Origin of the sequence: Streptomyces sp. NPDC005423 (assembly GCF_040606415.1) — a bacterium.
Taxonomy (GTDB): Bacteria; Actinomycetota; Actinomycetes; order Streptomycetales; family Streptomycetaceae; genus Streptomyces.
Map to the genome: position 1 here is coordinate 1 of NZ_JBEXET010000038.1, position 56,086 is coordinate 56,086.

The 56,086-nt window shown below is 71.5% G+C and carries 52 protein-coding genes and 1 riboswitch (1 of these 53 cut by a window edge); of the genes, 36 read left to right on the plus strand and 16 right to left on the minus strand.

Features of this window, described 5'->3' with window-relative positions; genetic code table 11:
• Positions 1-101: 101 nt before the first annotated feature.
• Positions 102-332 carry a hypothetical protein gene (locus tag ABZT12_RS30010; protein ID WP_356390298.1) on the minus strand — a complete coding sequence of 77 codons (231 nt, stop codon included), beginning with the start codon at positions 330-332 and terminating at the stop codon, positions 102-104.
• 440 nt (positions 333-772) lie between these two features.
• On the opposite strand from ABZT12_RS30010, the gene ABZT12_RS30015 reads away from it, so the two are divergent.
• The 6 genes from ABZT12_RS30015 (at position 773) to ABZT12_RS30040 (ending at position 7,672) form a co-directional block, all read left to right on the plus strand.
• Positions 773-2,893 (plus strand): DNA topoisomerase IV subunit B, encoded by a 2,121-nt coding sequence (locus ABZT12_RS30015; RefSeq protein WP_356390300.1) that lies wholly within the window; start codon positions 773-775, stop codon positions 2,891-2,893.
• 199 nt (positions 2,894-3,092) lie between these two features.
• Entirely contained in the window at positions 3,093-3,602 is a 510-nt protein-coding gene (locus tag ABZT12_RS30020; RefSeq protein WP_356390302.1) for a DUF1453 domain-containing protein, read from the plus strand.
• An 11-nt stretch (positions 3,603-3,613) separates the two neighbouring features.
• A complete protein-coding gene (locus ABZT12_RS30025; RefSeq protein ID WP_356390304.1) occupies positions 3,614-4,765 on the plus strand; it encodes a histidine kinase in 1,152 nt (383 codons plus the stop codon).
• Positions 4,762-5,454, plus strand: a complete 693-nt coding sequence (locus tag ABZT12_RS30030) for a response regulator transcription factor (RefSeq protein ID WP_356390306.1) — start codon at positions 4,762-4,764, stop codon at positions 5,452-5,454. Before ABZT12_RS30025 ends, ABZT12_RS30030 begins: the two co-directional genes overlap by 4 nt.
• A 68-nt stretch (positions 5,455-5,522) precedes the next feature.
• Positions 5,523-6,083 (plus strand): DUF485 domain-containing protein, encoded by a 561-nt coding sequence (locus tag ABZT12_RS30035; protein WP_356390308.1) that lies wholly within the window; start codon positions 5,523-5,525, stop codon positions 6,081-6,083.
• On the plus strand, positions 6,080-7,672 hold the full coding sequence (locus ABZT12_RS30040) for a cation acetate symporter (protein ID WP_356390310.1): 1,593 nt from the start codon (positions 6,080-6,082) through the stop codon (positions 7,670-7,672). The genes ABZT12_RS30035 and ABZT12_RS30040 overlap by 4 nt, the downstream gene beginning before the upstream one ends.
• Before the next feature lie 114 nt (positions 7,673-7,786).
• On the opposite strand, the gene ABZT12_RS30045 is transcribed toward ABZT12_RS30040, so the two are convergent.
• Positions 7,787-8,479 (minus strand): response regulator, encoded by a 693-nt coding sequence (locus ABZT12_RS30045; protein WP_356390312.1) that lies wholly within the window; start codon positions 8,477-8,479, stop codon positions 7,787-7,789.
• A gap of 158 nt (positions 8,480-8,637) precedes the next feature.
• On the opposite strand from ABZT12_RS30045, the gene ABZT12_RS30050 reads away from it, so the two are divergent.
• The 3 genes from ABZT12_RS30050 (at position 8,638) to ABZT12_RS30060 (ending at position 11,457) form a co-directional block, all read left to right on the plus strand.
• A complete protein-coding gene (locus tag ABZT12_RS30050) occupies positions 8,638-9,453 on the plus strand; it encodes an ABC transporter ATP-binding protein (protein ID WP_356390314.1) in 816 nt (271 codons plus the stop codon).
• Positions 9,443-10,318 carry an ABC transporter permease gene (locus ABZT12_RS30055; RefSeq protein ID WP_356390315.1) on the plus strand — a complete coding sequence of 292 codons (876 nt, stop codon included), beginning with the start codon at positions 9,443-9,445 and terminating at the stop codon, positions 10,316-10,318. Before ABZT12_RS30050 ends, ABZT12_RS30055 begins: the two co-directional genes overlap by 11 nt.
• Before the next feature lie 83 nt (positions 10,319-10,401).
• Positions 10,402-11,457, plus strand: a complete 1,056-nt coding sequence (locus ABZT12_RS30060; protein ID WP_356390317.1) for an ABC transporter substrate-binding protein — start codon at positions 10,402-10,404, stop codon at positions 11,455-11,457.
• A 92-nt stretch (positions 11,458-11,549) separates the two neighbouring features.
• Here the strand turns inward: ABZT12_RS30060 and ABZT12_RS30065 are convergent, their stop codons facing one another.
• From ABZT12_RS30065 to ABZT12_RS30080, 4 genes are all read right to left on the minus strand, one after another.
• Positions 11,550-12,230 (minus strand): response regulator, encoded by a 681-nt coding sequence (locus ABZT12_RS30065; RefSeq protein WP_356390319.1) that lies wholly within the window; start codon positions 12,228-12,230, stop codon positions 11,550-11,552.
• Positions 12,227-13,900 carry a sensor histidine kinase gene (locus tag ABZT12_RS30070; protein WP_356390321.1) on the minus strand — a complete coding sequence of 558 codons (1,674 nt, stop codon included), beginning with the start codon at positions 13,898-13,900 and terminating at the stop codon, positions 12,227-12,229. Before ABZT12_RS30070 ends, ABZT12_RS30065 begins: the two co-directional genes overlap by 4 nt.
• An 81-nt stretch (positions 13,901-13,981) precedes the next feature.
• Positions 13,982-14,929: a sucrase ferredoxin gene (locus tag ABZT12_RS30075; RefSeq protein ID WP_356390323.1), complete on the minus strand. Its 948-nt coding sequence runs from the start codon at positions 14,927-14,929 to the stop codon at positions 13,982-13,984.
• A 75-nt stretch (positions 14,930-15,004) separates the two neighbouring features.
• Entirely contained in the window at positions 15,005-16,258 is a 1,254-nt protein-coding gene (locus ABZT12_RS30080) for a citrate synthase family protein (protein WP_356390325.1), read from the minus strand.
• A 106-nt stretch (positions 16,259-16,364) separates the two neighbouring features.
• On the opposite strand from ABZT12_RS30080, the gene ABZT12_RS30085 reads away from it, so the two are divergent.
• Positions 16,365-17,552 (plus strand): citrate synthase/methylcitrate synthase, encoded by a 1,188-nt coding sequence (locus tag ABZT12_RS30085; protein WP_356390327.1) that lies wholly within the window; start codon positions 16,365-16,367, stop codon positions 17,550-17,552.
• A gap of 211 nt (positions 17,553-17,763) precedes the next feature.
• Entirely contained in the window at positions 17,764-18,897 is a 1,134-nt protein-coding gene (locus ABZT12_RS30090; protein ID WP_356390329.1) for a GTP-binding protein, read from the plus strand.
• Positions 18,898-18,901: 4 nt separating this feature from the next.
• On the opposite strand, the gene ABZT12_RS30095 is transcribed toward ABZT12_RS30090, so the two are convergent.
• Complete coding sequence (locus ABZT12_RS30095; protein ID WP_356390331.1) at positions 18,902-21,358, minus strand: DNA topoisomerase IV subunit A; 2,457 nt, start codon at positions 21,356-21,358, stop codon at positions 18,902-18,904.
• A 331-nt stretch (positions 21,359-21,689) separates the two neighbouring features.
• On the opposite strand from ABZT12_RS30095, the gene ABZT12_RS30100 reads away from it, so the two are divergent.
• The 4 genes from ABZT12_RS30100 to ABZT12_RS30115 all read left to right on the plus strand — a co-directional run bounded on the left by ABZT12_RS30100 (position 21,690) and on the right by ABZT12_RS30115 (position 26,430).
• Positions 21,690-23,045 (plus strand): pitrilysin family protein, encoded by a 1,356-nt coding sequence (locus tag ABZT12_RS30100; protein ID WP_356390435.1) that lies wholly within the window; start codon positions 21,690-21,692, stop codon positions 23,043-23,045.
• Complete coding sequence (locus tag ABZT12_RS30105; RefSeq protein WP_356390333.1) at positions 23,042-24,430, plus strand: pitrilysin family protein; 1,389 nt, start codon at positions 23,042-23,044, stop codon at positions 24,428-24,430. The genes ABZT12_RS30100 and ABZT12_RS30105 overlap by 4 nt, the downstream gene beginning before the upstream one ends.
• 190 nt (positions 24,431-24,620) lie before the next feature.
• Positions 24,621-24,787, plus strand: a riboswitch (cyclic di-AMP (ydaO/yuaA leader).
• Between the two features lie 13 nt (positions 24,788-24,800).
• On the plus strand, positions 24,801-25,553 hold the full coding sequence (locus ABZT12_RS30110; protein ID WP_356390335.1) for a M23 family metallopeptidase: 753 nt from the start codon (positions 24,801-24,803) through the stop codon (positions 25,551-25,553).
• A gap of 181 nt (positions 25,554-25,734) precedes the next feature.
• Complete coding sequence (locus ABZT12_RS30115; protein WP_356390337.1) at positions 25,735-26,430, plus strand: GntR family transcriptional regulator; 696 nt, start codon at positions 25,735-25,737, stop codon at positions 26,428-26,430.
• A 203-nt stretch (positions 26,431-26,633) separates the two neighbouring features.
• Here ABZT12_RS30115 and ABZT12_RS30120 read toward each other — a convergent pair whose 3' ends face one another.
• Positions 26,634-26,915: an HPr family phosphocarrier protein gene (locus ABZT12_RS30120; protein ID WP_356390339.1), complete on the minus strand. Its 282-nt coding sequence runs from the start codon at positions 26,913-26,915 to the stop codon at positions 26,634-26,636.
• Positions 26,916-27,090: 175 nt separating this feature from the next.
• On the opposite strand from ABZT12_RS30120, the gene ABZT12_RS30125 reads away from it, so the two are divergent.
• From ABZT12_RS30125 to ABZT12_RS30140, 4 genes are all read left to right on the plus strand, one after another.
• Positions 27,091-29,976: a GNAT family N-acetyltransferase gene (locus ABZT12_RS30125; protein WP_356390341.1), complete on the plus strand. Its 2,886-nt coding sequence runs from the start codon at positions 27,091-27,093 to the stop codon at positions 29,974-29,976.
• 66 nt (positions 29,977-30,042) lie between these two features.
• Positions 30,043-30,630 (plus strand): DUF5998 family protein, encoded by a 588-nt coding sequence (locus ABZT12_RS30130; RefSeq protein ID WP_356390343.1) that lies wholly within the window; start codon positions 30,043-30,045, stop codon positions 30,628-30,630.
• Entirely contained in the window at positions 30,630-31,820 is a 1,191-nt protein-coding gene (locus ABZT12_RS30135) for a nucleotide pyrophosphatase/phosphodiesterase family protein (RefSeq protein ID WP_356390345.1), read from the plus strand. Before ABZT12_RS30130 ends, ABZT12_RS30135 begins: the two co-directional genes overlap by 1 nt.
• A 42-nt stretch (positions 31,821-31,862) precedes the next feature.
• A complete protein-coding gene (locus tag ABZT12_RS30140; RefSeq protein ID WP_356390347.1) occupies positions 31,863-32,513 on the plus strand; it encodes a thymidine kinase in 651 nt (216 codons plus the stop codon).
• Positions 32,514-32,894: 381 nt separating this feature from the next.
• Here the strand turns inward: ABZT12_RS30140 and ABZT12_RS30145 are convergent, their stop codons facing one another.
• On the minus strand, positions 32,895-33,659 hold the full coding sequence (locus ABZT12_RS30145) for a PE-PPE domain-containing protein (RefSeq protein ID WP_356390349.1): 765 nt from the start codon (positions 33,657-33,659) through the stop codon (positions 32,895-32,897).
• Positions 33,638-36,106 carry a helix-turn-helix domain-containing protein gene (locus ABZT12_RS30150; RefSeq protein ID WP_356390351.1) on the minus strand — a complete coding sequence of 823 codons (2,469 nt, stop codon included), beginning with the start codon at positions 36,104-36,106 and terminating at the stop codon, positions 33,638-33,640. Before ABZT12_RS30150 ends, ABZT12_RS30145 begins: the two co-directional genes overlap by 22 nt.
• 183 nt (positions 36,107-36,289) lie before the next feature.
• Between ABZT12_RS30150 and ABZT12_RS30155 the strand changes: the two genes are divergently transcribed.
• From ABZT12_RS30155 to ABZT12_RS30175, 5 genes are all read left to right on the plus strand, one after another.
• Positions 36,290-37,372 carry a BTAD domain-containing putative transcriptional regulator gene (locus ABZT12_RS30155; protein WP_356390437.1) on the plus strand — a complete coding sequence of 361 codons (1,083 nt, stop codon included), beginning with the start codon at positions 36,290-36,292 and terminating at the stop codon, positions 37,370-37,372.
• Positions 37,369-38,070: a hypothetical protein gene (locus tag ABZT12_RS30160; RefSeq protein ID WP_356390353.1), complete on the plus strand. Its 702-nt coding sequence runs from the start codon at positions 37,369-37,371 to the stop codon at positions 38,068-38,070. Before ABZT12_RS30155 ends, ABZT12_RS30160 begins: the two co-directional genes overlap by 4 nt.
• A gap of 119 nt (positions 38,071-38,189) precedes the next feature.
• Positions 38,190-38,417, plus strand: coding sequence for a hypothetical protein (locus tag ABZT12_RS30165; protein ID WP_356390356.1), 228 nt, complete (start codon positions 38,190-38,192; stop codon positions 38,415-38,417).
• Positions 38,418-38,496: 79 nt separating this feature from the next.
• Entirely contained in the window at positions 38,497-38,919 is a 423-nt protein-coding gene (locus ABZT12_RS30170) for a hypothetical protein (RefSeq protein WP_356390358.1), read from the plus strand.
• A 4-nt stretch (positions 38,920-38,923) separates the two neighbouring features.
• Positions 38,924-39,838: a hypothetical protein gene (locus ABZT12_RS30175; RefSeq protein WP_356390360.1), complete on the plus strand. Its 915-nt coding sequence runs from the start codon at positions 38,924-38,926 to the stop codon at positions 39,836-39,838.
• Positions 39,839-40,015: 177 nt separating this feature from the next.
• Here the strand turns inward: ABZT12_RS30175 and ABZT12_RS30180 are convergent, their stop codons facing one another.
• The gene (locus ABZT12_RS30180; RefSeq protein ID WP_356390362.1) at positions 40,016-40,819 is read right to left on the minus strand and encodes a VOC family protein; all 804 of its coding nucleotides are present in this window, start codon (positions 40,817-40,819) and stop codon (positions 40,016-40,018) included.
• A 318-nt stretch (positions 40,820-41,137) separates the two neighbouring features.
• On the opposite strand from ABZT12_RS30180, the gene ABZT12_RS30185 reads away from it, so the two are divergent.
• A complete protein-coding gene (locus tag ABZT12_RS30185) occupies positions 41,138-41,989 on the plus strand; it encodes a sulfurtransferase (protein ID WP_356390364.1) in 852 nt (283 codons plus the stop codon).
• A gap of 86 nt (positions 41,990-42,075) precedes the next feature.
• On the opposite strand, the gene sepH is transcribed toward ABZT12_RS30185, so the two are convergent.
• The gene (sepH, locus tag ABZT12_RS30190) at positions 42,076-43,101 is read right to left on the minus strand and encodes a septation protein SepH (protein WP_356390366.1); all 1,026 of its coding nucleotides are present in this window, start codon (positions 43,099-43,101) and stop codon (positions 42,076-42,078) included.
• 493 nt (positions 43,102-43,594) lie between these two features.
• On the opposite strand from sepH, the gene ABZT12_RS30195 reads away from it, so the two are divergent.
• The gene (locus ABZT12_RS30195) at positions 43,595-44,368 is read left to right on the plus strand and encodes a hypothetical protein (RefSeq protein WP_356390368.1); all 774 of its coding nucleotides are present in this window, start codon (positions 43,595-43,597) and stop codon (positions 44,366-44,368) included.
• On the opposite strand, the gene ABZT12_RS30200 is transcribed toward ABZT12_RS30195, so the two are convergent.
• Positions 44,292-45,620, minus strand: a complete 1,329-nt coding sequence (locus tag ABZT12_RS30200) for a D-arabinono-1,4-lactone oxidase (protein WP_356390370.1) — start codon at positions 45,618-45,620, stop codon at positions 44,292-44,294. The genes ABZT12_RS30195 and ABZT12_RS30200 overlap by 77 nt on opposite strands.
• Positions 45,580-46,818 carry an MFS transporter gene (locus ABZT12_RS30205; protein ID WP_356390372.1) on the minus strand — a complete coding sequence of 413 codons (1,239 nt, stop codon included), beginning with the start codon at positions 46,816-46,818 and terminating at the stop codon, positions 45,580-45,582. The genes ABZT12_RS30200 and ABZT12_RS30205 overlap by 41 nt, the downstream gene beginning before the upstream one ends.
• Before the next feature lie 169 nt (positions 46,819-46,987).
• On the opposite strand from ABZT12_RS30205, the gene ABZT12_RS30210 reads away from it, so the two are divergent.
• Together ABZT12_RS30210 and ABZT12_RS30215 are read left to right on the plus strand one after the other, a co-directional pair.
• Positions 46,988-48,115 carry a ferrochelatase gene (locus ABZT12_RS30210; RefSeq protein ID WP_356390374.1) on the plus strand — a complete coding sequence of 376 codons (1,128 nt, stop codon included), beginning with the start codon at positions 46,988-46,990 and terminating at the stop codon, positions 48,113-48,115.
• 8 nt (positions 48,116-48,123) lie between these two features.
• Positions 48,124-48,957 carry an inositol monophosphatase family protein gene (locus ABZT12_RS30215; RefSeq protein ID WP_356390376.1) on the plus strand — a complete coding sequence of 278 codons (834 nt, stop codon included), beginning with the start codon at positions 48,124-48,126 and terminating at the stop codon, positions 48,955-48,957.
• A gap of 84 nt (positions 48,958-49,041) precedes the next feature.
• Here ABZT12_RS30215 and ABZT12_RS30220 read toward each other — a convergent pair whose 3' ends face one another.
• The gene (locus ABZT12_RS30220) at positions 49,042-49,215 is read right to left on the minus strand and encodes a hypothetical protein (protein WP_356390378.1); all 174 of its coding nucleotides are present in this window, start codon (positions 49,213-49,215) and stop codon (positions 49,042-49,044) included.
• Between the two features lie 414 nt (positions 49,216-49,629).
• Between ABZT12_RS30220 and ABZT12_RS30225 the strand changes: the two genes are divergently transcribed.
• The 4 genes from ABZT12_RS30225 to ABZT12_RS30240 all read left to right on the plus strand — a co-directional run bounded on the left by ABZT12_RS30225 (position 49,630) and on the right by ABZT12_RS30240 (position 53,135).
• Complete coding sequence (locus tag ABZT12_RS30225) at positions 49,630-50,283, plus strand: response regulator transcription factor (RefSeq protein ID WP_103549594.1); 654 nt, start codon at positions 49,630-49,632, stop codon at positions 50,281-50,283.
• 6 nt (positions 50,284-50,289) lie between these two features.
• Entirely contained in the window at positions 50,290-51,522 is a 1,233-nt protein-coding gene (locus ABZT12_RS30230; RefSeq protein WP_356390381.1) for a HAMP domain-containing sensor histidine kinase, read from the plus strand.
• 394 nt (positions 51,523-51,916) lie between these two features.
• Entirely contained in the window at positions 51,917-52,213 is a 297-nt protein-coding gene (locus ABZT12_RS30235; RefSeq protein WP_003997302.1) for a DUF4193 domain-containing protein, read from the plus strand.
• A gap of 13 nt (positions 52,214-52,226) precedes the next feature.
• Positions 52,227-53,135, plus strand: a complete 909-nt coding sequence (locus tag ABZT12_RS30240; RefSeq protein ID WP_356390383.1) for a hypothetical protein — start codon at positions 52,227-52,229, stop codon at positions 53,133-53,135.
• Between the two features lie 13 nt (positions 53,136-53,148).
• Here ABZT12_RS30240 and ABZT12_RS30245 read toward each other — a convergent pair whose 3' ends face one another.
• Positions 53,149-53,610 (minus strand): DUF3093 domain-containing protein, encoded by a 462-nt coding sequence (locus tag ABZT12_RS30245; protein WP_356390385.1) that lies wholly within the window; start codon positions 53,608-53,610, stop codon positions 53,149-53,151.
• Positions 53,611-53,668: 58 nt separating this feature from the next.
• Here ABZT12_RS30245 and ABZT12_RS30250 point away from each other — a divergent pair, with 58 nt between their 5' ends.
• The 4 genes from ABZT12_RS30250 to ABZT12_RS30265 form a co-directional block, all read left to right on the plus strand.
• On the plus strand, positions 53,669-54,253 hold the full coding sequence (locus ABZT12_RS30250; protein ID WP_356390387.1) for a PaaI family thioesterase: 585 nt from the start codon (positions 53,669-53,671) through the stop codon (positions 54,251-54,253).
• Positions 54,250-54,774: a dUTP diphosphatase gene (gene dut / locus ABZT12_RS30255; RefSeq protein WP_356390389.1), complete on the plus strand. Its 525-nt coding sequence runs from the start codon at positions 54,250-54,252 to the stop codon at positions 54,772-54,774. Before ABZT12_RS30250 ends, dut begins: the two co-directional genes overlap by 4 nt.
• 1 nt (position 54,775) lies before the next feature.
• Positions 54,776-55,528 carry a DUF3710 domain-containing protein gene (locus tag ABZT12_RS30260; protein WP_356390391.1) on the plus strand — a complete coding sequence of 251 codons (753 nt, stop codon included), beginning with the start codon at positions 54,776-54,778 and terminating at the stop codon, positions 55,526-55,528.
• Positions 55,529-55,756: 228 nt separating this feature from the next.
• A protein-coding gene (locus ABZT12_RS30265) for a sensor histidine kinase KdpD (protein ID WP_356390393.1) crosses the window boundary here: on the plus strand, positions 55,757-56,086 show its beginning. The gene runs 2,277 nt beyond the window's last position; the window shows 330 of its 2,607 coding nt (coding positions 1-330); it begins with the start codon at positions 55,757-55,759; its stop codon lies beyond the right edge, outside the window.

The window sequence follows — 56,086 nt, forward strand, 5'->3', positions numbered from 1 at the left end:
CGGGGGGGTTGTCCCCGCGGGGGGGGGCCCCCCCCCGGGGGCCCCCCCCCCCCCCCCGTCACCGGCCTGGACCGGAGCTGGCTCGTCGTGGACGCGATGTGTCAGCGTTCGTCTTCGGACGAGGTCGCGGGAACGGTCGTAAGCCGCTCCGTCTCGTCCTGTATCTCAGCGGCGATCTTCTTGAGTTCCGGCTCGAACTTGCGGCCATGGTGGGCGCAGAAGAGCAGTTCTCCGCCGCTCAGCAGGACGACGCGCAGGTATGCCTGGGCGCCGCAGCGGTCGCAGCGATCGGCGGCCGTCAGTGGGCTCGCGGGGGTCAGAACAGTAGTCACGTCGCCTCTTCTCTAGCTCGACGAGCTGTCGTACCAGGGTCAACATCCAACCAGCCCGAAAACGTTCCCGCTCGTGGCTTTTCCTCGAAAAATTCTTCCGGGGCGGCTGTCTGCTGCCGGTTGGCGGCGAATGTGCCGTATTGCGTGTCTATGTGTCTTACGGGTTCGCACTGTCGGTCATTGTCGGGTCCGCCGGCTGGGTTGCCGGTTGTTCATGAGGACGTGCCCGGAGCCTAAATGGTTCATGCCCCGAAGGGAACGTGATATGTACTTCACTCCATCGAGGGATCGAACAGGCATGCGACGCTCGACTAGTGTGAGTTGATGACGAGGGTGGCGTTACAACGGCTCTACCAGGCCTCGGTACCCTCTGAGCGGCGACCGAAGCCGGGCCCTTACCCAAAAGGGTCCCATCTGAAATTCAGCGAGGAGCGAACCGCGTGACCGCCGAAACGTCCGTGCCGTCCACAGCGTTGCTGGCAGCAGACCGGGACGGTTCCAACTACACCGCGCGGCACCTGCTCGTCCTGGAGGGGCTCGAAGCGGTGCGCAAGCGCCCCGGCATGTACATCGGGTCGACCGACAGCCGCGGTCTCATGCACTGTCTCTGGGAGATCATCGACAACTCGGTCGACGAGGCCCTGGGCGGCTACGGCGACCACATCGAGGTGATCCTGCACGACGACGCCTCCGTAGAGGTGCGCGACAACGGCCGGGGCATCCCGGTCGACGTCGAACCCAAGACCGGCCTCTCCGGGGTCGAGGTCGTCATGACCAAGCTGCACGCCGGCGGCAAGTTCGGCGGCGGCTCCTACGCGGCCTCCGGAGGCCTGCACGGCGTCGGCGCCTCCGTGGTGAACGCGCTCTCCGCGCGGCTGGACGTCGAGGTGGACCGAGGGGGCCAGACCCACGCCATCAGCTTCCGGCGAGGGGTCCCCGGAGTCTTCGCCGCCGACGGCCCGGACGCCGGGTTCGAGGCGGCGAGCGGCCTGCGCAAGACCAAACGGATCGCCAAGACCCGCACCGGCACGCGCGTGCGCTACTGGGCCGACCGCCAGATCTTCCTCAAGGACGCCAAGCTCACCCTGGAGAATCTCCACCAGCGCGCCCGCCAGACCGCGTTCCTGGTGCCGGGCCTCACCATCGTCGTCCGCGACGAATACGGCCTGGGCGAGGGCGGCAGCAAGGGCGAGGAGTCCTTCCGCTTCGACGGCGGCATCAGCGAGTTCTGCGAGTACCTGGCGGCCGACAAGCCCGTCTGCGACGTCCTCCGCTTCTCCGGACAGGGCAGCTTCAAGGAGACGGTGCCGGTTCTCGACGACCACGGTCAGATGACGCCGACCGAGGTCACCCGCGAGCTGGGCGTCGACGTGGCGATGCGCTGGGGCACGGGCTACGACACCACTCTCAGGTCGTTCGTGAACATCATCGCGACCCCCAAGGGCGGCACACATGTGGCCGGCTTCGAGCAGGCCGTCGTAAAGACGATGAACGAGGTGCTGCGCGCCAAGAAGCTGTTGCGCGTCGCCGAGGACGACATCGTCAAGGACGACGCTCTGGAGGGCCTCACCGCCGTCGTCACCGTGCGCCTCGCCGAGCCCCAGTTCGAGGGCCAGACCAAGGAGGTGCTCGGCACCTCGGCCGCTCGCCGCATCGTAACCAACGTGGTCACCAGGGAGTTCAAGGACTTCCTGACCTCGGCGAAGCGTGACGCGGCGGCGCAGGCGCGGGTGGTCATGGAGAAGGCGGTGGCCGCCGCCCGTACCCGTATCGCCGCCCGCCAGCACAAGGACGCGCAGCGCCGCAAGACGGCTCTGGAGTCCTCGTCGCTGCCGGCCAAGCTCGCGGACTGCCGCAGCGACGACGTGGAGCGCAGCGAGCTGTTCATCGTCGAGGGCGACTCCGCGCTCGGCACCGCCAAGCTGGCCCGCAACTCCGAGTTCCAGGCCTTGCTGCCGATCCGGGGCAAGATCCTCAACGTCCAGAAGTCGTCCGTGACCGACATGCTCAAGAACGCCGAGTGCGGCGCGATCATCCAGGTCATAGGAGCGGGCTCGGGCCGGACCTTCGACATCGACGCGGCCCGCTACGGCAAGATCATCATGATGACCGACGCCGATGTCGACGGTTCCCACATCCGGACCCTGCTGCTGACCCTGTTCCAGCGCTACATGCGGCCGATGGTCGAGGCGGGCCGGGTCTTCGCCGCCGTCCCGCCGTTGCACCGCGTCGAGCTGGTCCAGCCCAAGAAGGGGCAGGACAAGTACGTCTACACCTACTCGGACCGGGAGCTGCGGGAGAAGCTGCTGGAGTTCCAGAGCAAGGGTGTCCGGTACAAGGACTCGATCCAGCGGTACAAGGGTCTGGGCGAGATGGACGCGGACCAACTGGCCGAGACGACGATGGACCCCCGTCACCGGACCCTGCGGCGGATCAACCTCTCCAGTCTGGACGCGGCGGAGCAGGTCTTTGATCTGCTGATGGGCAACGACGTGGCACCGCGCAAGGAGTTCATCTCCAACTCGGCCGCGACCCTCGACCGGTCGCGGATCGACGCGTAGCGACAGCGCCGGACCCGGGTGCCGGCCGGACCCGGGCCCGTGCGCGGGCGGTCGACTCCACCCGTGGGTGGAGAGGCGCCCCCTCGGGAATCCACCCACGATCCACCCCCGCGCCGATCCGTCGGGCCGGGGATCTCCGTAGCGTCGAAGGCGTCGACAGCACTCGCTGACGGCACCCCATCCGCTCACGGAGGCTCTGATGCCCGGGCTCGTTAACGCGTTGGTGATCGTGGCCGTCGTCGTGCTGGTGCTCGTGCGCCAGTTCCGCACCCGCCGGATCGACACCGGCAGGCGCTGGTGGCTTCTGCCCCTGATCGTCGCCGTCATGGCGCTCCGTGAGCCCGCCATACTCGACCCGCACCACCACACCGGGTCGATACTGCTGCTGGGAAGCGAGCTGGTCATCGGGCTGCTCACCGGAGTCGGCTGGGCCTGGACCACTCGAGTATGGGCCGAGGCCGACGGCACCGTGTGGAGCAAGAGCACCAGAGCGAGCGGGTTCGTCTGGGCCGTCGGCATCGCTTTCCGGGCCGGCCTCTTCGCCTTGGGCGCGGCCTTGGGAGTACATCAGAACAGCTCCGCCCTGCTGCTCGCGCTCGCGGCGACCCTGCTGGTCCGCTCCGCAATCCTGGTCTGGCGAGCCCAGTCCGTGCCCTCGGTGGACGCTCCGGCCGCGGCCTACGGTGACCGCATGTCGCGGGCATGGTGAAAGGAGCGCGGGTGAGCGAGAACGCCTGGACCCGCTGGCCCTGCCGCGAGGCGCTCGGACGCAGGGACCGTTCCCAGCCCCGGCGCGTGCTCGGCTGGGCCGTGCGGACGATGGGACTCGGCATATTGCTGTGGGGCGTCTTCCACAACAGCCACGTCCATGGCTGGGGCGTGGCCGTGGCGGCGGCCACCGCCCTCGTCGCCGCGGCCGCCTCCTGGGCCTTCTTTCGTACCACCCTGGAACACCGGCTCCTGCCGTCCCTGGCGCTTGTCGCCCTCCTCATGGGGATCGCGCTCGCCGCCCAGTCCATCGGCCTGACCGTTCCGGCCCTGGTCATCTGGTGCGGCTGCGCCGTCACCGTCCTGGAGCGGATGCCGCTGGCCGTGGCGCTGCCGGTGACGTCGGTCGCCCTCGCCCTGTACGCGGCGGTCAACAACGACGTCTGGCTGACGACGGCGGCCACGACGGCGGGGCTCGCCCTCGCCGGATACGTCCTGCGGCTGGACGCCGAGGCCCGGGGCAGCGCCCAGCGGCTGCTGGCGCAGGAGCGGGCCGCGCGGGACGCCGAGGCGCAGTCGGCGGCGCTGGCGGAGCGGGCCCGGATCGCCCGGGAGATCCACGACGTACTGGCCCACAGCCTCTCGGCCCAGCTCGTGCACCTGGAGGCGGCCCGGCTGCTGATCGAGCGGGGCGCCGACCGGGAGACGATCCTGGAGCGGGTCGTGGCGGCTCGGGGGATGGCCAGAGACGGCCTCGCCGAGACCAGGCAGGCCCTCTCGGCGCTGCGCGGCGAGATGACCCCGCTGGAGGAGTACTTGGCCCAGCTCGTCGGTACGGCGCAGGGAACCGACGTCACTGTCACGGGTGAACGGCGTCCTCTGCCGGCCGAGGCGTCGCAGGCCGTGCGCAGGGTGGCCCAGGAGGCGCTCACCAACGTCCGCAAGCACGCCCTGGGAGCCAAGGTCCACCTGCGGCTGGAGTACGGCGACCGCGAAGTGACGCTGGACGTAAGGGACTCGGGAGGTTCGCCGGGCGAACTCACCGGCGCTGGCGGCGGGTACGGTCTGCTGGGCATGCGGGAGCGTGCCGAACTGCTGGGCGGTTCCCTGCGTGCCGGGCCGGACGAGGAGGGGTTCGTGGTGACGCTGAAGGTGCCTGTATGACGCGGGAGACGGGGCGTGAGCCCGCGCGGGTGGTGGTCGCGGACGACCAGACCGTCGTCCGGGAGGGCATCGTGATGCTGCTGGGACTGCTGCCCGGGATCGAGGTGGTGGGGGCGGCCGGTGACGGGGACGAGGCGGTGCGGCTCGTCGCCGAACTCGGCCCGGACGTAGTCCTGATGGACCTGCGCATGCCCCGCTGTGACGGCGTCGAGGCGACCCGGCGGATCCGGGAGGAGTACCCCCGGACACAGGTCGTGGTGCTCACGACGTTCGCGGACGACGCGTCGCTGTTCCCGGCGCTGAAGGCGGGCGCCCGCGGCTACCTCACCAAGGACGCGGGCGGCGACGAGATCGTACGGGCCGTGGAGAGCGTGCTGTCCGGGGACGCCGGGCTGTCGCCGAGCATCCAACGGCGGCTGCTGGAACGCTTCTCCGACCTGGCCGCGGAACCGTGCGGGCCTAAGGCGACCGCCGAGTCGCCGGACGGGCTCACCGGTCGGGAGACCGAGGTCCTCCTGCTGATCGCCGAGGGACTCTCCAACCAGGAGATCGCCCGCAAGCTGCACGTCTCCACGGCCACGGTGAAGACCCACATCAACAACCTCTTCGCCAAGACGGGGCTCAAGGACCGTGCGCAGGCAGTGCGTTACGCCTACGGCAGAGGCCTGGTGAGACCGCCGGCGGGGTGAGTCACCTGATGGGGTGAGAGGAACGAGAAGAAGAGTCAGGGATCTTCCCGTTCTGTCCATCCTTGGGTATGCAGTCAAGCAACGATCGTTCCCGCGGTGGCGGGGGCGGTCACGAGATCCCGGCCGAGAACCACGAAGGCCCTGACCTGGCCCCCGTCGAGGCACCCGGGAAGGCGCGCTACCACGACCCCTGGCACGACACGCTCGCGTCCGGCTGGGGCGAGCCGGGCGGCGGGGGCGCGCGCCGGCCCCGTATTCCCTCCGCTCGCCGAGAGGACGACGACCGGGCTGTCCGTGCGGCGGATGTCTATCTGGAGGTGCAGAGCAGTGCGGCCTTTCAAGAGGTGCGCAGGCGGTATCTGCGGTTCGTTGTCCCGGCCATAGTCGTCTTCTTCGCCTGGTACGTGGGGTACGTGGTGACCGCGACGACCGAGCCCGGTTTCATGGCCCGGCCGGTGATGGGCGCGGTGAACGTGGGGATGGTCGCGGGACTGGGACAGTTCCTCAGCACCTTCCTGCTCACCTGGGCGTACGCCCGGCACGCGCGGCTGCGGAGGGACCGGGCCGCGCTCGAACTGCGCTGGGACACACAGGAATTGACCCGCAGTATCCAGGGTGGTGCTTCGTGACCGGTCAGCATCAGACACTGGCGCTGCTGCTGTTCAGCGCCTTCATCGCGGTCACCCTCGGGATCACGACCTGGGTGAGCCGCAACCGGCATGGTTCGGCGGAGGAGTTCTACGCGGGAGGGCGTCTCTTCTCACCGATGGAGAATGGTTTTGCCATCTCAGGCGATTATCTCTCCGCGGCTTCGTTCCTCGGGGTCACGGGCCTGATCGCGCTCTTCGGTTACGACGGGCTGCTGTACGTGGTGGGCTTCTTCGTGGCGTGGCTCGTGGTGCTGTTCCTCGTCGCCGAACTGGTGCGCAACTGCGGCCGGTTCACGCTCGCCGACGTGGTCGCGTCCCGGATGAGCGAGCGGCCGGTGCGGATCGCGGCGGGAACGTCCTCGGTCACCGTCTCCGTTCTCTATCTGGTGGCGCAGATGGTGGGCGCCGGCAGCCTGGTCTCCGTGCTGCTGGGCGGCACGAGCGCGGCGGCGCGAGCATGGACCGTCATCGGCGTCGGCGCGCTCATGGTCATCTACGTGTCGTTGGGAGGTATGCGGGCCACCACCTGGATCCAGATCGTCAAGGCGGTGCTGATGATGGCCGGCACCATCGCGCTGACGGTCCTGACCCTGCTGCGCTTCCACGGCAACGTGAACGCACTGCTGCTCACGGCAGCCGCCCGCAGCGGTCACGGCAACGCCTTCCTGGTGCCGGGCCTCAAGTACGGCGGGGACTGGACCGCGCGGTTCGACTTCATCAGCCTCGGCCTCGCGCTGGTGCTGGGCACGGCCGGCCTGCCGCACATCCTGTCCCGCTTCTACACCGTGCCCACCGCACGGGCCGCGCGCCGTTCGGTGGTGTGGTCGATCGGGCTCATCGGCAGCTTCTACCTGATGACGATCGTCCTCGGGTTCGCCGCCGCCGCGATCGTGGGGCCGGAAGCTCTGCGGAAGTCGAACGAGGCGGGGAACACGGCGGTTCCGCTGCTCGCCCTCGACCTGGGCGGCGGACCCGACTCCACCGGTGGCACGGTCCTGTTCGCGATCGTCGCGGCAGTGGCCTTCGCGACGATCCTCGCCGTGGTGGCCGGGATCACCCTCGCCTCCTCGGCCTCCGTGGCGCACGACCTCTACGCGACCTTGCGGCGCCCGCGGGCAGCACCGCGCAGCGAGGTGACCATCGCGCGGGTCGCGGCCGTCGGCATCGGGCTCGTGGCGATCGCGCTCGGCCTCGTCGCCAGGAACCTCAACGTCGCCTTCCTGGTGGGCCTCGCCTTCGCCGTCGCCGCCTCGGCCAACCTGCCGGTGCTGCTCTACTCGCTGTTCTGGCGCGGCTTCACGACCCGTGGCGCGGTGTGGGCCGTATACGGCGGACTGGTTCCCTCGCTGGTTCTCGTACTGCTGTCGCCGGTCGTGTCGGGCAGCCCCGACTCGCTGTTCCCCGGCCTCGACTTCCAGTTCTTCCCCCTGCAGAACCCCGGACTGATCTCGATCCCGCTCGGCTTCCTCGCGGGCTGGCTCGGCACGGTCACCTCGGCGGACCTTCCGGACCAGGCGAAACACGCCGAAACCGAGGTACGGGCGCTGACGGGAGCTGGGGCGGTGTAGGCAAGGGGCCTTGTCCACTCCGTACGACACCCCCTCGTCGTACGGCCTCATGGGCGTCCGCCGGGTTTTCGGGCCCGGCGGACGCCCGTTTTCGTGCTGCCTCCGGCCCTGCCGCTAGGGCGCCACCCACGCGTACCGGTGTTCCGGGCGGCCGGTGTCGCCGTACTTGAGGGAGAGGCGGAGACGGCCGGCCTGTTCCAGGTGACGGAGGTAGCGCTGGGCCGTGGAGCGGCTGAGACCCGTCTCGGTGGCGACCTCGTGCGCCGAGAGCGCGTGACCGGCGCGGTGCAGGACACCGCAGATCAGGTCGGTGGTCGGCTCCGAGTGACCGCTGGGCGGGCCCGGTGCGGCCGGTGCCGGTGTGGTGCGCAGCGCGCTGAAGATCCGGTCGACCTGCTCCTGGCCGGCCACCCCGCGGCCACCGACCCGGTCGACGGTGCGGCGCAGGGCGGCGTAGGAGTCCAGGCGGGTGCGCAGCGCGGCGAAGGTGAACGGCTTGACCAGATAGTGCAGGGCCCCCAGGCGCATGGCCTGCTGCACGGTCGTCACATCGCCGGCCGCCGTGATCATGATGACGTCGGTGCCGTGGCCCTGTTCCCGCATGCGGTGGACGAGTTCGAGACCCGTCCGGTCGGGCAGGTAGTGATCGAGCAGAACCAGGTTGATGGTCCCGCGTTCCACGGTGGCCAGCGCCTGGGCAGCGCTGTGGGCGCGGGCGGCGACCCGGAATCCGGGAACCTTCCCCACGTACATGGCGTTGATCTCGGCGACGCGGAAGTCGTCGTCCACGATCATGACGTCAATCATTGGGCCTCTTTCCTCAAGGCCAGGCGAGCGTTACGCCCGTGTTTCGGCTCCGCAGTTGTAGCGCGAGCAAAAAGAGCACAACAGGCTCTTGCGAGCAAAAGAACTGCTTGCGACCAGAAGACTGCTGCTGTGGCACGGGCCACACCTACGGTCCCGCCATGAGCGCAGACAACAGCCCCGCCATCGAACTGCGGGGCGCGAGCAAAACCTTCAGGACCCCGTCGGGGGGTCTGCACACGGCCGTCAGGGGACTGGATCTCACTGTCGGGCGCGGCGAGTTCGTGGCGGTCGTCGGCCCGACGGGCTGCGGCAAGTCGACCACGCTGACCCTCGTCAGCGGGCTGGAAGAGCCCTCCGAGGGCGATGTGCTGGTGGCCGGCGAGCCGGTCTCCGGCGTCGGTGACAAGGTCGGCTTCGTCTTCCAGCAGGACGCCACCTTCCCCTGGCGCACGGTGCTCTCCAACGTCATGGCAGGCCCGCGTTTCCGCGGGGTGCCGAAGGCGGAGGCCAAGGAGAAGGCGCGTGAGTGGCTGGCCCGGGTCGGTCTCTCCGCCTTCGAGGACCGCTATCCCCACCAGCTCTCCGGCGGGATGCGCAAACGCGTCGCGCTCGCCGCGACCTTCGTCAACGACCCGGAGATCCTGCTCATGGACGAGCCCTTCTCGGCGCTCGACGTGCAGACCAGGGCCCTGATGTCGGACGAACTCCTGGAGCTGTGGGAGGGCACCGGATCCTCGGTGGTCTTCGTCACCCACGACCTGGAGGAGTCCATCGCGCTGGCCGACCGGGTCGTCGTGATGACCGCCGGGCCGGCCACCGTGAAGCAGGTCTTCGACATCGATCTGCCGCGTCCCCGCAAGGTCGAAGAGGTGCGGCTGGAACCGCGGTTCATCGAGATCTACCGCGAGATCTGGGAGTCGCTCAGTGAAGAGGTCCGCATCACGCGCGAGAGGGGTGCGGCTCATGTCGCCTGACGTCCTGCCCGAGGCCGCCGTCGCCGTGCCGCTCGCCGAACCGGAGAAGGCGGACCGCGCCCACTCGCGCGCGCGTGCCGCCCGCAGACGCCGACTGGGCATCGCCGCCGCCCGGGCGCTGCTCCTGGTCGCCGTCCTGGGCCTGTGGGAGTGGCTTGCGCGGGTCGAGGTCATCGATCCGTTCAACTTCTCGATGCCCTCGAAGATCTGGGACCAGATCAACACCTGGGTGATGCACGGGACCGCGCTCGGATCGTTGGGCGAGCAGATCTGGTACACGCTTCAGGAGGCGCTGCTCGGTTGGGTGATCGGCGTGCTCGCCGGTGTCGTCTTCGGTATCGCGCTGGGGCGGATCACCTTGCTGGCCGACATCCTTGGTCCATACATCAAGGTGCTCAACTCCATACCGAGGATCGTCCTCGCCCCGATCTTCGTCATCTGGTTCGGGCTCGGACCGGCCTCCAAGATCGCGTCGGCCGTGGTGCTCGTCTTCTTCCCGGTGTTCTTCAACGCCTTCCAGGGCGCCCGGGAGGTCGACCGCAACCTGGTCGCCAACGCCCGCATCCTCGGCGCCAGCGACCGACGGGTGACGTTCCAGGTCGTCATCCCCTCCGCCACCTCGTGGATCTTCACCAGCCTCCACGTCAGCTTCGGGTTCGCCCTCATCGGCGCGATCGTCGGCGAGTACATCGGCGCCACCAAGGGCATCGGTCTGCTCGTCGCACAGTCCCAGGGCACCTTCAACGCGGCCGGCGTGTACGCCGCGATGGTGATCCTCGCCGTCGTCGCCCTCGTGGCCGAAGGGCTGCTCACCTTCGCCGAGAGCCGCATCTTCCGCTGGAAGCCGTCGGACTCCGAGCGCTGAACTACCGCTCCGTACAACCCCGTTGATCAGCCCTGCACTTCCCGTACTCCCCGCACCGCCCTCTCACAAGGACGTGAACCGCCATGCGCAAGACCGCCAGATACGCGGCCCTGGCCGCCTCCGGCCTGCTCGCCCTCTCCTCGCTCACCGCCTGCGCCAACGACGCGGCCGGCACCACCTCCACCGGCGGCAAGGGCGGCGGCAAGGGAGAGAAGGTCAAGATCATGGTCGGTGGCCTGGACAAGGTCATCTACCTGCCCGCGATGCTCACCCAGCGGCTCGGCTACTTCGACGCCGAGGGCCTCGACGTGGAGCTGCTGAGCGAACCGGCCGGCGTCCAGGCCGAGACCGCCCTCGTCTCCGGCCAGGTCCAGGGGGCGGTCGGCTTCTACGACCACACCCTCGACCTCCAGGTGAAGGGCAAGTCGATCGAGTCGGTGGTGCAGTTCTCCCAGGCGCCCGGCGAGGTGGAGGTCGTGTCCGACAAGGCGGCCGGGAGCGTCAAGTCGCCCAAGGACTTCAAGGGCAAGAAGCTCGGCGTGACCGGACTCGGCTCCTCGACCGACTTCCTGAGCAAGTACCTGGCGGTCAAGAACGGCGTCGACGTCAGCGAGTTCACCCCGGTCGCCGTGGGCGCGGGACCCACCTTCATCGCCGCGCTCCAACAGGGCTCCATCGACGCCGGCATGACGACCGACCCGACCGTCGCCACGATCCTCGACAAGAAGGCCGGCAAGATCCTCGTCGACATGCGGACCCCCGCGGGATCGCAGGCGGCGCTCGGCGGACCGTACCCCTCGTCAAGTCTGTACATGCAGACGGACTGGGTGAACGGTCACAAGGCCACCGCCCAGAAACTGGCCAACGCGTTCGTCAAGACGCTCAAGTGGATGTCCACCCACAGCGCGACCGAGATCGCCGACAAGATGCCCGCCGACTACTCGCAGGGCAACCGTCTCCTCTACGCCGCCGCGATCAAGAGCACACTGCCGATGTTCACCGACGACGGTGTGATGCCGAAGAACGGTCCGGAGACCGTCGAGAAGGTGCTCAAGGCGTTCAACCCGGCCATCAAGAACGCCGAGGTTGACCTGAGCAAGACGTACACGACCGAGTTCGTGGACAAGGCGAAGGGCTGACCCGCGAACGATTGACACGGCCGCCGCCCGCATCCGTACACAAGGAGGGCACGGTCCTTTCTTCCCCAGCCCCCCACAGGGCCGTGTCCTTCTCAGGCGCGGGCCGCCCACACGTAACGGTGTTCCGGGCGGCCCGCGTCGCCGTACTTCAGGGTCAGCCGAGCCCGTCCCGTGCGCTCCAGCAGCTTCAGATAGCGCTGGGCGGTCTGCCGGCTCACCCCGGTGCGGTCGGCGATCTCCTGGGCGGACAGCGGCCCTTCGGCGTTCATCAGGGACTTGCGGACGAGTTCCGCGGTGGTCGGGGAGTGCCCCTTGGGCAGCCCCGGCTCCGGGGGTGCCGACAAGGCGCCGAAGATCCGGTCCACCTCGGCCTGTTCGGCCTCGCCGCCGTGGTCGAGCTTCCGGCGCAGCTGCGCGTACGCCTCCAGCTTGGCGCGCAGACCCGCGAAGGCGAACGGCTTCACCAGGTACTGAAGCGCGCCCAGCCGCATCGCGGCCTGGACGGTCGTGACGTCCCGGGCCGCCGTCACCATGATCACGTCCGTCCGGTGGCCGCGCCGACGCATCTCCCGGACGACCGCGAGACCCGTCTCGTCGGGCAGGTAGTGGTCCAGGAGCACCAGGTCCGGCCGGGGCGGCATCTCCAGCCGGGCCAGCGCCTCGGCCGCGCTGTGTGCCTCGCCCGCCACATGGAAGCCGGGCACCTTCTCGACGTAGGCGGCGTTGACCTGGGCGACCATGGTGTCGTCATCCACCACCAGGACCTCGATCATCGGGACTCCTCCTCGGGGGACGGTTCGACGGGGACGGTGAGCGCCGGCCGCAGATCACCGGAACCGGCCAGTGCCTCGGGCAGGACGACCGTGAACTCGGCGCCGCCGCCGTGCGCGTCGGTCACCAGCGCGCTGCCGCCCTGCCGTTCGGCGAGCCGGCGCACCAGGGGGAGTCCGATGCCGCGCTTGCCGTGCGCCGGCGGCTTCTTGGTCGACCACCCGTCGGTGAAGACCAGCTCGCGCTGTTCCGCGGGGATGCCGGGACCCGTGTCCCGCACCCGGAGTACGGCGGTACGTCCCTCCGCGCGCAGCTCGACCTCCACGCGCGCGTGCGGTGTGCCCGCGACCGCGTCGAGCGCGTTGTCCACCAGGTTGCCAACGACCGTGACCAGCCCCCTGGGGTCGATCAGCCGGTCGGGCAGCCAGGTCAGGTCGGAGATCCACAGGGCGACTCCGCGCTCGGCGGCGACGGTCGCCTTGCCGACCAGCAGCGCGGCCAGCAGCGGGTCGTGGATCTTCTCGGTGACCTGCTCGGCGGTGGCGCGGTGGTCGCCGACCACCTCTCCGACGAAGTCCGCGGCGTCCTCGTACATCTCCAGTTCGAGCAGGCCGAGGAGCGTGTGCATACGGTTCGCGTGCTCGTGGTCCTGGGCGCGGAGGGCGTCGATCAGGCCGCGCGTGGAGTCGAGTTCGCGGCCGAGCTGCTCCAGTTCGGTGCGATCGCGCAGGGTCGCCACGGCGCCGTCGGCATCGGTCGGCATGCGGTTGGCGACCAGGACGCGCTGGCCGCGCACGGTGAGCAGGTCGGTACCGGTCACCCGGCCGGCCAGGACGTCGGCGGTACGGCCCTCGCCGAGCGCCTCGTCGAGGGAGCGGCCGACGGCCTCGTCGCCGATGCCCAGCAGCCGCCGCGCCTCGTCGTTGAGGAGCCGTATGCGGCCCCCGCGGTCCAGGGCGACGACGCCCTCCCGGATGCCGTGCAGCATGGCCTCCCGCTCCGACAGCAGCGCCGCGATGTCCGAGAAGGCCAGGTCCCGGGTCTGCCGCTGGATCCTGCGGGAGATCAGCCACGCGGCCAGCGCGCCGACGGCCAGGGCGCCACCGGCGTACGCCAGGAGACCCGGGATGGCGCTGATCAGCCGCGCGCGGACGCTGTCGTAGGTGATGCCCACCGACACCGCGCCGATGACGGTCCCGTCCGCGCTGCGCAGAGGCACCTTGCCGCGGGCCGAACGGCCCAGAGTGCCGCTGTCGATGCCCGTGGTCTCGGCCCCGGCCAGGGCCTGACCCGGGTAGGTGGACACGGTCCGGCCGATCTCCCGGGTGTTCGTGTGCGACCAGCGCACGCCCCGCCAGTCCATGATCACGATGTACTCGGCCCGGGTGGCCTTCCGGATCCGCTCGGCCGCCCGCTGCACGGGACCGTCGGCGGTCGGCGGGGTGCTCTGGAGCTCCTCGGCGATCCGCGGCTGCTGCGCGGTGGTCTCGGCGATGGCCAGCGCGCGGTTCATCGCCTCCTGGTCCAGCTGCTTGCTCAGGGGCTGGAGGAACAGGCCGGTGACGAGCACCGCGACCCCCGCGGCGATCGTCAGCTGCATCAGCAGGACCTGCGAGAACACCCGCCGCGGCAGCCCGAGACGCCGACGGCGTGCGGGAGGAGTGGGGCTCATGCCCATGACGTTACGTGGACGCACGGGCCCTGCCGTAGGGGTGTGGCGTTGATCTCTTGACGGGTTGATGCGGAGTCGGTGTCAGCCCGCGAGTGCGGCCGGTGCCCGGGTCAGTGCGCGCACCGCCACCACGTCCATCCGCGCCGGTGCGCCCAGCACCGCCGCCCCGCAGCTCTCCGGGCGCGGTGGCCGGGCGGCACCCTGGGCCACCGCGACGCGCCACCGGCGTCCGTCCGTGTGCGCGACGGTCACCTCCCAGCGCGGGGCGGTGCCTCGCGTCGCCACCACGCTCAGGCTCTCCGCCGCGAACTCGCCCGCCGCGCTCCGCACGGCCAGCTCCGCAGCCTGACCGGGCCGCTCCCACGCCGAACGCCCCCGGCAGCCCTCGACGACGATCCGGCCGTCCTGGACCCCGTGCAGGATCTCCTTGACGCCATGGGCGCCGGTGCGTCCGTAGACGTATCCGTGCGGCAGGACGAGTGTCGTCGGTGAGAAGCGGTGACCGCCGAGGTGGGTGACCTCCCAGGCGCCCGTGACGCCGGAGGCGGCGAGTTCGGCGGCGAGGGGGCGGCCGAGGAGCGCGCAGCACCGGTCGCGCTTGCCGTTGGTGCAGACGAGGGCCAGCGGACCGTCCGGGTGGGGCCGCCCCCGCAGCGCCGCCCCGAACGTGCGGTGGTCGCCGCTGCCGAGGGCCTCGAAGTCGAGGTCGAGCAGTTGCCGCGGGTCGCAGGTCGTGGCGGTGTGCAGCCAAGCGTTCCCGGGAGCGGTGTGGGCGGCGTACACCTGGCGTACCGGAGGCATCCCGAGTTCGGCGTGCCGCCCCGGGCGGCGGATGAGCGCGATCCGTACACCGGTGCCCTCGGCGGCGGCCTCCAGGGCACGGCCCAGCGCGGGGTCCAGGTGGCTCGAAGTGAGCGCCTTGGCACCCCACGGTCCGGGTTGTTCCAGCAGCAGCCAGGTCGTCGCCGTGGCCGCCGTTCCGGCAAGCGGCTCGTCGAGATCCCGGGAGACCGTCACGCACGTACTCACGCAGGTAAGCCTAACCTGCATTGCCTCGGGACGACTTCCAGTCGCACTCGTGTCCTACTCCGGCTTACTTTTGCCTCACTCCGGCAGAGGCAGAGGGGGCTTCGGGCCGACGTAGTGACCGCTCGGGCGGATGCGCAGCGGACGTTCCCCGTACTCCTCCATGGCGTGGGCGATCCAGCCCGCTGTCCGGGCCACTGCGAAGATCGTCTCGCCCGCCGTGGCGGCCATCCCCGAGGAGGCGGTGAGCACGGCGAGCGCCAGGTCGACGTTGGCGTGCAGCGGGGTGTGGCGGGCGGTGGTGGCGACGATGTCACGGGCGGCGGCGAGGGCGGGACCGGCGCCCGGAACGTCCTTGAGGAGAGCGAACAGGGCACGCGCGCGTGGGTCCTCGCCCGGATAGAGCCGATGCCCGAGGCCGGGGATACGGCGGCCTGCCCGCAGTTCGTCGGCGATCACCGGGGCGGCGGTGCCCTGGTCGAGCACGTCGAGCAGCAGCCGGTGCGCCAGCCCGCTGGCCGCGCCGTGCAGCGGGCCCTCGATCACGCCGAGGCCGGCCGAGACGGCGGCGTAGGGATGGGCGCGGGCCGACGCGGCGAGCCGTACCGCGAGCGTGGAGACGGCCAGGTCGTGGTCGACGAGCAGCCCGAGTGCCGTGTCCAGGGCGTGCAGCGACGCCTCGTCGGCTTCGCGTCCGCTCAGCCGCGCCCACAGCCGGTGGGCCATCGGGCCCGTGTCCCGGTGACTGCGGGGAAACGGCGGCAGGGCGGCGACCAGGGTCGGGACGAGGCCGCGTGCCGTGCCGAGCACGGCGTCCGGGGACAGGTCGAAGCGCAACGGGTCGGCGGCCGCCGCCGCGACGGCCGCGACCCGCAACCGGTCGGTGGGGCCCGCGTGTTCGGGCAGGGCACCGGCGGCGCGGCGGGCGGCGGTGACGGCGGCGGCCGGCGCGGTGAAGGTGATCCCAGGACTCAGCCGCCCGGTCCACAGCCACTCGGCCACCTCCTCGAAGGAGTGGCGCTCGGCCAGTTCGACCGCGTCGACGCCGCGAAAGGAGAACCGGTCCTTCTCGATGAGAGTGAGACGGGTCCGCACCGACAGGTCGCCGCCGCCCGAACTCCCCTCGCTCTCCCGCCTGTTGCGGCGGGCGAGGGCCTGGACCTGCTCGGCGTCGAACGTGCTGCCGCGGCCGCCCGGCTCCCGCCTGCTGCCGAGCTGGCCGCGGCTGACGTACGCGTACACGGTCTCGGGTTTCACGCCGAGCAGCTCGGCGGTCTCCTTGGTGCTCAGACGGCGGCCGGGGTGACCCGCGGCGGGTTCTTGATCACGCATGGAGGCCACGGTATCCACTCCCCGATATATTGATTTACTCGATTCAATCAATATTGACAGTGATTGAGTCAACCATGGACAGTCGAGACACGTCCAGGGAGGCAGCATGTCCAGCAGCAGGGCCGCAATTACACGTGTCGACGTCCCGCGAGGGCTCGCCGGGGTCGTCGTCACCGACACCCGAATCGGTGACGTCCGTGGAGTCGAGGGCTTTTACCACTACCGGCAGTACTCCGCCGTCGAACTCGCGCGGACCCGCACTTTCGAAGACGTCTGGCATCTCCTGGTCCACGGCGAACTGCCCGGCACCGAACGCGCCGCAGCCTTCGCCGTCGAGACCGCCGCGCTGCGCCGGCTGCCCGACGAGGTGCGGGCCGCCCTGCCCGCCGTGGCGGCAGCGAGCCGGCTCTCCGGCCCGCTGGCCGGGATGCGCACCGCCCTCTCGCTGCTCGGCGCGGCGAAGGGTTTCCGGCCGGTGTACGACATCGACGCCGCCCGGCGCCGCGCGGACACCCTGGTGGCCTGCGCCGCCGTACCGACTCTGCTGACCGCGCTCCACCGGCTGGGGCAGGGGCTCGCACCGGTGGAGCCGCGCGAAGACCTGTCGTACGCGGCCAACTATCTCTACATGCTGACCGGTTCGGAGCCGGAGCCACGGCAGGCGAGGGCGGTCGAGCAGTACCTGATCTCCACCGTCGACCACGGTTTCAACGCGTCGACCTTCACGGCGCGCGTCGTCGCGTCGACGGGCGCGGATGTCGCCGCGTGTCTGGTCGGTGCCGTGGGCGCGCTCTCCGGGCCGTTGCACGGGGGCGCGCCCAGCCGTGCCCTGGACACCCTGGACGCGATCGGCACACCGGACCGTATCGGCCCCTGGATCCGCGAGCGCGTGCTCGCCGGCGACCGCGTCATGGGCTTCGGCCACGCCATCTACCGTACGGAGGACCCCCGTTCACGGATGCTGCGCGAGGTCGCCCGGGAGTTCGGCGGAGCACGGGTCGAGTTCGCGGTCGAGGTCGAGCGCCAGGTCGAGGCGATCCTCGCCGAACTGAAGCCGGGCCGCGAACTCCACACGAACGTCGAGTTCTACGCCGGGGTCGTCATGGAACTCTGCGGTCTGCCGCGCGAGATGTTCACTCCGACTTTCGCGGCGGCGCGGGCGGTGGGCTGGAGCGCGAACATCCTGGAACAGGCGGAGGACTCGAAGATCATCCGCCCGGTGGCGCGGTATGTCGGTCCGGAGGCACCCGTACAGGTGCCCCCAGCGGCGCAGACCCCGTGGAGGACCACGTAGACGGCGTAGACCACGTGGACCAGACCCCGACCACATGGACCACATTGATCCTGTTGACGGCATGACGGCATGACGGCATGACGGCATTAACGGCTTCTCTCGTCTGGCCGTCTCGACGGTGCTGGTGACGTCAACGGCGCGCGGCGCGGAGTGGCTCCACGGCTCGTATCCTGGGGCGGCAGTCAACGCTCGTGGTGAGAGAGGTCGCACGGTGAGCCAGCCGAGCCCGCAGACACGGCAGATTCCGGTGGTCGTTCTCGCCGGATTCCTGGGATCCGGTAAGACCACCCTCCTCAACCACCTCCTGCATCGCAGTGGCGGCAGCCGGATCGGGGCGGTGGTCAACGACTTCGGCGCGATCGAGATCGACGCCATGGCGGTCGCCGGGGCGCTCGGTGACTCCACCGTCTCCCTCGGCAACGGCTGTCTGTGCTGTGCCGTCGACGCGAGCGAACTGGACAGTTACCTCGAACGGCTGGCCAGGCCCTCCGCCGGTATCGATGTCATCGTCATCGAGGCCAGCGGCCTGGCCGAACCCCAGGAACTGGTCCGCATGGTCCTCGCCAGCGACCTTCCCGAGGTTGTCTACGGCGGCCTGGTCGAGGTCGTCGACGCCGCCGAGTTCGACGACACACGCGCACGGCATCCCGAGATCGACCGGCATCTCGGCCTCGCCGACCTCGTCGTGGTGAACAAGCTGGACCGGGCGGCGGACCCCGACCGCGTCCTCGGCCTGGTCCGCCCGCTCACCGACCGCGCGGCCGTCGTCCCGGCCACCTACGGCCGTATCGACCCGGAGTTCCTCTTCGACTGCAAACCCAGCGAGGAACGCGTCGGCCAGCTGTCCTTCGACGACCTGCACGACCACGGCACACCCGGCGACGAAAGGGCCGCAGCCGACGCACCCGATACGGGCGACGGGACGGACACCCCCGCCCGAGCCCGCGAGCACGGCAACGCGAGCCACCTGCACACGGCCTATGACAGCCTCTCGTTCACCGCCGAGGTGCCGCTGGACCCGCGCAGGCTGATGGAGTTCCTGGACAGCAGGCCCGAGGGGCTCTACCGGATCAAGGGGTACGTCGGGTTCGGCGCCCATGACCCCGTCAACCGCTACGCCGTGCACGCCGTAGGACGCTTCCTGCGCTTCTACCCCGAGCCCTGGGCGGCCGGCGAGCCCCGCCGCACCCAACTCGTCCTGATCGGCGCCGGTATCGACGCTCCGGCCCTGCGCAAGGAACTCGAGGCGTGCAAGCAGGACGCCCCACACGCCGACGAGCACAGCATGTGGGGCGTCCTGCGCTACGTACAGGAGCGGGAGCCCGAACCCGGACCCGAGGGCTGACGGGCTACACCGGGCCCGCTGCCACCGACACCGTCTTCGGCAGCGATACGCCCGAGCCGTCGCGTCGCGGGTCCATCTCCGGGAGGTCGGCCGGTGTGCCGTTCTTCTGGGCGGCCCGCACCGGTGTGGCGCCCGCCCAGGCGAAGGACAGGCAGTCCTCGCCCTTCAGGAACCGCTGGCAGCGCACCCCGCCGGTGGCCCGGCCCTTGCGCGGATACTGGTCGAACGGGGTCAGCTTGGCCGTCGTCTGGACCGAGTCGTCCAGCGTGCCGCGCGAGCCCGCCACCGTGAACACCACCGCCTCCACGGCCGGATCGACGGCGGTGAAGGAGATCACCTTCGCGCCGTCGGTGAGCTTGATGCCCGTCATACCGCCGGCCGGCCGGCCCTGGGGACGCACCTGGGAGGCCTGGTAGCGCAGGAGTTGGGCGTCGTCGGTGATGAAGACCAGGTCCTCGTCGCCGGTGCGCAGCTCGATCGCGCCGACGATCCGGTCGCCGTCCCTGAGGGTGATGACCTCCAACTCGTCCTTGTTGGTGGGGTAGTCGGGGACCACCCGCTTCACGACGCCTTGTTCGGTGCCCAGGGCGAGTCCGGGGGAGGACTCGTCGAGCGTCGTCAGGCAGATCACCGACTCGTCCTCCTCCAGGGGCAGGAACTCCGACAGCGGGGCGCCTCCCGACAGGTTCGGCGCCGCGGCCGTCTCCGGCAGCTGTGGAAGGTCGATGACGTTGATCCGCAGCAGCCGGCCCGTCGACGTCACCGCCCCGACCTCGCCCCGTGCCGTCGCCTGCACCGCCGAGACGATCACGTCGTGCTTGACGCGCCGCGCGTCGGCGTCCTCCGGGAACGGCTCACCGTTCGCCGTACGCGCCAGCAGACCCGTGGAGGAGAACAGGACCCGGCACGGGTCGTCCGCGACCTGGAGCGGCACTGTGGCGGCCGACGAGCCCGCCGACTCCAGCAGTACCGTGCGCCGCTCGGTGCCGAACTTCTTCGCCACCGCGGCCAGTTCGGCCGAGACCAGCTTGCGCAGCTCTGCGTCCGACTCCAGGATGCGGGTCAGTTCGGCGATCTCCGCGGTCAGCCGCTCCTTCTCCGACTCCAGCTCGATCCGGTCGAACCGGGTGAGCCGGCGCAGCGGCGTGTCCAGGATGTACTGCGTCTGGATCTCACTCAGCGAGAAGCGCTCGATCAGGCGCTCCTTGGCCTGCGCGGAGTTGTCGCTGGAGCGGATGAGGCGGATGACCTCGTCGATGTCGAGCAGCGCCGTGAGCAGACCCTCGACCAGGTGGAGGCGGTCGCGCCGCTTGGTGCGGCGGAACTCGCTGCGCCGCCGTACGACCTCGAAGCGGTGGTCGAGGTAGACCTCCAGGAGTTCCTTGAGGCCCAGGGTGAGCGGCTGGCCGTCGACCAGCGCCACGTTGTTGATGCCGAAGGACTCCTCCATGGGGGTCAGCTTGTAGAGCTGCTCCAGGACGGCCTCCGGCACGAATCCGTTCTTGATCTCGATGACCAGGCGCAGCCCGTGCTGGCGGTCGGTGAGGTCCTTCACGTCGGCGATGCCCTGGATCTTCTTGGCGCCGACCAGGTCCTTGATCTTGGCGATCACCTTCTCCGGGCCGACGGCGAAGGGCAGTTCGGTGACGATCAGCCCCTTGCGGCGTGCCGAGACGGTGTCCACGGTGACCGTGGCGCGGATCTTGAAGGTGCCGCGGCCCGTCTCGTAGGCGTCGCGGATGCCGGACAGGCCGACGATCCGGCCGCCGGTGGGCAGGTCGGGGCCCGGGACGTGGCGCATCAGGGTTTCGAGGTCCGCGGCCGGATAGCGGATCAGGTGGCGGGCCGCGGCGATCACCTCGCCCAGGTTGTGCGGCGGCATGTTGGTGGCCATGCCGACGGCGATACCCGACGCGCCGTTCACCAGGAGGTTCGGGAAAGCGGCGGGCAGGGCCACCGGCTCCCGCTCCTGGCCGTCGTAGTTGGGGGCGAAGTCGACCGTGTCCTCGTCGATCGACTCCGTCATGAGACCGGCCGCCTCGGCCATCCGGCACTCGGTGTACCGCATGGCGGCCGGCGGGTCGTCGTTGCCCAGGGAGCCGAAGTTGCCGTGGCCGTCGGCGAGCGGGACCCGCATCGAGAAGGGCTGGGCCATCCGCACGAGCGCGTCGTAGATCGACGCGTCGCCGTGCGGGTGCAGCTTGCCCATGACCTCGCCGACCACCCGGGCGCACTTCACGTAGCCGCGGTCGGGACGCAGCCCCATCTCGTTCATCTGGTAGACGATGCGCCGGTGGACGGGCTTGAGGCCGTCACGGGCGTCCGGCAGGGCGCGGGAGTAGATGACCGAGTACGCGTACTCAAGGAAGGAGCCCTGCATCTCGTCGACGACGTCGATGTCGAGGATTCGCTCCTCGAACGAGTCGTCGGGCGGCGGGGTCTTCGTGCTGCGGCGGGCCATCGCTGCCGGCTCCTCTTTTCTGGGTGCTCACCTACGGGTCGCTGCCCCTTCGGCTCACTGTTGGCTGAAGCGTGGGGATCTGACGCCGCCCATTGTGGACCGCGCCACTGACAACGCGGACCGGGACCCGGCGTTGGCCGCCCGGCCCGGGCACGGAGAGGTGCCACGTGGGTCCGTGCGTGCGACTGTCCGCAGGCTACGCGATCTCGCTCTCGGCGTATGTCCGCCGGGAACTTCGCCGACGGTCCGCGCGCTTGCATACAGTGGCAGGACTTGCAGGAATTCTGCGGTTCCAGCTGAAGAATCCGCGATCGAAGGGACGTACATGCCCATGGGTCACACGGCCACCGCCGAAGCAGACTCCGGCGGCCTGACAGCGACCGAGCACCGCCTGGCCAACGGCCTGCGCGTGGTGCTCTCCGAGGACCACCTCACCCCGGTCGCGGCGGTGTGCCTCTGGTACGACGTCGGCTCCCGCCACGAGGTCAAGGGGCGCACCGGTCTGGCGCACCTCTTCGAGCACCTGATGTTCCAGGGCTCCGGGCAGGTGAAGGGCAACGGTCACTTCGAGCTCGTGCAGGGCGCGGGCGGTTCGCTCAACGGCACCACCAGTTTCGAGCGGACCAACTACTTCGAGACCATGCCCACCCACCAGTTGGAGCTCGCCCTCTGGCTGGAGGCCGACCGCATGGGCTCCCTGCTCACCGCCCTGGACGAGGAGTCCATGGAGAACCAGCGGGACGTGGTCAAGAACGAGCGCCGCCAGCGCTACGACAACGTGCCCTACGGCACGGCGTTCGAGAAGCTGACCGCCCTCGCCTACCCGGAGGGGCACCCCTACCACCACACGCCGATCGGCTCGATGGCGGACCTGGACGCTGCCACCCTGGAGGACGCGCGGGCGTTCTTCCGGACCTACTACGCGCCGAACAACGCCGTCCTGTCCGTGGTCGGCGACATCGACCCCGAGCAGACCCTCGCCTGGGTGGAGAAGTACTTCGGCTCCATCCCCGGGCACGACGGCAAGCCCGCCCCCCGGGACGGCGCGCTCCCCGACACGATGGGCGAGGAGCTGCGCGAGGTCGTCGTGGAGGAGGTACCGGCCCGCGCCCTGATGTGCGCCTACCGGCTGCCGCAGGACGGCACGCGCGCGTCCGACGCGACCGACCTGGCGCTGACCATCCTCGGCGGCGGCGAGTCCTCCCGCCTCTACAACCGACTGGTACGGCGCGACCGTACGGCGGTTGCGGCCGGCTTCGGCCTGCTGCGACTGGCCGGGGCGCCCTCCCTGGGGTGGCTGGACGTCAAGACGTCCGGTGACGTCGAGGTGCCCGTCATCGAGACGGCCATCGACGAGGAACTCGCCCGGTTCGCCGAGGAGGGCCCCACGGCCGAGGAAATGGAGCGCGCGCAGGCCCAGTTGGAGCGCGAGTGGCTGGACCGGCTGGGCACGGTCGCCGGCCGCGCGGACGAACTGTGCCGCTACGCCGTCCTGTTCGGCGACCCACAGCTCGCCCTGACCGCCGTACAGCGGGTCCTCGACGTGACCGTCGAGGAGGTCCAGGAGGTCGCCAAGGCGCGCCTGCGTCCCGACAACCGCGCGGTGCTCGTCTACGAGCCGCTCGCCCCCGGGGCCGGCGAGACGGAAGCCGCCGCCACCGACGAGAACGAGGAGGCGGCCAAGTGACCGAGCTCGCCGCGATGGAGTTCCACCCGCAGCCCCAGGCGGGCGAGGCCAGGCCGTGGGCGTTCCCGGCCCCGGAGCGGGGGACGCTCGGCAACGGCCTGACCGTGCTGCGCTGCCACCGCCCCGGCCAGCAGGTCGTCGCCGTGGAGGTCCTCCTCGACGCACCCCTGGACGCCGAGCCGGCCGGCCTGGACGGTGTCGCCACGATCACCGCCCGGGCCTTCTCCGAGGGCACGGACAAGCACTCCGCCGAGGAGTTCGCGGCCGAACTGGAGCGCTCCGGCGCCACCCTCGACGCGCACGCCGACCACCCCGGGCTGCGCCTCAGCCTTGAGGTGCCCGCCTCGCGTCTGGCCAAGGGGCTGGGGCTGCTGTCCGACGCCCTCCGGGCGCCCGCCTTCGCCGACAGCGAGATCGAGCGGCTGGTCCGCAACCGCCTGGACGAGATCCCGCACGAGACGGCCAACCCGTCCCGCCGGGCCGCCAAGGAACTCTCCAAGCAGCTGTTCCCGGCGGCGGCGCGCATGTCCCGCCCGCGCCAGGGCACCGAGGAGACCGTCCAGAAGATCGACTCGGCCTCTGTACGCGCCTTCTACGACCGGCACGTGCGGCCCGCGACGGCCACCGTGGTCGTCGTCGGCGACCTCACGGACATCGACCTGGACGGGCTGCTCGCCGACACCCTGGGTGCCTGGACGGGCTCCTCGGCCGAGCCGCGGCCGGTGTCGCCGGTGACCGCGGACGACAGCGGCCGGGTCGTCATCGTGGACCGTCCCGGCGCCGTCCAGACGCAGTTGCTGATCGGCCGCATCGGACCCGACCGGCACGACCGCCTCTGGCCCGCCCAGGTGCTCGGCACGTACTGCCTGGGCGGCACCCTGACCTCCCGTCTGGACCGTGTCCTGCGGGAGGAGAAGGGATACACCTACGGGGTGCGGGCGTTCGGCCAGGTACTGCGCTCGGCACCCGACGGCACGGGTGCCGCGATGCTCGCCATCAGCGGCTCCGTGGACACCCCGAACACTGGTCCCGCCCTGGCCGACCTGTGGACCGTGCTGCGCAAGCTGGCGGCGGAGGGGCTCACCGACACCGAGCGCGATGTCGCCGTGCAGAACCTCGTCGGAGTGGCGCCCCTCAAGTACGAGACCGCCGCGGCCGTGGCGAGCACCCTGGCCGACCAGGTCGAGCAGCACCTCCCGGACGACTACCAGGCAACGCTGTACCGGCAGTTGGCCGCCACCGGCACCGTGGAGGCCACCGCCGCCGTCGTGAGCGCGTTCCCGGTGGACCGGCTGGTGACGGTCCTGGTCGGCGACGCGGCGAGCATCAAAGAGCCCGTCGAGGCGCTCGGTATCGGCGAAGTCGCCGTCGTCTCCGCGGAGTAGCGGCACGCGCGCGGGGGGACCCGGGCGACGAAAGCGTCACCCGGGTCCCCTGATGTCCGAATTGAGGGGGAGTCGCCTGTCTGCCCTGTGGCGTGCGCTACAAAAAGCGTGATCCGTTTGGGAATGGAAAGTGGCCCCGCTTAGCGTCTGTCCGGCTGTCCGTCAGGCACCGCGCCGCGTCCGCGGCACCGGACAGTCATCGCCGAGTCCCCGTACGGCGCGAGCCAGGGGAGCCGGGGACCCATGTCAACAGTCCCTGGGGTGAATCGGACGCCCGCGCGTGCCGCGAGGGGGTCCGTAGGAGACCTTCCTGCTCCGAACCCGTCAGCTAACCCGGTAGGCGAGAAGGAAGGAAAGGACCAGCCACTACATGGCGTTCACCCGCGCCACCGGGAAGCACCGCCGTCCGAGCCGGACGCACCGCACCACCACCCGGGCGATGGGCGTCGCGGCCCTCGCCACCACCGGCGTCGTCGGCACGCTGGCCGCCCCGGCCCTCGCCGCGGAGTCCTCGGTCGAGCAGACCGCCCTCACCCCGGTCGTCTCCATCGGCGACTCCCTCGCCGAGAAGATCGACGCCCAGGCCGCCGCCCAGCAGCAGGCCGCAGCGGAGAAGAAGGCCGAGGCGGAGGCCCGCGCCCGCGCCGCCGAGCAGGCCAAGGAGGAGCGCGCGGCCAAGGAGCGCGCCGCCCGCGCCGCCGAGCGCAAGCGACTCAACACCTTCGTCACGCCGGTCGCCGGCTCGTACGTCTCCACGGGCTACGAGACCGGCGGTTCCCTGTGGTCCTCCGGCACCCACACCGGCATCGACTTCCACGCCGCGACCGGCACCAGCGTCCGCGCGGTGGGCTACGGCACCGTCGTCGAGGCCGGCTGGGGCGGCGCCTACGGCGACAACGTCGTCATCAGGATGAACGACGGCACCTACACCCAGTACGGCCACCTGTCGTCCATCGGCGTCTCGGTGGGTCAGCGGGTCACCACCGGTCAGCAGATCGGCCTCTCCGGGGCGACCGGCAACGCGACCGGCCCGCACCTCCACTTCGAGGCCCGGACGACCGCCGAGTACGGCTCGGACATCGACCCCGTCGCCTACCTCCGCTCGCACGGCGTCACCGTCTGACCCGCGCCCTTCCCGAAGCCCCGGCCGCTCCGGCCGGGGCTTTCGGCCTTTCCGGAGCCCCGCTGTCCAAAAAATATCCATGGATTCCGGTCCCCCGTCGGAAATTCCGTCCCGCTGCAATAGAGTCACGGAACACACGTCAATCGTCGACGTTTCACGGGGATTAAGACGGAGGTCGGTCATGCGTATTCCGGCGCATTCGGTATGCACCGCGATCCGGGACGACATCGTCGCCGGTGTCTACGAGCGCGGCGGCCGGCTCACCGAGGAACTCCTCGCGCGCCGCTACGGCGTCTCGCGGGTTCCCGTCCGGGAGGCCCTGCGCACGCTGGAGGCCGAGGGCTTCGTGGTGACCCGGCGGCACGCGGGCGCGTGCGTTGCCGAACCGACCGACCAGGAGGCCGCCGACCTGCTGGAGATGCGCATGCTGCTGGAGCCGCTCGGCGCCTCCAGGGCGGCCCAGCGCCGTACCGAGGCCCACCTCAAGGTGTTGCGCGGCCTCGTCAGGCTGGGCCAGGAGCGCGCCAGGAGGGGCAGCAGCGAGGATCTGCGCTCCTTGGGCGGCTGGTTCCACGAGACGCTCGCCCAGGCCTCCGGCAGCCAGTCCCTGACCTCGGTGCTGACGCAGCTGCGGCACAAGATCGCGTGGATGTACGCGGTGGAGGCGCCGGTCAGCCCGGTGGAGTCCTGGGCGGAGCACGGCGCCATCGTGGACGCCGTGGCGCGAGGTGACGCCGAGCGGGCCCGCGCGATCACGGCGCTGCACACCGAGCGCGTGAGCTCCGCGCACCGGCTGCGCTTTCCCGGCGCCGCCGAGCGCGCGGACCGTGTGAGGGCTTCGCAACATGCCGTAAACATGTCCGGCCTCCGGCATTAACACGGGCACCGTATACAAAGAAGAGATAATCGGCGGAGGCGTATTTCCGCTGCCCGTATTACCGTGCGCGGGAATTTCACGCCCGCGTGCGCTCCGCATATTCGTGGCCTTTGTTCCGGGCGGTGTGAAAGGCGACAAAAACGGCTGAGCCGCGCCGCCCGTAAAAGGGCCGCGCGGCTCAGCCGTACGGATGCCGTGGGTGCTCAGACGGTTTCGGGAAGCTCTTCGAGTCCCTCGGCGACCAGCTTCGCCAGCCGGTCGAGAGCGGCGTCCGCGCCCTCCGCCCCGGAGGCGAGCACGATCTCCTCGCCGCCCTGGGCGCCCAGCCCGAGGACCGCGAGCATGGAGGCCGCGTTGACGGGGTTGCCGTCGGCCTTGGCGATCGTCACGGGGACACCTGCGGCCGTGGCGGCCCGGACGAAGATGGAGGCGGGGCGGGCGTGGAGGCCCTCCGCCCAGCCGACGTTGACGCGGCGCTCAGCCATGTGATGCTGCCCTTCAGAGTCTCAGGGTTGTCTAGACCAGTTTCCCACACGTGAAGCGTCCCCGGAGCGGCTCTCCGTCCCCTCCGGAGCGGCCCTCGGACCGCGGCCTCGGTCCGACGTCCGCACCCCAGACTGCCTCGCGCCGTTGTCAGACGCGAGCCGTACGCTGGGGGCCATGCAACCCTCGTCGGACCGGCACGAGTACCCCGCCCACTGGGAAGCCGACGTGGTGCTGCGCGACGGCGGCACCGCGCGCGTACGGCCCATCACCGTCGATGACGCCGAGCGCCTGGTCAGCTTCTACGAGCAGGTCTCCGACGAGTCGAAGTACTACCGCTTCTTCGCCCCGTACCCTCGTCTGTCCGCCAAGGATGTCCACCGCTTCACGCACCACGACTTCGTGGACCGGGTGGGACTCGCGGCCACGGTCGGCGGCGAGTTCATCGCCACCGTACGCTACGACCGCATCAGCGCCGACGGACGTGCGGCCTCCGCCCCCGCCGACGAGGCCGAGGTCGCCTTCCTGGTCCAGGACGCGCACCAGGGCAGGGGAGTCGCCTCCGCCCTCCTGGAACACATCGCGGCCGTCGCCCGGGAGCGCGGTATCCGCCGGTTCGCCGCCGAGGTGCTGCCCGCCAACAACAAGATGATCAAGGTGTTCACGGACGCCGGGTACACCCAGAAGCGCAGCTTCGAGGACGGCGTCGTACGCCTGGAGTTCGATCTCGAACCCACGGACCGGTCCCTCGCCGTGCAGCGCGCGCGGGAGCAGCGGGCCGAGGCGCGGTCCGTGCGGCGACTGCTGGCGCCCGGCTCGGTCGCCGTCGTCGGCACCGGCCGTACGCCCGGCGGTGTGGGCCGGGGCATTCTCAACAACATCCGGGACGCCGGCTTCACCGGCCGCCTCTACGCCGTGAACAAGGCGTTCCCCGAGGAGGAGAAGGAGGTCGACGGGGTGCCCGCGTACCGCTCGGTGCGGGACATCGGGGCACCCGTCGACCTGGCGGTCGTCGCCGTCCCCGTAGGGCAGGTGCCCGAGGTCGTGACCGAGTGCGGCGAACACGGCGTGCAGGGACTCGTCGTCGTCACCGCCGGATACGCCGAGAGCGGCCCCGAGGGACGCGAGCGCCAGCGCGAACTCGTCCGGCACGCACGCACGTACGGCATGCGCATCATCGGACCGAACGCCTTCGGGGTCATCAACACCTCCCCCGACGTACGGCTGAACGCCTCCCTCGCCCCCGAGGCCCCGCGCCCCGGACGCATCGGCCTCTTCGCCCAGTCCGGGGCCATCGGCATCGCCCTGCTGTCCCGCCTGCACCGGCGCGGAGGAGGCGTCACCGGCGTCACGGGCGTCTCCACGTTCGTGTCGTCCGGCAACCGGGCGGACGTCTCCGGAAACGACGTGCTCCAGTACTGGTACGAGGATCCCGACACCGACGTCGTCCTCATGTACCTGGAGTCGATCGGCAACCCGCGCAAGTTCACCCGGCTCGCCCGGCGTACGGCCGCCGCCAAACCGCTCGTCGTGGTGCAGAGCGCGGGATCGGCCCCCCTGGGGCACGCCGTCCAGGCGACCCGGCTGCCGTACGCCACGGTGTCGGCGCTGCTGCGGCAGGCCGGGGTGATCCGGGTGGAGACGATCACCGAACTGGTGGACACGGGGCTGCTGTTGGCCCGGCAGCCGCTGCCTGGCGGAGCCCGGGTGGCGATCGTGGGCAACTCCGAGTCGCTGGGGCTGCTGACCTACGACGCGTGTCTCTCCGAGGGGCTCAGCCCCGCGCCGCCGGTGGACCTGACGACGGCCGCCTCGGCGGCGGACTTCCGGCGGGCGCTGTCGGAGGCGCTCGCCGACGACTCGTGCGACGCGGTCGTCGTGACGGCGATACCCGCGGTGGGGAAGGGGTCGGCGGGGGACGCGGCACTGGCCGAGGCGCTGCGGTCCGCCGCGGCGGAGGTGCCCGGGAAGCCGGTGCTCGTCGTCCACGTCGAACTCGGCGGACTGGCCGAGGCGTTGTCCGCCGCGGCCAGTACGGCACCCCAGGCCGGCTCGCACGCGGCCGGCGCCACGGCCGCCGCCCCGTCACCCGCGCTCCCGGCCCGCACGGACGTCAGCCGCCCCGCGGAGCGACCGCCGGCCCCGGGAACGCGACAGCCGGACGCCGCCCGCCCGGAAGAGGCACCCGGGGACTCCTGCTCCCGGCTCATCCCCGCCTACCCGGCCGCCGAGCGCGCTGCCCGCGCGCTCGCCGAAGCCGTGAAGTACGCGCAGTGGCGGCGCGAGGCCGCCGACCCCGGGCGGGTGCCCGGGTACGAGGACATCGACGAGAAGGGGGCCGCCGAACTGATCGGCGGCCTGCTCGCGCACGGCCAGGCGCTCACCCTCGGCAGCGCCGAGACCTGCCGGCTCCTCGCGACCTACGGCATCGACGCGCACCACGCCCTGCCCGCGCCCACCCCCGACGAGGCCGTCGCCGCCGCCGGCACGCTGGGCTACCCGGTCGCCCTCAAGGCCACCGCCCCGCAGTTGCGCCACCGCGCCGACCTGGGCGGGGTCCGCTTCGACCTGGCGGACGAGGAGCAACTGCGGCGGGCGTACGCCGAGTTGACCGAACTCTTCGGGGGACCCGAGGAGTTGCGGCCGGTCGTGCAGCGGATGGCGCCGCGCGGGGTCGACACCGTCGTACGGGCCGTCATCGACCCGGCGGCCGGGGCCGTGCTGTCGTTCGGGCTGGCCGGGGCCGCCTCCCAGTTGCTCGACGACACCGCGCACCGGCTGGTGCCGGTCACCGACCGGGACGCCACCTCGATGATCCGGTCCATCCGGACGGCACCGCTCCTCTTCGGCTGGCGCGGGTCCACCCCCGTCGACACGCCTGCCCTGGAGGAGCTGATGCTGCGCCTGTCGCGGCTGGTCGACGACCACCCCGAGGTCGTCGCCGTCACCCTGGAGCCGGTCGTCGTCGCCCCGCGCGGCCTCAGCGTCCTCGGCGCCTCCGTCCGGCTCGCCCCGCCGCCCGCCCGGGACGACCTCGGACCCAGGACTCTGCCCGGGTACTGAGATCCCGGTGAGCGGACCGTCCGCGGCGGTGCCCCGCAGTCAGTGCGCCACCGTAGGATGGACGTCATGGCCAAGACCAGTACGACGACCCAGGGGCTGCGTGCGGCGATCGAGCGCAGCGGCTACTACCCGGCCCTCGTGGCCGAGGCGGTGGAGGCCGCCGTGGGCGGCGACGCCATCCGGTCGTTCCTGGTCCACCAGGAGACCACGTTCGACCAGAACGAGGTGCGCCGGCATGTGACCGTGCTGGTCCTCACCGGCACCCGCTTCATCGTCAGCCACACCGACGAGCAGGCCGCCGACGACACCTCCCCGACGCCGTACGCCACCACGTCCACCGAGTCCGTGAAGCTCGGCCGGATCTCGTCGGTCGTGCTCAGCCGGGTGGTCGCCAACCCGGAGTCGTACACGCCGGGCACGCTGCCCCGGGAGGTCGTGCTGACCATCGGGTGGGGCGCCGTCGCCCGTATCGACCTGGAGCCGGCCGCCTGCGGCGACCCCAACTGCGAGGCGGACCACGGCTACACGGGCAGTTCGACCGCGGACGACCTCAGCCTGCGGGTGAGCGAGGCCGGGGACGGCCCGGAGACCGTGCGCCAGACCCTCGTCTTCGCACAGTCGCTCTCCGAGGCGACCGCGGACGTCCCCCGCTGATGTCCCACCTCGCCGACTGGGACCACCCCGAACCCCTCTCCGTCGACTCCGCGCCCGTCCCGCAGTACGGCTCCGGCTCCCTCGCCGACCTGCTGCCCACCCTGGCCGCGGGCATGGGCGTACCCGGCATGACCGCGAGGATCCCGGAACTGCCCGCCGCCGACCGCAACTGCGTCTTCCTGGTCGACGGTCTCGGCTGGGAACAGCTCAGGAACCACCCCGACGAGGCGCCGTACCTGCACGCCCTCCTCGGCAGCTCGCGCGGCGGAACGGGCCGCCCGCTCACCGCCGGCTACCCGGCGACCACCGCCACCTCCCTCGCCTCCTTCGGCACCGGTCTGCCGCCCGGCGCGCACGGACTGCCCGGCTACACCGTGCGCGACCCGGCCACCGGCGCACTGATGAACCAGCTGCGCTGGCAGCCGTGGACCGCGCCGGGGACCTGGCAGCCGTACCCCACCGTCTTCCAGCTCGCCCAGGACGCCGGGGTGCACTCCGCGCAGGTGTCGTCGCCGACCTTCCAGAACACTCCGCTGACCAAGGTCGCGCTCAGTGGCGGAACGTTCCATGGACGGCTGAGCGGCGAGGAGCGCATGGACCTCGCGGCCGAGCAGCTCGCCGCCGGCGACCGCTCCCTGGTCTACACGTACTACGCCGAACTCGACGGCGCCGGCCACCGCTACGGCGTCGCCTCCGACGCCTGGCGCGGCCAGCTCATGCACGTCGACCGCCTCGTCCAGCGCCTCGCCGGTCAACTCCCGCCCCGCAGCGCGCTCTACGTCACCGCCGACCACGGCATGGTCGACGTGCCCTTCGACGAGGAGCACCGCATCGACTTCGACGCGGACTGGGAGCTGCGCGCCGGAGTCGCCCTGCTGGGCGGCGAGGGCCGCGCCCGGCACGTGTACGCGGTGGCCGGCGCGGCGGACGACGTGCTGACCTGCTGGCGCGAGGTGCTCGGCGAGCAGTTCTGGGTGGCGTCGCGGGACGAGGCGATCGCGGCGGGCTGGTTCGGGCCGCGGGTCGACGAGCGGGTGTACGGGCGGATCGGCGACGTGGTCGCGGCCGCGCGTGACGACGTGCTGATCATCGCCTCCGAGCGGGAGCCCAAGGAGTCGGCGATGGTCGGCAATCACGGTTCGATGGTGCCGGCCGAGCAGCTGGTCCCGCTGCTCGAAGTACGCTCCTGACGCCCCACTGATCCCTCCTCGCCGAAAGGTGCGCAACTCCCCATGCCCGAGCTGGTGTTCTTCTCCGGAACGATGGACTGCGGGAAGAGCACCCTGGCGCTGCAGATCGGCCACAACCGGTCGGCCAGAGGGCTCCAGGGTGTGATCTTCACGCGGGACGACCGCGCGGGGGAGGGGAAGCTGTCCTCGCGGCTGGGCTTGGTGACCGACGCGGTGGAGGCGGGCCCGGGCCGGGACCTGTACGGCTATGTGGTGGAGCAGCTGTCGCGGGGCGGCAAGGTCGACTACGTGATCGTGGACGAGGCGCAGTTCCTCGCACCGGAACAGATCGACCAACTCGCCCACATCGTCGACGATCTGGGTCTGGACGTGTTCGCCTTCGGTATCACCACCGACTTCCGTACCCGGCTCTTCCCCGGCTCCCAGCGACTGATCGAGCTGGCCGACCGGCTGGAGACGCTACAGGTCGAGGCGATGTGCTGGTGCGGCGCCCGGGCGACGCACAACGCGCGGACGGTGGGCGGGCAGATGGTGGTCGAGGGCGAGCAGGTCGTGGTCGGGGACGTGGACCGGCAGACGGAGGAGGTGGGGTACGAAGTGCTGTGCCGGCGCCACCACCGCAAGCGGATGACGAGCGCCACGGCGCGGGCGGCGGCGTTGTCCCCCGACGTGCTGCCGGTCGGCTCGGCCTGACGTCGGCTTCGGCGACGGTGCGCGGGTCTCGGCACCCGGTTCGCCGGACTCGCGACCACCGAGCTGGCCCGCCGCGGCTACGAGGACGTAGGTCCCGTCCATGACTTCGCCATGCGGGCCATCGCCGTCGGCGCGGACAACGCCGCGGAACTCGGGCCGCGCCTGTCGGTCTCCAAGCCGGCGGAGGCGAAGACCATCACGGTGCTTCAGGAGCGCGGATACGTGGCACGGGACACAGAGGATCGCGCGGGATCTCGCCGAGCCGGTCTGACCCGCGTCCCGCCCGGGGCGCCGCCTGCCTCGGGCTGTCTGGGCTGTCCGGGCCGCAGGCGCCCGCGCCCTCCGACGGACGGATGCGGTGCGCCGCCGCCCGGCGGAGCGTTACGACGCGTACCAGAAGATCCCGTCGAGGCCCTCCTGGGCGATGGTCCGGGTCATGACGTCTCCGTCGTTCCCGTAGCGCCGGTGGGTGTCGGTGAGGAAGAAGTCGTACACGGCCACGGGTGTCGTGGCGTCGCAGGCCAGGTCCGTGCGGATGCAGAAGCGGGCGACCGGGATGCTCTGGAACGCGGCGGGACCCGGGCCCGTGGAGGTGAAGCCGATGGCGCCCCAGCCCTTCGGGACCTTGGCCCACATGCCGGTGCCGGGCTGCTTGGGGTCGGCGTACAGCTTGCCGTCGACCAGCTCGCGCGGGATGTCGGTGGAACCGTTCGCGATCGTCTCCAGCACCGCGTCGGCGGCCTGAGCGCCCTGGGAGTAGCCGACGATCGTGAGGCGCGCGGCCGGGTGCTCGCGATGGGTCGTCACCACGGCGGCCAGGAGGTTCTGGTAGCCCTGCGCGACGCTGCTGTCGTAACTCGGCGCGGTGAGGTCCGGCTGGTTCTGGCCGTTGAACCAGAGGCCGGCGCTGGCCGGGTAGCAGACGGGGACGGCGAAGGCGCCGTCCTCCAGGTGCTGGTTGGCGTAGTAGTACGTCCCGGTGCAGTCGGGTGCGGGCATCGCGGTGCCGGTGCCGCCGAGCTCGATGTAGTAGTGCTGGGGCGACTCGGCGTGGGCGGTGGCGGGTGCGACGGCGGCGGCGACCGTCATCGTCGCCATGAGGGCGACGGTCCTGGCACGGCGCGTCAGTCGGCTGGTGATCCGCATGGGTGGGTTCCCCCGGAGTCCGTTGGCTTGTGGGCGGTTGGTGGGACGGAGTCGGACGTTAGGGAGAGGCGATGAATTCGGCGTGAAGCCCGGTCCGGCGGAGGCGCCGTCCCTGACGGGCCGTTCGGTCCGGGGTGGAGCGCCGGCCGGTGGGCCTTGGCGAGATGCTGCTGCAGACGGGCGTGGCGGAACTGGTAGACGGCGCCGGCCCGGCGGAGGACACCGCGCCGGTAGGCGTCGTCGAGGAAGGCGACGACGGCCCAGGGCAGCCGTCCGGTCAACGGCAGCCAGACGCGGGAGAGGACGAACCACTGGCCCCAAGCGGTCAGGGTGAGGGCGTAGCCGAGGGCGCCGCCGAGGCCGCTGATGGTGCCGAGCAGGAGGCTGTCCGCGAGGGGCCAGGAGAGGTGTCCCAGGTGCCCCTGGAGGAGGGCGACCACTGCTCTGCCGCCGAAGCCGACCACGGCCCCGAAGGTGGGTGCCCAGACGAGCAGTTGGGTCGCCAGGGTGCGGCGGTCGGTGGTGAGGACGGTGCGTGGGCTGACGGCGGAGACGATGTCCAGCGGGGTGGCGAGGAGCCCGAGGAGGCAGAAGGTGAGCCCGGCGCCGGCGGCGAAGACCAGGCCGTACACGAGCCCGTCGACGAGCCCGCTGTGCAGCGTGGCCGAGGGCCCGACTCCCGCGGCGTACGCGCGCACCAGGCCGACCAGAAAGCCGTAGGCGAAGCCGAAGAGCGCCCCGCCCAGCGTCCCGATCACCAGTCGCGGCCCGGCCGCCCACGTGGTGGATCTCGGCCCGCCGCGGATCCGCAGGCGTACGGCGGACGGTGTGACGTGCTGGCCCGTGACCGTGTACGTGAGCCAGTGCACGAGCCCGAACATGATGCCGGCGAGGAGCCCGACGATCGTCGCGTCCAGCAGGGGGCCCGTGAGGCTGCGGTAGTAGGCGCCGCTGACGGCGCCGTCGACGAGGCCGATGGACAGTCCGGTCACGAGGGTGGTGACGAGCGTCCCGGTGGAGCGGCGCACTCCGCTGCCCAGCCGCCACCAGGCGAGGTCGGGGGTCTTGAGCTGGGTCAGGTGGTGGGCGAGGTAGCCGAGCCATCGGGCGGCGAGGTCGGGGTCGCAGTCGCGGGCACCGTTCTCGTAGCGGTCGCGGTAGACGGTGGGGACGAAGTTGTCGAGAAGGTGGTCCTCCAGCTTCTCCGGGTCGCCGAAATCCTCGGTGTCGAGGAGGTCGGTGGGCTCGTTGCCGGGGGTGTCGCTGTAGATGGTGCGGGCGAGCGCGACCATCAGCGGGGTCGTCAGAACCGTGGCGAGCGGGGACGCGGGCCCGTTCGGTGACTGTCCGCGCAGTTCGGTCACCACGGGGTCCCAGGCGCCCCCGTCGGGGTTGGCGGGGTCGGGCTTGCGGGTGGTGCGGGGCAGGTAGTGGGCCAGGTCGTCGAGGGTGAGGTCGACGAGTTCGATCGCGGCGGCGGACGTCAGGACGTCCGTCTCGCGGACCGCCGCCGTGTATTCGGCGGGGCGGCTGGTCAGCAGGAGGGGGAGAGTGGTGGCGTTGAGGGCTTCGAGCGCGGGGCGGCGCAGGCCGTCCGCGATCTCGTCGAAGCCGTCCAGTACCGGCAGGACGCGGCCGGAGTCGACCAGCGCGGCGGCCAGGCTCTCGCTGCCGGGGGCTCGGGCGGCCGTACCGGGGTGGTCGCGTACCAGCTGTTCGGTCAGCCAGTCGCGCAGGGTGACGGCAGTGGGGTTCCACGCACCGATGCTGAAGACCACCGGCACGGGCTCGGCGGGGGTCCGCGAGAGGAGGTGGTCGAGGACGAAGCGCAGCGTCAGGATCGTCTTCCCGGAACCGGACCTGCCGAGCACCACCAGTCGCCCCGAGGGGATACGGCGGTAGGTCGCCGCGATCCTCTCCAGCCGGTCACTCAGGTCCAGGGGGTCGTTCGGGGCTCCCGGTGGCAGGCGGCGGATGTTGGCCCAGTGGTCGGTGAGCTTCGCGTCGGCCGGCCGCCAGCTCACCGGTAACGGGTAGGGATCCTGGATCTGCCGGTGCTCCTCCTCGCGCCCCAGGCGGGCGGAGACCGCCTTGCCGAGGAGTTCGGCCGCGTCGGCGAGGACGCCGTGCGCTGCCGACGGCGGCTGTTCCCCCGGTGGCCGCTCGGAGCCGTCCCCCTCGGGCCCCGGTTCCCCGGCTGGGTCGTCGCCGTCCCGGTCCGGGTCCCCGGGGACGGCGGCGGCGAGTAACTCCCTGCGGCTCTCGGGCCCCAGTGCCAGTGCGTCGGCCAACTTCTGCACCGTGGTGATGCGCGGATTGTCGCCCTTGCCGGTCTCCAGACGCCGGATGGTGCTCACGCTCACCCCGGAGCGCTCCTCCAGCTCCTGCTGGGTCATCCCCGCCCGGACGCGCTGCCGCCGCAGGACCGTGCCGAACTCACTGGCCACGAGTCACGGCCCTCTCCCCTGAGTTGTCGCCTTCTCGCAGGTGGAGGACTGTAGCGCGAACACCGGTCACATATGACCGGTTCCATGCCCTGTCCACGTTCCCCCACGCCGACCACCTTGGACGACATCGACGTGATCGACCGGGTCGAGGTGATCGACCGGTCCGGAGAACGGGGAACCGCCATGCCTGCGACCACCGCACCCGAGGATTGCCCGAGCCTCGCCGCCCTCACCGCTCAGGAGCGCGAGGTGCTCTACGCGCTCGGCTGCGGCCTGGCGGACGCCGAGATCGCCGACGTGCTCGCGCTGCCCGAGCATGTGGTGGCCGGGCGGCTGGGGCGCGTGCTCGTGACGTTGGGGCTGCCCGACCGGGCCGCCGCCGTCGTGCACGCCTTCGACTGCGGTCTGGTGGTGCCCGGCCAGGGTCCGCGACGGGAGACGGCGGTGGCGGCGATCACCGGCAGCCGACGGACGGGTCCCGCACCCGGTCCGTGGCTTCGCATCTCCGTGCTCGGCCCGTTGCGGGCGCGGCTCGCCGGGCAGCCCGTGGATGTCGGCCCGGTCCGGCAGCAGGCCGTGCTGGCGGCACTGGCGCTGAACCCGAGCCGCTCGGTCAGCCGGCAGCAACTGCTGGACGCCGTATGGGGGTTGGAGTCGCCGGGCGGGAACATCGTCCCGGTCTACGTGTACCGGCTGCGCAAGTGCCTGCGGCTGGGGGAGCGCCCGGACTCGGTGATCCGCCGCGACCGGTACGGGTACGGGCTGGCGCGGGACGTGGCCGAGGTCGACGTGACGCGCATGGAGGAGCTCGCCGCCGCGGCCGGTGAGGCCGAGCGCGCCGGTGACCTGCCCGAAGCCGTACGGCTGAGCGCCCTGGCGCTGGAGCTGTTCCGAGGCGAGCCACTGGCCGGACTGCCCGGACCGCTGGCCGAACTGGAACGGTTACGGCTCGCCGAGCGCCGGGTCGCCCTGGCCCAGCGCCAGGCGGACTGGCTGCTGCGCCTCGGCCGGGTCCCCGAGGCGATCGCCGGACTCTCCGCCCTCGCCCTGGAGGAGCCGCTGAACGAACAGGTCGCCGCGCGCCTGCTGTGCGCGCTGCACCGCGGTGGCCGGCGGGCCGAGGCGCTGGCCGCCTACGACCGCATCGGCCGGCGGCTCGCCGACGACCTGGGGGTGGCGCCGGGCGAGCCGCTGCTGCGGGCGCGCTGGGCCGTCCTGCGCGGGAACCACGCGGGCGCCGGTCCCGGCCGGGCGGGTGCCGCGTGATCGACGACGGGTCGTCCCGCGCCCACGACGCGGAGTTGCTGCTGGCCCGGATCTCCGCGGCCGCCGGCCGGGCGGGCCTCGGCCGACGGCGCGCCACCTACCGGGCGTCGGTCGCCGCGCGCGGATGGCGGGTGACGGACCTCCGGCAGCGCGCGTACGGGTTGCTGCGGGGCGGCGGCACGAAAGGGACGACGGCCGGCGCACGGCTGGACCTCTACGAGCACGGGATGACGGTGGTCCTCGGCGGACGGATCCGTGTCGTCCGCTACGACACGACAGTGGCGCGGCGGCGCGGGGTCCTGTCGTCGGAGGGCGTCGTCCGTGCCTGCGCGCTCGTGGATGTCGAGGGCGAGTGGCTGGTGCTGCGCCGCGGCGGCTTCGACCGGCCGGAGGCGTGGGCGCCCGAGATCCGTCGGGCCGTCACCCACGCCACGGTGGCGCGGGCGCTGGCCGCGCTGGCCCAGGGGGCGCGGCTCACCTTCGGCCCCGTCTGGGTCACAGAGGAAGAGGTCGGCCACGGGAGCACGTCCCTGCGCTGGACGCACGTGCAGCGGAGCGAGCTCCGGAACGGGTCCGTCGCGGTCCGCGTCGCCGGGCGGTGGCAGGTGCTCGGATCCCTGGCGTCCGGGATCCCGGACCCCGTCGTGCTCCACGCCCTCGCCGAGCGTCTCTCCGCCGCCGACCGCGACGACGACTGAGGTACGGCCCCTGTGCGCACGGCGATGTCACCGGCCGCTGCCGGCGTCCGGAGGACGTGACCAGGAGCCGCCCGCACCCATCGAGCAGAACCGCCGGACACGAGGAGTAGGAGACCGACATGACCGACAGTTACCGATACCGGTGCGGCGAGTGCGGGCACCGCACCGCCTGGGGGAGCGAGTCCCACGGTGAGCGGGCGATCGAGGCGCACTACGGCCGCAGCCATCCGCGGGTCGTCCCCGGCGGGATGGCCGAGTTCCGCAAGAAGGACTCCGGCGGCGGTGTCGGCTGCCTGATCGCCCTCGGGATCGTGGTCCTGCTCCTGGTCCTCGCCTCCCGTCACTGACGAGGCGGAGAGACCACGTGCGGTCGTCGCGTTCCAGGCGACATACGTCAAGCAGATTCCTACCGAAGAAAGGTGCGCGATGGAAGCGGAACTGACGGCACTGGCGAAGCTGGCCGCGTCGACGCTGGTCAGCACGATGGCGACCTCCGGCTGGGAGGGAGCGCGGCGGGCGATGGGCGAGTTGTGGCGCCGGGTCCACCCGGAACGGGCGGACACGGTCGTGGCCGAACTGGACGAGGCACACGCCGAGATGGTCGTGGCGCGGCGGAACGGGGACGAGCGAGCCGAGGGGGACCTTGTCGGCGAATGGCAGGCGCGGCTGCGGCGGTTCCTGGTCGCCAACCCGCAGCTGATGCCCGAACTCCAGCGGCTGATCGACGAGTTGCGGCCCACTGTCCGCGGGGAGGAGCCCCATGCCGACACGGTCACGCTGACCGCGAACGCGTCGGGGCGCTCCCGTATCACCATGTCCGGGCGGGACATCAAGATCGTCAAGGGGTGATCGTTTGAGCCGCTCCGGAGGTACGTCGGGCGGGTCCGGCCGTGACGGCGACGGCGGTACCCGCATCGACGTACGAGGGGACGGCCGGTCCCGGATCAGCGTGGCCGGCCGCGACATGAACACCACCTACTTCGTCAGCGCCTCGTCGGCGGCGCTCGCCGCCCTCGTGGGCCTCGTGCTCCTTCTCGGCATGTGGCACCCGTGGCAGGAGACGGCGTCGACCCGCGACCACTCGGGCACCGCCGTCGGTTCGGGTCCCTCCGGCGGCTCCTCGGCGGGGCCCGCGCCGTACCGGGAGTCGCCGCCGGCCGGCGAGGACGACGGGGGGACGAAGGTCGGCGCGACCCCCGCCGCCGATCCCAGCCCCATCCCCAGCCCTATCCCCAGTCTCGGCCCCAGCCCCTCGCCGCGCCCCGACCCGCCGCCGGACCCGGTCGACGTGGCCTTCGCGTCCGTCGGTGTCGGCACCTGCCTCAACGTGTACGACAGCGGCTGGGGCACGCTGAACCACGACCGGCCGTTCGCTGTCGACTGCGGTGCGAGCTTCGCCTACTCGAAGGTGACCCTGGTGACGACGTCCGCCTCGAACTGCCCCCAGGGCGCGGGCCGGCGGGGCTGGGCCCACGTCAACAGCGACGGAACGTCCGTCGCGTTGTGCCTGGACCGCGTGTTCGCCGCGGGGCAGTGCTTCCCCGCGACACTGAGCAGGCAGGCCGACGGTTCCCTCCATGGCGAAGGGCAGCTGTTCAGTGTCTGGGCCTGTGACGGGACGCGGGTTCCGCGCGGCCGGAACGCGATCATGGTGATCACGGCGGTGCTGCGGGGTGGCGGCTGCCCTCAGCGCACCGACCGGCAGACCCTCTCCTGGCCGGTCTTCAACGGCGCGGGAGAGCTCTGCGCCGAGCGGAGGGCGAGCTGAGCCGCTCGACGCGGTCCTCACCCGTGACGACCGCGAGGGCGCGCGCCACTTCTCCTCGCGGCTCGGCCCGCCGCCGGCCGACCGTGGCGACGGCCCGGGCGGCGGCCTCTCCCCGGAGGCGCTGTCGGTCTCCACGGGCCGAGCCGGGCCGCCGCGGTCGGGCCGCCGCCCGCTGGATCAGTGCGGGTGCTGGATCAGGGAGAACTTCGCGCCCTCGGGGTCCGCCGCCATGGCGACCCGGCCGTGCGGGCTGTCGTGGGCCGGCGTCAGGACGTGGCCGCCGAGATCGGTGACCCGGGTGAGGGACTCGTCCGCGTCGGCGACCTCGAAGTACGTGATCCAGTGCGGGCCGCGGTCCCGGGGGAGGGCGTTGCCGACGCCGTGAATGCCGGCGACGGGCCGGCCGTCCAGGTGGAGGGTCACGTAGTCGAGGTCGGCCGAGGCGACCGGTTGCTCCTCGAAGCCGAGGACCGTCTCGTAGAACTTGGCGACGGTGATCGTCTCGAAGGTCAGCAGCTCGTTCCAGGCGGGGGTGCCCGGTACGCCGGTGATCGACGTGCCGAGGTGTTCGGCCACCTGCCAGACGCCGAAGACGGCCCCCGACGGGTCGGAGCCGATCGCCAGCCGGCCGGCCCCGGCCGCGTCCAGCGGGCCCACCCCGATCGTGCCGCCGCACAGCCGTACCGTCTCGGCCGACAGGTCCACGTCGTCGGAGGCGAAATACGGGGTCCAGGCGAGCGGAAGATGCCGGTCCGGCGGCAACTGGCCGATGCCCGCCACCTCCTGGCCGTCCAGCAGGGCCCGTGCGTACGGCCCGAGTTGGTGGGGTCCCGGCTCGAACTCCCAGCCGAACAGCTCCCCGTAGAACTCCTGGGTCGCGGCCATCGCGTGCACCATGAGACTCACCCAGCAGGGTGCGCCCTGCAACCGCCGAGTGGGCGTGTCGCCGTTCAGGTCGGCCGACCCCCGTGTCCCGGTCATCGTCACCTTCTCCTCGGCCCCTCGCGGGGGCCGTTCGCTTCCGCTCCGCGGATCTGCGTGCCGCAGCCGCGCGCACGCCCCGTGCCGATGCTCGCACCCCTCGTGGCGGACCGCGCTCCGGCCGCGCCGCCGTCCGGCAACCTCCGGGGAGGATGCCGGATCTGTCAGCACCCGTCCGTTTCCGGGGGATTGCCGCGGGGTGTCCATCGGCTGTACAGCACGTGTTCGGTCCCGTACGCCTCGTGATCGAGACTGTCCGGCCGAGCACAGTAGTCGGAGCTGGACGATGCGGCCACCCCCTGCGCGAGGATGGGGTCCATGAATCCCCTTCTCTCCGCATCCGCGCTGGCCGGCGAAGTGGCCGGGCCGAACCCGCCTTCCCTGCTCGACATCCGCTGGCAACTGAGCACCGCGAAGACCACCGGCGAACCCGGCTTCGACGGCCGGGCCGAGTACGCCGCCGGGCACATCCCGGGCGCGGCCTTCGTGGACCTGGACCGGGAACTGGCCTCTGCCCCCGGCGGGCGCGGCCGGCACCCGCTGCCGGATGTGGCCGAGTTCGGCGCCGCGATGCGCCGCGCGGGCGTGTCGGCCGACCGGCCCGTCGTCGTGTACGACGGCGGCCAGGGCTGGGCGGCGGCGCGGGCGTGGTGGCTGCTGTGCTGGACGGGTCACCCGGACGTGCGGGTCCTGGACGGCGGGTTGCCGTCCTGGCAGGGCTCCCTGGAGACCGGGACGACCGCACCGGCCGAGGGCGACTTCGTGCCGCGGCCCGGAGTGACGGGGCTTCTGGACGCGGACGGCGCCGCCGCGCTGGCCCGGACCGGAGTGCTCTTCGACGCGCGGGCGGGGGAGCGTTACCGGGGTGAGGTGGAGCCGATCGACCGGATCGGCGGGCACATCCCCGGCGCGGTGTCCGCCCCCACCAGCGAGAACGTGGGCCCCGACGGCCGCTTCCTGCCCCCGGAGGAGCTGGCCGACCGCTTCAAGACCCTGGGGGCGTTCGCCGGATCGGACGTCGGTGTCTACTGCGGCTCCGGCGTCTCGGCGGCGCACGAGGTGCTCGCGCTGGCCGTCGCGGGCATCCCCGCGGCGCTCTACGTCGGCTCCTGGTCGGAGTGGTCCGCCGACCCGGAGCGGCCCGTCGCGGTGGGCCCCGACCCGCGGTAGTCAACGCCGCACGCGAGAAACGAGAAGGGCCCGCCGCCGACCGGCACGGAGCCCTTCTCGTCAAGCGGCCGACCAACCGCGGCCGGCTACTCCTGCTTCTTCCTCCGGGTGCCGAACACGATCTCGTCCCAGCTCGGGACCGCCGCTCTGCGGCCCGGCCGGACGCCGTCCGCCTCGGCCTGCCGGTCGGTCGAGCCGACGAGGCGGTCACGGTGGCTGCCGACGGAACGGGGCATGAGCACGTCCGCGTAGGCGGAACCGGCGGAGGCCGCGGGCGCCGGGGGCTCCTCCGCCTCGTCCTCGACGGGAGGCTCCTCCGGGGACTCCGAGGGGCGCTCGGGGACGACCATGTCGCCCCGGAAGCTCGGTACCGCCTCCAACAGGCTGGTCAGCGAGTCCCGTTCGCTCTCCTCGACCGGGTCGGGCACCGGCGGCAGTACCGGGCGCTCCTGTCGCTCCAGGGCGCGGTCCAGCGGCCGGTCGCGCGGCAGCCGGGCGATCCGGGGGACGAACGGGAAGCTGGGCTCAGGCGCGGCGAGGTCCTCGGACTCGCCGATCAGCGAGCGCGCCTCGTCGTCGACGGCCTGGACAAGCCGCCGGGGCGGGTCGTAGGTCCAGCTCGCCGAGTGCGGTTCGCCGGCCACGACGTAGACCAGGAGTACCTCCCAGGTGCCGTCGTCGCGGCGCCAGGAGTCCCACTGGACGGTGTCCTTGTCGGCGCCGCGCAGCAGCAGTCGCTCCTGGACGGCCTCGCCGAGCTGGGGTCCGGCGTTCTCGCCCGGGCGGCGGACGGGGGTCTTCCTGGCGCGCTCGGCCATGAAGGCGCGCTCGGCCAGTACGGGACCCTCGAAGCGGCGGACGCGGTCGACGGGGATTCCGGCGAGCTGGGCGACCTCCTCGGCGGAGGCGCCGGCACGTATGCGTGCCTGGATGTCTCGGGGGCGGAGATGGCTCTCCACCTCGATCTCGATCTGGCCGAGGCGGGGACGGTCGCCGCGTACGGCGGCGCGCAGACGCTCGTCAATCGGAAGCGTGTACTCCGTGCTGTCCGCAGCCTTCAGCACCAGCCGTGTGCCGTCGTTAGAGACGGCCACGACACGCAGTTCGGGCATGGGGACCTCCCGGGTGGTGCCTGCCGACGTCACGTGCGTCGCTGCTTCCGCTAGTCGAGTGTGGCCTGCCCGGGTGCAGCCTGCCACAACCTTGCCGAGTTGCCCGGCGTGTCGGGCACGGGCCCGGGACCGCCGTTATGGCACGGTTACCTGTTCGCAACGCTAAGTGACCAACTCCGTCACCCTGTGCAACCAGCCCCCCTCCGGGCGGTCCAGAAAGGCCGCGGACATCCTGGCGGGAGACCGGGCCCAGGGCTGGCCACAGTACTCCATTTGGGCCACGTGCGTGGATTGGCGCGCTGCCCAACTTCCCGCGTCAGGCGGGATTTGACCGTGCGGTACCGGGGTCGATCGATCTTGATAGTGGCGTACTTCACGCAATAGGCGGAAACGGAACTCTCGCTATCGCCCGTACGTCCCCTTCTTGTGCAGTCAGTCGATCAAGTACGGGAAAGGCAGGCCAGGTCCGGGTATGCGCGAAAGGCCCGAAGTCATGAACGAACCGAGTCTTCCGGAGGAGGTGCGGCGCAGGCGGATCGACCTGAGCATGGCTCAGGTGGCGGGCAGCGCCGTGGCCGCGGTGACGGCCGCCAAGCTCGCCTCCTACTTCGGTGTCTACGGCACGATCCTCGGCGCAGGCGTCGTGAGCGTCATCGCCACCTGCGGCGGCACGGTCTTCCAGCACTTCTTCCGCCGCACCGGCGAGCAGCTCCGCGAGACCAAGGCGTCTGCCGGGCCCCGGAAGCGGGAAGAGCAACGGCCGCCCGCCCTCGGCGAGTTCAACGAGGCCACCGTCCACCGGGCCCGGGTGAGGTCGTGGAAACGGCCGGTCCTCGCCGCCGCGCTGGTCTTCGGGGTCGCGCTGGCCGGCATCACCACGTTCGAGCTGGTCTCCGGCGACAGCTTCAGCGGCGGCACCAGTACGACGGTCGGTGCCGCCCTCACCGGCCGGGCCGGCTCGTCCTCCGCACCGGCCACCGACTCCCCGTCGCCCGCCGCCTCCACGCCGACCCCGGCCGCCACCGGCACACCGTCCGGCGGCACTCTTCCCTCCCCAGCGTCCACCGGTCCCGACACCGGGGGCGGTACGGCGTCGAGCCCGGCGCCGACGCCCGGCGCCGGCACGGAGGGCGCGCAGGGCACCGGGTCCGGGGGCGCGGCGACCCCTTCCGCCACGCCCAGCGCGCCGGCTAGCGACCCAGCACCCTCCGCAGGTAGTCGTTCTGGAACCGCCGATCCGGGTCCAGCCGATCCCGTAGCGCCGTGAACTCGCCGAAGCGCGGATAGACCTCGGCGAAGTACTCCGCGTCCCGGGTGTGCACCTTGCCCCAGTGCGGCCGGCCCCCGTGCGCGGTGAAGATCCGCTCGGCGGCGGTGAAGTACGCCTGGTAGGGCGTGCCCTTGTACATGTGGACGGCGATGTACGCGCTGTCCCGGCCGGAGGCCGTGGAGAGCGTGATGTCGTCGGCCGGGGCGGTGCGCACCTCCACGGGGAAGCTGATCCGCAGCCCCGAACGGTCGACCGCCGCCTTCAGTTCGCGCAGCGTCTCGACCAGGGCCTCGCGCGGGACGGCGTACTCCATCTCCACGAAACGCACCCGGCGCGGGGAGGTGAAGACCTTGTACGGGATCTCGGTGTAGGTCCGCGCGGAGAGGGCCCTGCTGGAGACCTGGGCGATCGCGGGGACCGTGGCGGGCACCGTACGGCCGACCCACTGGGCCACCTGGAAGACGCCGTTGGAGAGGAACTCGTCCTCGAACCAGCCGCTGAGCCGGCCCACCGGCTGTTCCGGGCCGGCGCTGCGGTTGTTGCGCTTGGTGTTGGTGTTGCCGGTGTGCGGGAACCAGTAGAACTCGAAGTGCTCGTTCTCGGCCCAGAGTTCGTCGAAGCGGGAGGTCACCTCGTCGAAGCTCATCGGCTCCTCACGGGCCGTGAGGAGGAAGACCGGCTCCACGGCGAAGGTGATCGCGGTGACGATGCCCAGCGCGCCGAGTCCGATCCGGGCCGCCGCGAAGACCGCGCGTTCCTCCTCGGTCCCCTCCGCGGAGCAGGAGAGCACCGACCCGTCCGCCGTGACGAGTTCGAGCCCCTTGATCTGGGCGGCGATCGAGGCGGAGTCGCGGCCGGTGCCGTGGGTCCCGGTACTGATGGCGCCGGCGACCGTCTGCTCCATGATGTCGCCCATGTTCGTGAGCGAGAGGCCCGCACGGGCGAGCGCCATGTTGAGTCTCTTGAGCGGGGTGCCCGCCTCGACCGTGACGGTCATGGCATCCCGGTCGATGGTGCGGATACCGGTCAACAGTTGAGGGCGGATCAACACTCCGTCGGTGGCCGCGATCGACGTGAAGGAATGCCCGGTGCCGACGGCCTTCACCGTCAGACCGTCCTCCGCGGCCTTCCGTACCGCCGCGGCCAGTTCCTCGACGGAGGCGGGCGCGACCTCGCGCGCGGGGCGGGCCGCCACCGTGCCGCCCCAGTTACGCCACGTGCCGCTCTTCGCGCTCGTTGTGGTGCTCAACGGTGCCTCCCCGACCCGGTGCCGGCCTGCTGAGCCGGCGGTACCCGAGGAAACCGACCGCGACCGCGACGGCACCGGAGACGACCGGAACCCCGTACCCCGCACGCGCGCCGGCTGCGTCGATCACCCAGCCGGCCGCGGACGAACCGAGCGCGACCCCGACCGCGAGGCCGGTACTCACCCAGGTCATCCCCTCGGTGAGCTTCGCGCGAGGTACGTGCTCTTCGATGAGGGACATCGTCGTGATCATCGTGGGTGCGATGGACAGGCCCGCAAGGAACAGCGCCACGGCCAGAAGCGGCAGGTTTCCGACCAGTAGGAGGGGGATCATACTCACGCCCATCGCACATACGCCCAGGAGCCACCGGCGCTCGGGACGGCCTCCCAGGCGCAGCAGCCCGAAAACGGCGCCCGCGAGACAGGACCCCGCCGCGTACAGCGCCAGCACCACGCTGGCGCCGGCCTTGTGACCCCGCTCCTCGGCGAACGCGACCGTGACCACGTCGACCGACCCGAAGATCGCCCCGGTCGCCACGAACGTCGCCACCAGCACCTGGAGCCCGGCCGCGCGCAGCGCCGAACCCTGTCTCCCCGGCGCGCGCGGGTGCGGCTCCGGCTCGGTGGCGCGCTGCGCGGTCAGCCAGAGGACGCCGGTCGCGAGGAAGCAGGCGGCCAGCAGCGGGCCGGCCTCCGGGAACCAGGCCGTCGACAGACCGATAGAGATGATCGGCCCGATGATGAAGCACACCTCGTCCACCACGGACTCGAAGGAGTACGCGGTGTGCAGTTGCGGGGTGCCCCGGTACACGGCCGCCCAACGGGCGCGGACCATCGCGCCGAGGCTCGGCACCGTCCCGATCCCGGCGGCGCACACGAACAGCACCCAGTCCGGCCACTCCATGCGCGCCGCCAGCAGCAGCCCGGCCGCCGCGGTGAGTGCGACCAGGGTGGCCGGGCGCAGCACCCGCCGCTGCCCGTGCAGGTCCACCAGGCGGGAGACCTGCGGCCCGATCGCGGCGGCGGCCAGCGCGATGGTGGCCGACAGCGCGCCCGCCAGCCCGTAGCGCCCGCTGATCTGCGAGATCATCGTGACCACGCCGATGCCCATCATGGAGAGCGGCATCCGGCCGAGGAACCCCGCGGCGGAGAAGCCCTTGGAGCCTGGTGCGGCGAACAGGGCGCGATAGGGGCTGGGCACGGCGTCTCCGGTCGGACAGGAGCGGGGGCTCGGTAAGGCGCGAATGCGGCTGATACAGCTTACGAGCCGATCGCCCCGGTTGCCCAGGGCCTGTCCGGCGGCTCGGGCCGCCCCCGAACGCCGCCCCGCCGTGCCGCGCCTGTCAGTGCCGGGTGGCAGGATCGGTCCCATGCCAGACGCGCTCGATGCCACCCCCTACGACGCCCTCCTCCTGCTCTCGTTCGGCGGCCCGGAAGGCCCGGACGACGTGGTCCCGTTCCTGGAGAACGTGACGCGCGGGCGAGGCATCCCCAAGGAACGCCTGAAGGAAGTGGGGCAGCACTACTTCTTGTTCGGCGGGGTCAGCCCCATCAACGACCAGAACCGCGCCCTGCTGGACGCGCTCCGCGAGGACTTCGCGGACCACGGCCTGGACCTGCCGGTCTACTGGGGCAACCGCAACTGGGCCCCCTACCTGACGGACACCTTGCGTGAGATGGTCCGGGACGGCCGCCGCCGCATCCTCGTCCTGGCCACCAGCGCCTACGCCTCGTACTCCGGCTGCCGCCAGTACCGGGAGAACCTCGCCGACTCGCTGGCCGCCCTGGAGGCCGAGGGACTCGACCTCCCGAAGGTCGACAAGCTGCGCCACTACTTCAACCACCCGGGGTTCCTGGAGCCGATGATCGACGGGGTCATCGAGTCCCTCGCGGACCTTCCCGAGGAGGTACGGGACGGCGCGCACCTCGCCTTCTCGACCCACTCGATCCCGACGGCCGCCGCCCACTCCTCCGGCCCCGCCGAGGGTCACGGCGACGGCGGCGCGTACGTACGGCAGCACCTGGACGCGGCCCGGCTGATCGCCGACGCCGTCCGCGAGCGCACCGGCGTCGACCACCCCTGGCAACTCGTCTACCAGTCGCGCTCCGGAGCCCCGCACATCCCGTGGCTGGAACCCGACATCTGCGACCACCTGGAGGAGCGCCACGCGGCCGGCGTGCCCGCGGTCGTCATGGCGCCGATCGGCTTCGTCTCCGACCACATGGAGGTCCTCTACGACCTCGACACGGAGGCCGAGGCCAAGGCCGCGGAACTCGGTCTGCCGGTACGCCGCTCGGCCACCGTCGGCGCGGACCCGCGCTTCGCCGCCGCGGTCCGCGACCTCGTCCTGGAGCGCGCCGCGCGCGAGGACGGCCGACTCCTCACGCCGTGCGCGCTGGGCGCCCTGGGCGCCAGCCACGACCTCTGCCCGGCGGGCTGCTGCCCCGCCCGCGCACCCCGCCCCGCCGCCGCGGGCGCCGACAGCCCCTACGCGTGAGGAGCGCCATGACCGACTCCGCCGACTCCGGGGACTCTCTCGCCGCCGAACTGCTCGCACTCGCCCAGGAGGCCGCCGCGAAGGCCGGCGCGCTGCTGCGGGACGGCCGGCCGGCCGATCTCGCGGTCGCCGCCACCAAGTCCAGCCCGATCGACGTCGTCACCGAGATGGACATCGCGGCCGAGAAACTGATCACCGACCTGATCTCCGAGCGCCGTCCCGGCGACGGCTTCCTCGGCGAGGAGGGAGCCTCCTCCGCGGGCACGAGCGGCGTCCGATGGGTGATCGACCCGCTCGACGGCACGGTCAACTACCTCTACGGGCTGCCCACGTGGTCCGTCTCGATCGCGGCCGAGCGGGACGGCGAGACCGTCGCAGGAGTCGTCGCCGCCCCGATGCGCGGCGAGACGTACCACGCGGTGCTGGGCGGCGGGGCGTGGGCCACGGGCGCGTGGGAGGGCGAACGCCGGCTCGCCTGCCGGCCCGCCCCGCCGCTGGAGCAGGCGCTGGTCTCGACCGGCTTCAACTACGTGACCGAGGTCCGCGTCCACCAGGCCGAGGTCGCCCGGCAGCTGATCCCGCTGCTGCGTGACATCCGGCGCGGCGGCTCCGCGGCGATCGAGCTGTGCGACGTGGCGGCGGGCCGCCTGGACGGCTACTACGAACGCGGGCTGCACCCCTGGGACCTCGCGGCGGGCGACCTCATCGCCCGTGAGGCGGGCGTCCTGACCGGTGGACGCCCCGGAGAGCGCCCCGCACACGAGCTGGCGGTCGCGGCCACTCCGGGCGTCTTCGAGCCGCTCCAGAGGCTGCTGGAGGAGTTTGGGGCCTGGCACGACTGAGTCGAGTACGGCGGCTCCCCGGTGGAGCGCGACGGAGCCCCGGCGCTGGATTCGCCGGGGCTCCGTCTGGTGTGCGGGTACTGATCAGACGCTCGTCGCGCCGACCTCCACACCGTGGTCGGCGGCGAGGCGGCGCAGGTCGTCGAGCTCGGCCTGCTCCACCTCGACGAGGAAGTCGTCTCCCTCGTCGCGAGCCCGCGTCAGATCGGACTCGGTCGCCCTTATGCGCATCAGAAGTCCTGCGGTGAACGCGTCCATGCTGCGCCCCCTCGTCCTGGGTCGTGGGTCCTGTGGCACGGGGGTGTGCCGTTCGGAAGGGGCGATCACGTCTCAGGGGTGCCCAGCGCAGCCCCGGCTGGGCGGCGACGGTGCCGGACACCCACGGCCGCTCTGCGACAAGCGGAGCACGGAGTACCGCATGGTGCTGCGGCACATGCAGAGCGTGATCGCGGGGTGTAAAGCCGTCCTCCCCCCGCTCCCTTCCGTGGAAACCTCAACCCGCGCAGAAAATCTGGCATTCCCGAACCCCGTACCCGGCCTGGCGGAAGCGATCACCCGCCTTACAGCCGACTTATGACCGAAAAGGGCAGGATGGAGGCCCCACACCATGCGGACCCCGCCCGTCGTGCGCCCCGGCGCGCTACGCGGGTGGACAGAGGAAGGACAAGCGACGTGCGCGTACTCGTCGTCGAGGACGAGCAGCTGCTCGCCGATGCGGTGGCCACCGGACTGCGCCGGGAGGCCATGGCCGTCGACGTCGTGTACGACGGCGCGGCGGCCCTGGAGCGCATCGGCGTCAACGACTACGACGTGGTCGTCCTCGACCGCGACCTTCCGCTCGTGCACGGCGACGACGTCTGCCGCAAGATCGTCGAGCTCGGCATGCCCACGCGCGTGCTGATGCTCACCGCGTCGGGGGACGTGAGTGACCGCGTGGAGGGCCTGGAGATCGGCGCCGACGACTATCTGCCCAAGCCGTTCGCCTTCAGCGAGCTGACGGCACGCGTGCGTGCCCTCGGCCGCCGTACGAGCGTGCCGCTGCCGCCCGTCCTGGAGCGCGCCGGCATCAAGCTGGACCCGAACCGCCGCGAGGTGTTCCGGGACGGCAAGGAAGTCCAGCTGGCGCCCAAGGAGTTCGCGGTCCTGGAGGTGCTGCTGCGCAGCGAGGGCGCCGTGGTTTCCGCGGAGCAGCTCCTGGAGAAGGCCTGGGACGAGAACACGGACCCGTTCACCAACGTCGTGCGCGTCACCGTGATGACGCTGCGCCGCAAGCTCGGCGAGCCCGCGGTCATCGTCACCGTCCCCGGCTCCGGCTACCGGATCTGATCCACAGTGGCCTCGACCCCCGCGCCCGCTCAGGCGCCCCCGAAGCCCACCTGGGACCCGAGAAGACCCGAACCGCCGTTCCCCTGGCTGCGCCCCACCATCCGCATACGGCTCACGCTGCTCTACGGCGGCATGTTCCTGATCGCCGGCATCCTGCTGCTGTCGATCATCTACCTGCTCGCGGCGCACGCGCTGAACGTCGGCAGCGAGCTGCCCTTCAAGGTGCTGTCCGGCTCGGTGAGCAGCAGCAACTGCAACTTCCCGTCGCAGCCCTCGGCGACCGAGCTGAACACCGCGATGAACCAGTGCGTCAACGAGCAGCGCCAGCACGCTCTGGACGACCTGCTCAGCCGCTCCCTGCTGGCCCTGCTCGGGCTCGCGATCATCGCCTTCGCCTTCGGCTACGCGATGGCGGGCCGCGTGCTCTCCCCGCTGGGGCGGATCACCCGCACCGCGCGGGCGGTGGCCGGCTCGGACCTCTCCCGCCGTATCGAGCTGGACGGCCCGGACGACGAGCTGAAGGAGCTGGCCGACACCTTCGACGACATGCTGGAGCGCCTGCAACGGGCGTTCACCGCCCAGCAGCGCTTCGTGGGCAACGCCTCGCACGAGCTGCGGACACCGCTCGCGATCAACCGCACGCTCCTGGAGGTGCATCTCTCCGATCCGGGCGCGCCCACCGAGCTCCAACAGCTCGGCAAGACGCTGCTCGCCACCAACGAGCGCAGCGAACAGCTCGTCGAGGGACTGCTGCTGCTGGCCCGCAGCGACAACCAGATCGTCGAGCGCAAGCCCGTGGACCTCGCCGAGGTCGCCGCGCAGGCCGTCGACCAGGTGAACGCCGAGGCGGCGGCCAAGGGCGTCGTGATCCGCGGCGAGCAGAAACCCGCGGTCGTCCAGGGCAACGGGGTGCTCCTGGAGCGGATCGCCCTGAACCTGGTGCAGAACGCGGTCCGCTACAACGTGCACGAGGACGGCTGGGTCGAGGTCACCACCGAGGTCCAGCACGGCCACGCGCTGCTGGTCGTGTCGAACACCGGCCCGGTGGTGCCGGCGTACGAGATCGACAACCTCTTCGAGCCCTTCAGACGGCTGCGTACGGAGCGAACGGGCAGCGACAAGGGTGTGGGCCTCGGTCTCTCCATCGCGCGGTCCGTGGCGCGGGCACACGGCGGTCATATCTCGGCCCAGCCACGGGAAGGAGGTGGGCTCGTGATGCGCGTCACCCTGCCTGTCTGAGAGCATGGCGCCGACACACGGGGATGTTCGCTTTGGGCGGAATTTCAGAGCCGCTTTCGGGGCACTCGCGTGTGTGATCGATCACAAGGGCGAATTACCGGCCATCCACTCTCCGTGATCATGGCGACCGCCGTAAAGCCGGGAAAATGCGGGTTTTCGGGGGTCGGTATCACGGGAAGTACACGGTGAGACGCCTTTGAAGAGCGGCAGGGGGACCGTGTACGGTCCCGTTCGCCATCCAAGCCGATCACTCTCGAGGGGTCCGGTTGGGTGTCGATTCAGTAACAGACCTTGATGTGAGGCAAAATCTCCGCCTCGGGTCGGGCACAAGTCCGGCCTCTCACGCGTTACGTGCGCTGGAGACACCGCAGACACCCAGAGGGGGAGAGCGACAATGGCAACGGATTACGACACCCCACGCAAGACCGACGACGACGTCGACTCGGACAGCCTTGAAGAACTCAAGGCCCGTAGGAACGACAAGTCGACATCCTCAGTGGACGTCGACGAGTTCGAGGCCGCCGAGGGCCTCGAACTGCCCGGAGCGGACCTCTCGAACGAGGAGCTGGCCGTCCGGGTTCTGCCCAAGCAGCAGGACGAGTTCACTTGCATGAGCTGCTTCCTGGTGCACCACCGCAGTCAGCTGGCCCGAGAGAAGAACGGTCAGCCGATCTGCCGCGACTGCGACTGAGGGCGGGTCGGCCGTGACTGGCTCGACCCCTCCCTGGAAGCGCCGCTCCCCCCTGCCGGGAGCGGACGAAGGGCCGTCGGACGGCCCTCAAGGCGCGCGTGACGACGAGCGGGGCTCATCCGATCAAGGAGCCTCGCTCGAACCGGCGAACCACCGGGCTGACCTCCCGGTGCCGGCGGATGGTCCCGCCCCCGTCGCCAGGCGACGGGTGGCGGTGATCAGGGACAAGGCGAGGGAAGGTGTCCGCAAGGGCGGCAGCCGCGCCAGGGCGGGGCTGGCGTACCTCGCCGACCGGATCATCGACATCGCCCCCAGGGTCCCCGTACGGGACCTGGAGAAGCTGCGCGGGCAGTACCCGGGCCTCGGCCCCGAGCAGCTCGCCGACAAGCTCGTGGTGGGCGCGGCCAACGCGACCTCGACCGTCGGCGCCGGAATCGGCGCGGCGGCGATGCTGCCGGTGCCACCGGCCATGCCGACCGAGCTGGCCGCCGAGATCACCGGCGTCGCGGCCATCGAACTGAAGCTGATCGCCGAACTCCACGAGGTCTACGGCGTACGCCCGGCGGGCAATCTCAGACAGCGCAGCACCGCGTACCTGAACGCGTGGTCCGGTGAGCGCGGGATCGACATGACGAAGCCGTCGACCGTCAACACGGCGCTGAACGGCCACATGAAGCGCGAGCTGCGCCAGCAGATCATGAAGCGCATGGTGCGCGATCTGCCGAACCTGATGCCGTTCATGGTCGGAGCCGCCGTAGGGGCGGTGATGAACCGCCGGGACACCAAGAAGCTCGCCGCCCGCATCCGAGCCGACCTGCGCCGCATCCAGGTGCCGTGGGACGCGCTGCCGGAACTGCCTCCCCTGGAGAAGCCGGCCGACCCCCTGAACATGGGCGAACTCCCCAGAGAACTCGGGCTCTGACCCGGGGCGCTCGCTAGACGGCGGCTCGCGCCGCCGCGATCGCCTCCGCCAGCCGCTCCGGCTCCCGGGTCGACAGGTAGAGGTACGGCGTGGGGTCGTCGGGGTCGGTGACCTCCACGCGCAGCGCTGTGGGGATGTAGGAGCGCAGCAGCAGGAAGGCGCGGGTGTCGGCCTTGTGGGTGCGCCAGGCACGCGCCTCGTCCGCGTCCAGGACCTCCGAGTCGCCCAGGGCGGCCACCGGGATCTTGGCCTCGCCGGCGATCAGCGAGTCGCCCACGATCCGGATCCGCAGGGAGCCGTAGGAACTGGCCATGACCGCGGCGAACGCGGTGCCGCCGGCCAGGCCCGCGAGCATCGGCAGGGTGCCGAACGGAAGCAGGATCAGGGCCATGGCAACCCCCACGAGGAAGCTGATCAGCCACCAGGAGCGGGGGGCGGTGAGGCGCTCGTCGTAGGGGGAGGCGGAAAGCTGCATGAGGCCAAGCTTGGCACGGTGTCGGGCGGCGGCCGACGCGCGGGTAAGGTCTGCGCCTGTGAGTGGTACTTTCCCGGCTCTTCAGCCTCCGGCCGACGCGGTGACACCCGTACGGCATCCCGACGCGCCCGCGCCCGGTGAGCTGCTCGGCGCGCACTACGAACAGTGTTTCGGGTGCGGCGAGGAGCAGCCGCACGGACTGCATCTCGCGGCGCGGGCCGGCGAGGGCGTCACCGTGACCGCCGAGTTCACCGTGCGCGCCGCCCACCAGGGCGCCCCGGGTCTCGCGCACGGCGGGGTGCTGGCGAGCGCCCTGGACGAGACCCTGGGTTCGCTGAACTGGCTGCTGCGCACGATCGCGGTGACCGGCCGCCTGGAGACCGACTTCGTCCGGCCGGTGCCGGTGGACACGGTGCTGCATCTCCAGGCCGAGGTGACGGCCGTGGCCGGGCGCAAGATCTACTCGACCGCCACCGGACGCATCGGCGGCCCCGACGGGCCCGTCGCCGTCCGGGCCGACGCCCTCTTCGTCGAGGTGAAGGTCGACCACTTCATCGACAACGGCCGCCCGCAGGAGATCCGGGCCGCCATGGACGATCCGGACCAGGTCCGACGTGCCCGTGCCTTCGAGGTGAACCCGTGAGCCGCGCCCCCCGCCCCGACCTGGACGTGCTGATCCGCCGCGTCGACCCGGACGTACCGCTGCCCGAATACGCGCGGCCCGGTGACGCGGGAGCCGATCTGCGCACCACCGTCAGCCAGGAGTTGAAGCCGGGCGAACGGGCCGTCCTGCCGACGGGGGTGTCCGTGGCGCTCCCCGACGGGTACGCGGCCTTCGTGCACCCCCGATCCGGCCTCGCCGCCCGCTGCGGTGTCGCTCTCGTGAATGCCCCGGGGACGGTTGATGCCGGGTACCGTGGGGAGATCAAGGTGATCGTGGTGAATCTCGACCCGCACGAGTCCGTACGGTTCGAGCGCTTCGACCGGATCGCCCAGCTGGTTGTCCAGCAGGTCGAGAGGGTCCGCTTCCGCGAGGTCGCGGAGCTTCCCGGCTCGGCTCGGGCCGAGGGGGGCTTCGGGTCCACCGGCGGTCACGCCGCCGTGGGCGGCACCACGGGTGGGAATCGATACGCTTCGGTCGTATCCGACCGGGAAGGACAGTGACGTGTTCGGACGTCGCAAGAAGGGCACTGCCGCCGAGGACGCGGCGAGCGAGGCCGAGCAGGTCGTCGACGACGTCGACACTGAGGCGGAAGCGGTCGAGCGCGTGAAGCTCGAACCGGAGCCCCGCCCCGACGGGCCCTGGGACGACTCGGAGGTCGCGGATCCGGCCGAGGGCCGGGTGGACCTGGGCGGCCTGTTCGTGCCGGGAGTCGACGGCATGGAGCTGCGGGTCGAGGTCGCGGGGGACGCGATCGTCGCGGCGACCGTGGTCCTCAAGGACAGCGCCGTCCAGTTGCAGGCGTTCGCCGCTCCCAAGCGTGAGGGCATCTGGGGCGAGGTCCGCGAGGAGATCGCCAGCGGGATCACCCAGCAGGGCGGCATCGTCGACGAGGTCGAGGGGACGCTCGGCTGGGAGCTGCGCGCGCAGGTGCCGGTGCAGCTGCCGGACGGTACGGGCGGTTTCCAGGTCGTGCGGTTCGTGGGAGTGGACGGTCCGCGCTGGTTCCTGCGCGGAGTGATCTCCGGGCAGGGCGCGGTGCAGCCGCAGGCGGCCGGGCTGCTCGAACAGATCTTCAGGGACACGGTCGTGGTGCGTGGCGAGGGCCCGATGGCGCCCCGCGACCCCATCGTCCTCAAGCTGCCGAACGACGCCCAGATGGTTCCCGAGGGCGTCCAGCAGGAGGAGGCGGGTTCCCGCTTCTCCGGTGGCATGGGCCAGTTGCAGCGCGGGCCGGAGATCACCGAGGTCCGCTAGCACGCGGGCAGTGCGCGGAAGCAGCGTGGAGAGGGCCGTACCCCGGGCGGGGTACGGCCCTTTCGGACGACACGGGCAGCCGGTTTCCCGCGGGACGCGGGACGGCGCGCACCCGCGTCAGGGTTGCGTCAAAGTGGCCCCCGACCGTGCTCACCACCCCTTTTGTCCGGCATATCGGCCGTAAGGTCGACGCTGCGCATACCGCCGGGACGAGAAGACAATGGGGCCATGGGACGCGGGAACCTTCGGATCTACCTCGGGGCGGCACCGGGCGTCGGCAAGACGTACGCGATGCTCTCCGAGGGCCACCGCAGGGTGGAGCGGGGCACCGACTGCGTCGTCGCCTTCGTGGAACACCACGACCGTCCGCGTACCGAGGTGATGCTGCACGGCCTGGAGCAGGTCCCCCGCACGGAACTGGCGTACCGGAGTGCCGTCTTCACCGAGATGGACGTGGACGCCGTACTGCGCCGCCGGCCGGCCGTGGCCCTGGTGGACGAACTCGCCCACACCAACATCCCCGGCTCCCGCAACGCCAAGCGCTGGCAGGACATCGAG

Excerpts from the sequence above, each read along its gene's own strand:
- ABZT12_RS30100 (WP_356390435.1), top strand. The coding sequence starts at position 21,690 with ATGGGTCACACGGCCACCGCCGAAGCAGACTCCGGCGGCCTGACAGCG.
- ABZT12_RS30210 (WP_356390374.1), top strand. The coding sequence starts at position 46,988 with ATGCCAGACGCGCTCGATGCCACCCCCTACGACGCCCTCCTCCTGCTC.
- ABZT12_RS30155 (WP_356390437.1), top strand. The coding sequence starts at position 36,290 with ATGCCTGCGACCACCGCACCCGAGGATTGCCCGAGCCTCGCCGCCCTC.
- ABZT12_RS30065 (WP_356390319.1), bottom strand. The coding sequence starts at position 12,230 with ATGATCGAGGTCCTGGTGGTGGATGACGACACCATGGTCGCCCAGGTC.
- ABZT12_RS30180 (WP_356390362.1), bottom strand. The coding sequence starts at position 40,819 with ATGACCGGGACACGGGGGTCGGCCGACCTGAACGGCGACACGCCCACT.
- ABZT12_RS30060 (WP_356390317.1), top strand. The coding sequence starts at position 10,402 with ATGCGCAAGACCGCCAGATACGCGGCCCTGGCCGCCTCCGGCCTGCTC.
- ABZT12_RS30080 (WP_356390325.1), bottom strand. The coding sequence starts at position 16,258 with ATGCGTGATCAAGAACCCGCCGCGGGTCACCCCGGCCGCCGTCTGAGC.
- ABZT12_RS30220 (WP_356390378.1), bottom strand. The coding sequence starts at position 49,215 with ATGGACGCGTTCACCGCAGGACTTCTGATGCGCATAAGGGCGACCGAG.
- ABZT12_RS30115 (WP_356390337.1), top strand. The coding sequence starts at position 25,735 with ATGCGTATTCCGGCGCATTCGGTATGCACCGCGATCCGGGACGACATC.
- ABZT12_RS30055 (WP_356390315.1), top strand. The coding sequence starts at position 9,443 with ATGTCGCCTGACGTCCTGCCCGAGGCCGCCGTCGCCGTGCCGCTCGCC.
- ABZT12_RS30035 (WP_356390308.1), top strand. The coding sequence starts at position 5,523 with ATGCAGTCAAGCAACGATCGTTCCCGCGGTGGCGGGGGCGGTCACGAG.
- ABZT12_RS30125 (WP_356390341.1), top strand. The coding sequence starts at position 27,091 with ATGCAACCCTCGTCGGACCGGCACGAGTACCCCGCCCACTGGGAAGCC.
- ABZT12_RS30045 (WP_356390312.1), bottom strand. The coding sequence starts at position 8,479 with ATGATTGACGTCATGATCGTGGACGACGACTTCCGCGTCGCCGAGATC.
- ABZT12_RS30215 (WP_356390376.1), top strand. The coding sequence starts at position 48,124 with ATGACCGACTCCGCCGACTCCGGGGACTCTCTCGCCGCCGAACTGCTC.
- ABZT12_RS30120 (WP_356390339.1), bottom strand. The coding sequence starts at position 26,915 with ATGGCTGAGCGCCGCGTCAACGTCGGCTGGGCGGAGGGCCTCCACGCC.
- ABZT12_RS30130 (WP_356390343.1), top strand. The coding sequence starts at position 30,043 with ATGGCCAAGACCAGTACGACGACCCAGGGGCTGCGTGCGGCGATCGAG.
- ABZT12_RS30185 (WP_356390364.1), top strand. The coding sequence starts at position 41,138 with ATGAATCCCCTTCTCTCCGCATCCGCGCTGGCCGGCGAAGTGGCCGGG.
- ABZT12_RS30020 (WP_356390302.1), top strand. The coding sequence starts at position 3,093 with ATGCCCGGGCTCGTTAACGCGTTGGTGATCGTGGCCGTCGTCGTGCTG.
- ABZT12_RS30110 (WP_356390335.1), top strand. The coding sequence starts at position 24,801 with ATGGCGTTCACCCGCGCCACCGGGAAGCACCGCCGTCCGAGCCGGACG.
- ABZT12_RS30170 (WP_356390358.1), top strand. The coding sequence starts at position 38,497 with ATGGAAGCGGAACTGACGGCACTGGCGAAGCTGGCCGCGTCGACGCTG.
- ABZT12_RS30165 (WP_356390356.1), top strand. The coding sequence starts at position 38,190 with ATGACCGACAGTTACCGATACCGGTGCGGCGAGTGCGGGCACCGCACC.
- ABZT12_RS30085 (WP_356390327.1), top strand. The coding sequence starts at position 16,365 with ATGTCCAGCAGCAGGGCCGCAATTACACGTGTCGACGTCCCGCGAGGG.
- sepH (WP_356390366.1), bottom strand. The coding sequence starts at position 43,101 with ATGCCCGAACTGCGTGTCGTGGCCGTCTCTAACGACGGCACACGGCTG.
- ABZT12_RS30145 (WP_356390349.1), bottom strand. The coding sequence starts at position 33,659 with ATGCGGATCACCAGCCGACTGACGCGCCGTGCCAGGACCGTCGCCCTC.
- ABZT12_RS30235 (WP_003997302.1), top strand. The coding sequence starts at position 51,917 with ATGGCAACGGATTACGACACCCCACGCAAGACCGACGACGACGTCGAC.
- ABZT12_RS30095 (WP_356390331.1), bottom strand. The coding sequence starts at position 21,358 with ATGGCCCGCCGCAGCACGAAGACCCCGCCGCCCGACGACTCGTTCGAG.
- ABZT12_RS30245 (WP_356390385.1), bottom strand. The coding sequence starts at position 53,610 with ATGCAGCTTTCCGCCTCCCCCTACGACGAGCGCCTCACCGCCCCCCGC.
- ABZT12_RS30140 (WP_356390347.1), top strand. The coding sequence starts at position 31,863 with ATGCCCGAGCTGGTGTTCTTCTCCGGAACGATGGACTGCGGGAAGAGC.
- ABZT12_RS30030 (WP_356390306.1), top strand. The coding sequence starts at position 4,762 with ATGACGCGGGAGACGGGGCGTGAGCCCGCGCGGGTGGTGGTCGCGGAC.
- ABZT12_RS30070 (WP_356390321.1), bottom strand. The coding sequence starts at position 13,900 with ATGAGCCCCACTCCTCCCGCACGCCGTCGGCGTCTCGGGCTGCCGCGG.
- ABZT12_RS30135 (WP_356390345.1), top strand. The coding sequence starts at position 30,630 with ATGTCCCACCTCGCCGACTGGGACCACCCCGAACCCCTCTCCGTCGAC.
- ABZT12_RS30195 (WP_356390368.1), top strand. The coding sequence starts at position 43,595 with ATGAACGAACCGAGTCTTCCGGAGGAGGTGCGGCGCAGGCGGATCGAC.
- ABZT12_RS30050 (WP_356390314.1), top strand. The coding sequence starts at position 8,638 with ATGAGCGCAGACAACAGCCCCGCCATCGAACTGCGGGGCGCGAGCAAA.